Below are 57671 nucleotides of genomic sequence, written 5' to 3' on the forward strand. Positions count from 1 at the left end.
CGCACCGGGTCCGAATGCTGCGGCATCGTCGGGCTACACCGGCGGTGGCACCGGTACGGTGCGTTCGGCAGAAGGCAAGGGCCGCGGCCGCACGGCGCCGGTCGACTTCCGCGCGCCAGCCGCGCCGCCGCCCGTGGGAGGGCCCGATGCGTTCAGCGGCGTGGCGCCCGACGTGCACCTGATCTCCATCCGGCAGAACAGCCAGGCCTTCGGCCCCAAGGAGCCGTTCGGCGACGGTCAGGACCCGCAACTGCGCGAGAAGAACGACGGTCTGCGGACCATGGCGCGCGCGATCGTGCACGCCGCCAACATGGGTGCCCAGGTCATCAACATCTCCAACGCGGTATGCATGAACGTGCGGACCATGATCGATCAGGCGGACCTGGGCGCGGCCGTGCGCTACGCCGCCGTCGAGAAGAACGTGGTGATCGTCGCTGCCGCCGGTGACGCCAGTTGGCGGGACTGCAAGCAGAATCCCGTCTACAACGCGATGCGCCCCGACGACCCTCGGGACTGGAACGGCGTCAACACGGTGGTGACGCCGGCTTGGTACGACGAGTACGTGCTGACCGTCGGCGCGGTGGACTCCGGTGGCGCGCCGCTGAGCAAGACCAGTGTCGCCGGCCCGTGGGTGTCGATCGCCGCGCCCGGCACCGACATCGAAGGCCTGTCCGCTCGCGACGACGGCCTGATGAACGCGGTCGACGGCCCGGAGAACTCCCTGCTGGTGCCCTCAGGTACCAGCTTCTCGACGGCCATAGTCTCGGGAGTGGCGGCGCTGGTGCGCGCCAAGTATCCGGAACTGTCGTCCCATCAGGTGATCAACCGGCTGATCCGCACCGCCCGGCAGCCGGCCCGCGGTGTCGACAACGTCGTCGGGTACGGAATCATCGACCCGGTGGCCGCTCTGACATGGGACGTTCCCGATGTTCCGGCACAGCCGGTCGAACGGTTGTCGGCGCCGCTGGCGGTTCCGCCGATGCCGCCGGAACGTGACATGACCCCGGCGTGGGTCGCCGGGGCAGGGTTGCTGGCCGCGGTGGCGGCGGCCGGTGTGGCATTGGGAGTGGCAGCATTGCGACGATCCCGTAGAAATCGATGAAGGTACAGCGGAACCGATGAAGGCACAGCACGCATTAGGTCTGAACCTGTCCTGGGCACGGGTGACCATTGTCTTTCTGATCGACATGGGGATCCTGGTCCTGGCCGGGCGCTGGCCCGGCAACGCGCAGGACGCCGTCTACGCGTGGTGGGCGGGCGTCGGGGTCGCGGTGTTGGTCGCACTCATCGCATTGCTCACCTATCGGCGGATGCCGGTCAGCACGATCTGGGCGGCCTGGTTCGCCGATCAGTTCGCCGACCCGGAGGAGGCCCTGCAGCGGGGCCGAACCCCCGCGGTCGATCATCACCGTAAGTTCGGCCGCGAGGCGGTCGGCATGCGCGAACACCAGGGCCAACTGGTGACCGCGATCGCGGTCGGCGGGCGACCGGCGCCCGCCACCGGACGGCACCGCCGCTCCACCGAACCGATGACGCTGCCGGCGGAGCGCCTCGCCGCCGGGCTGCGCCAGTTCGACGTGCGGCTGGACAGCGTCGACATCGTCTCGGTGGGCACGCGCAGTGCTCCGCGGAGCACCGAAGACGCCGACGCCGAGGACTCCGGTTCGATGCCCGATCACCGGTCCACCTGGGTGGTGCTGCGGATGGACCCGCAGCACAACGTCAATGCAGTGGCCGCGCGTGACTCGTTGGCCTCGACCCTGGCGGCGGCGACCGAGCGACTGGCGGAGGAGCTCGACGGACGTCAGCTCAGCGCGCAGGTGGTTCGGGCCGACGAGTTCGAGGCGATCGACGAGGCCGTGCTGGCCGGTGTGGAGGCCTCCCAGCTGCGGCACCGGCTGTTCCGTGCACGGCCGGCCGGATTTGTCACGGCCCTGTGGATGTCGCCGGGAGACATCTCCGCGGACAACATCGAGCACCTGTGGTACCCCGAGACCGACGCGACTGTGGTGACGGTGCGACTGGCGCCCGGCCGTGGCCGCACGACCGAGATTTCGGTGTTGGTGCGCTACGACAGCGCCGAGAAGCTGAGCAAGGGCGTGCGGGCCGCACTGAACCGGTTCGTGGGCCGGCGTCAACTGGACGCGGTCTGTGCCAGTCTCCCGGCACCCACCGCGCACCGGCGGATGGTGGTGCCGGGCCGGGATCTGGAAGACGGTGAACACCTGCCGATTTCGGTGGACGAGGTGGTCGAGTACGCGAGCCCCGCGTCCGGGGCGCGTTCGTGACAGGACCGTCGGCGACATCGGACGCCCGCAACGCGATGGTCGCGGGCATGCTTGCCTCCGGCATCTCGGTCAATGGGCTGCAGCCAAGCAATAACCCACAGGTCGCTCTGCAGATGTTCACCACCGCCAGCTCGATCGACCCGGGCATGTGCGATGCCTGGCTGGCGCGGGTGCTGGCCGGTGATTCCGACATCGAGACGCTGTCCAACGCCTGGGCGACGGTGCGGACCTTCGGATGGGAGACCCGGCGGCTGGGCCTGTCGGACCTGGAGTTCCGGCCGGAAGTCTCCGACGGGATGTTCCTGCGGCTGATGGTCACCAGCGTGGAGTCGCTGGCGGCCGCCTACGCCGCCGCGCTGGCCGAAGCCAAGCGGTACGCGGAGGCCGCGAAGCTGCTCGACGGGGTCGAGCCGCGGAACCCCTTTGAGAAAGAGCTGGTCGACTATGTGCGCGGCCTGCTGTACTTCCGGACCGGTCGCTGGCCCGACGTGCTCAACCAGTTCCCGGCGGCTGCCCCATGGCGTCAACCCGAACTGAAGGCGGCGGCCGCTGCGATGGCAACCACGGCGCTGGCCTCGCTGGGGGTGTTCGAGGAGGCGACCCGCCGCGCCCAGGAGGCCATCGAGGGCGACCGGGTTCCCGGCGCCGCCAACGTTGCGCTCTACACCCAGGGCATGTGCCTGCGGCACCTGGGCCGCGAAGACGAGGCCACCGAACTGCTGCGTCGCGTCTACTCGCGGGACTCGAAGTTCGCACCGGCCCGCGAGGCACTCGACAATCCGGACTATCGGCTGATCCTGACCGATCCGGAGACCATCGAGGCCCGCACCGACCCGTGGGATCCCGACAGCGCCCCGACCCGCGAACAGGCGGAGGCCGATCGGCACGCTGCCGAGGCCGCCCGCTACCTGGCCGAGGGCGACGCGGAACTGGCCGCCATGCTCGGCATGGAGCAGGCCAAGCGGGAGATCAAGCTGATCAAGGCGACCACCAAGGTGAATCTGGCGCGCGCCAAGATGAACCTGCCGGTCCCGGTGACCTCCCGCCACACCCTGCTGCTCGGTCCGCCCGGTACCGGCAAGACGTCGGTGGCCCGCGCGTTCACCAAGCAGCTGTGCGGCCTCACGGTGCTGCGCAAGCCGCTCGTCGTGGAGACCAACCGGTCCAAGTTGCTGGGCCGCTACATGGCGGATGCGGAGAAGAACACCGAGGAGTTGCTCGAAGGGGCGCTCGGCGGTGCGGTGTTCTTCGACGAGATGCACACCCTGCATGAAAGCGGCTACAGCCAGGGCGACGCCTACGGCAACGCGATCATCAACACGCTGCTGCTCTACATGGAGAACCATCGCGACGAGCTGGTGGTGTTCGGCGCCGGCTACGCCAACGCCATGGACAAGATGCTCGAGGTGAACCAGGGTCTGCGGCGACGTTTTTCGACCGTGATCGAGTTCTACAGCTACACCCCGCCCGAACTGCTGGAACTGACCAAGATGATGGGGGCGGAGAACGAGGACGTGGTCAGCGACCAAGCGGTCGAGGGATTGCTGCCGTCGTATCAGAAGTTCTACGCCGATGAGAACTACTCTGAGGACGGCGATCTGATTCGCGGCATCGATGTCCTGGGCAACGCGGGCTTTGTGCGCAACGTGGTGGAAAAGGCGCGGGATCACCGCAGCTTCCGTCTGGATGACTCCGAACTGGATGCCGTGCTGGCCGGCGATGTCACCGAGTTCAGCGAGGAGTGGCTGCACAAGTTCAAGGAACTGACCCGTGAAGACCTCGCCGAAGGGCTCAGCGCGGCGGTGGCCGAGAAAAAGCCGGGCTGATCACCGACAGCTAGCCCGCAGCGTATTCACAGCATCGGGCAGGTTCATTCAAGTTGACGCCTGCCGACGCCAGTGCCACCATGGCGCAGACAGCGAGGCCGATTCGTCCGTGGCACCCGCTGCTGTTTTCTTCAATCGTGTTGTGTTGGTCGGGCGCTGAGGAGGTCCCATGAGCTTTGTGAATGCGCAACCGGAGGCGCTGACCTCCGCTGCCGGAAACCTGGCGGCGATCGGCTCTGCGCTCAGTGCTCAGAACGCGGCCGCAGCCACTCCCACCACGGGCGTCGTTCCGGCTGCCGCAGATGAGGTTTCGGCGCTGACCGCGGCGCAGTTCGCCGCGCACGCCAGCATGTACCAGGCGATCAGCGCCCAGGCCGAAGCCATCCACCAGGCGTTCGTCGCCACCTTGAACACCAGCGCCAACTCGTACGCGGCGACTGAGGCAGCCAACGCGGCCTCGGCCGGATAACTTACAGCACAACAACTTTGGAGCAGGGAGAACATCATGGCTACACGTTTTATGACGGACCCGGACGCGATGCGGGCGATGGCGGGTCGGTTCGATGTGCATGCGCAGACCGTTGAGGATGAGGCGCGTCGGATGTGGGCGTCGTCGACCAATATCTCGGGTGCGGGTTGGGGTGGTCTGGCGGAGCGGACCTCGATGGACACCATGGGTCAGATGCAGACTGCGTTTCGCAACATCGTGACGATGCTGCATGGTGTGCGCGATGGTCTGATCCGCGATGCCAACCACTACGAGAGCCAGGAAGCTGCGTCGCAGCAGATCCTGGGCAGCTAGGGAGGATTAGGAAGATGTCGATCAACTACCAGTTCGGTGATGTCAACGCTCACGGCGCGTTGATCCGTGCCCAGGCTGCTTCGTTGGAGGCTGAGCACCAGGCGATCGTGCACGATGTGCTGGCCGCGGGTGATTTCTGGGGTGGTTCGGGTTCGGTGGCGTGCCAGGAGTTCGTGTCCCAGTTGGGTCGCAACTTCGCGGTGATCTACGAGCAGGCCAATGCTCATGGTCAGAAGGTGCAGACCGCCGGCAACAACATGGCCAACACCGACGCCTCGGTGGGCTCCAGCTGGGCCTGACCGGTCCGCGCAGAGCGCCTTTTCGCCTTCACCAGCTGAGCGGGTATCCGGTCGACCGAACAGGCATGGAGAGCCATGGACTTCGGAGCGTTGCCGCCGGAGATCAACTCCGGCCGAATGTACTCCGGTCCGGGGTCAGGCCCGCTGCTGGCGGCGGCTGCCGCTTGGGACTCGCTGGCCGCCGAATTGAGTTCGACTGCGTCGTCCTACGACTCGGTGCTCTCGGGTCTTACCGCTGACGCCTGGTCCGGTCCGACGGCGGCATCGATGTGGGCGGCGGCTCGCCCCTACGCGGGCTGGATGGGCAGCACCGCCACGCAGGCCCAGCTGGCCGCAGCCCAGGCTCGGGCCGCCGCCGCCGCCTACGACGCGGCGTTCGGCGCGACGGTGCCACCGCCGGCGATCGCCGCGAACCGCAGTCTGCTGCTGTCGTTGATCGCCACCAACATCCTGGGCCAGAACACCGCGGCTATCGCCGCCACCGAGCTGGAATACACCCAGATGTGGGCACAGGATGCAGGTGCCATGTACGGCTACGCCGGCGCATCGGCCAGTGCTACCGCACTGCCTCCGTTCACCACACCGCCCCAGACCACCAACCCGGCGGGGCTGCAGGCCCAATCCGCGGCGGCCAGTCAGGCGGCGTCGGGAGTTGGCGCCCAAGCCCAATCATCGGTGAGCCAACTGATCTCGATGGTGCCCCAGACGCTGCAGACCATGGCTACAGCGGGGACCGCCGCAGCCGACCCGACGTCGATCACGGGCGTTCTGGACTTTCTGGCCGGCCCGCTGTCACCGATCTCGTTGTTCGGGATCGGCGGCATTCCCTACCTGTTGGCGATCCAGTGCGTGCTGCTGCCGATGAACGGGGCGAACGTGGTCTCCGCGGTCAACCGGGCGATGGGACCCAAGCCCTGGCTGGACGAGCCGGTGTTACCCGCCCAAACCCTCACCGGAACACGGCTGGTCGGGGCGCCCGGCCCCGCGGTGGCGGCGGGTTTGGGCAACGCTGGCTCGATCGGTCGAATGTCGGTGCCGCAGAGCTGGCTAGCTCAGACCCCGACCGCGAAGGCAGTGGCCGCCATCTATCCCGAGGCCGGACCGGGAGCCGTTGCGGCGGTGGCAGCGGAGGGCGAGGCCGGGGTGCTCAACGACATGGCGCTGGCCGGTCTGATCGGACGCGCCATGACCGCCAACACCGGCGCGGCCGGACGAGACGTCGGTGGGGCCACCGGCCTGGCGGCGGCAAGCAAGCCCAGCAAGCCCAGCAAGGCGACCATCATCGTGATACCTCCCTCAGCGGAGGACTGACCGGTGCCGGGCGTGGACTTCGGAGCGCTACCGCCGGAGGTGAACTCTGCGCGGATGTATTCCGGGCCCGGAGCAGGGTCACTGCTGGCGGCGGCCGGGGCCTGGCGTGGGTTGGCCGGGGAACTGGGCGTGGTCGCGTCGGCCTACCAGGCGGTGATCGCCGACCTTACCGGCCAGGCCTGGTTCGGCCCGGCGTCGACAGCCATGGCCGCCGCCGCCACGCCCTACGCGGACTGGCTCGGCAACATCGCGACGCTCGCCGAACAGACGGCGAGTCGATTGATGCTGTCAGTCAATGATTTCGAGCAGGCGTTCGCTGCGACGGTGCCACCACCGGCGATCGCGGTGAACCGTACCCGGCTGGCGGCGCTGTCGGCCGCCAACGTATTCGGGCAGCATGCTGCTGAGATCGCGGCGACCGAGGCCGAGTACGGCCAGATGTGGCTGCAGGACGCGATGGCCATGTACGGCTACGCGGCCCGTTCGGCGGCGGCGACCGCGATGGCACCGTTCACCGCGCCGCCAACGGTCACCAGCCCGGCCGGATCTGCCGGACAGGGTGCCGCGGCAGGGCAGGCCGCGGCGGGCAGCGCCCATACCCAGCTGTCGCAGCTGGTCAGCGCGATACCGCGCCAACTGCAGGGCCTTTCGGCTGCCGGGAGCGCGCAGTCCGTGCCCGCCGACCCGGTGTCCCAGGCCGCGTCGTACATCGAGATGATGACACGCTCGATCCTGCCCGCCAATGACACGAACATCACGGCGCTTTACGGCATGGGCCAGTACGCACGCAACCTCAACACCGACTTGGACATCTCCCAGGCCACCGGTGGTAGAGCCGGATTCGGCTCGGGCGCAAGGGTGCTGAATGTCGAGGAATCGACGGTTCTGGGCGGTGCCGCCCGACCGGCCGTGTTCGCGAGCGCCGGAAGCGCCAGCGCCGTAGGCAAGCTCGCCGTTCCGCAGGCTTGGGTTGACTCGCTGCCCGAGGTCACGACCACCGTGAGCCCCGCATCCGCGACGTCACCTGCGGACCACGGCGCCGGGGCGGCCGTGGCCGGCCTCGCCGGGCGCACCGGCCACCGGCAGGGGAGGGCCGAGTATCGCAGCGAGCGGACCGCCGGCGAACTCCTCGGCACCGACGAGGTGCAGCACTGGCATGTCGAACCGGGCGAGCTCAAGAGCCTTCTGGGGGAGGTGGCCGTACAACCCGGCATCCACGAGGTGTACTTCGACACTGAAGAACAACCGGGTTCACGCGGGCCGCGGGGGTGATCGGCATGGATTTCGCGGCGCTGCCGCCCGAGGTGAACTCCGGGCGGATGTATGCCGGTCCCGGCTCCGGGCCGATGCTGGCCGCCGCAACGGCATGGGCGAGGTTGGCCGCCGAGACCGGTTCGGCCGCAAAGGCCTACCAGTCGGTGCTGACGGGCCTGACCGACGAAGGTTGGCTGGGACCGACCTCGGAGTCGATGGCGGCCGCGGTGAGCCCCTACGTGGCGTGGCTGCAAGGCACGGCGGGGCTCGCCGAGCAGGCCGCAGCACGCGCCACCGCGGCCGCGGCCGCCTTCGACGAGGCCTACTCGGCGGTGGCGCCGCCACCGGTGATCGCGGCGAATCGCAGTGCGCAGGCCGCCCTGGTCGCCACGAATCTGCTCGGCCAGAACAGCGCCGAGATCGCGGCGCTGGACGCCGGATACGCGCAGCTGTGGGTCCAAGACGCGGTGGCGATGTACGGTTACGCGGCCCGATCCGCGGCGGCGACCGCGCTGACGACGTTCACCGAGCCTCCGGCCACCACCAATCCGTCGGGAACCGCCGGCCAGGCCGCTGCCGTTGCGCAGGCCGGCGGGCATTCCGAGCTGTCGCAGTTGATCAGCGCGATCCCGCAGGCATTGCAGGGGCTTGGCTCGGCGGCCGCTTCGGTGGCACCGTCGGCTGCGGCGCCGGCGGCCCCGCTGACACTGACGCAGCTCGTCTCCTACCTGCTGATCCTGCCGAAGAGCATCGTGCCGTTCAACGACGCCCTCAAGTCGGTCCTCTACGGCATGATCCAGTACGCCCGAAACCTCAACACCGACTTGGACATTGCCGCGGCCACCGGGGGCAGGGCCGGATTCGGTTCTGGGGCAGCGGCGTTGGTGGCCGCCGACGACACGGCGCTGCTCGGGGCCCGGCCGATGTCGGCGGGTGTGGGCAATGCGGCCGCGATAGGCCGGCTCAGTGTCCCGTCGAACTGGACGGCGACCGCGCCGGTGGCCAAGATGGCGGCCGCCGTGTTGCCGGAGGCCGGGGCTGCGGCGGCGGCCGCCGCGGGGGCCCAGATTCCCACCGGTGTCTTCGGGGACCTCGCAGTTGCGGGCCTGGCGGGACGGGCGCTGACCGGCGCCGCCCCGCGCAGTCACCCGGCCGCGGCGATGAACGGCCATGCCCAGGGCCGGCTGGAGCGGTTGGTGACCGAACTGGCCGGCACCACGGAGGTGCAGCACTGGCATGTGGACCCGAGCCGGTTGGACAGTCTGCTCGAAGAGCTGGCCGAGCAGCCCGGCGTCCACGCCGTACACGTCAATCCGGACGGACAGCAGCCCTCCGGGCCGGCCCCGCAGCCCGGCTGACAGCGGCGCGACTTCTGGCTGATCGCAAGCTGTTTCGGAGCTGTTCCAGCAGATTGTCAGCGGACTGTCAGCGACGCGCCACGGCCGATTGACCAGGAAACTCCCCTGGTGCACTATGGTGAGGCAAGCACCTCGTTAGGTGAGGCGTCTGCACGGATACAGGCCACTGACCCCGAACGTCGAGAGACGCCCCGGGTCAGGACAGCTCCTCCCGGATTAAGGGTTGAGCCCAAGTGGCTTCCGGTCTGCAGTGTTTATGCAGGCAGGACACGCCGTGTAGTGCCGAAACTCTGATGAGAGGGGTGCGTTGTCCGGCCGTGGTCGGGCACATTCACCTCTTCGTGCGTACATGACGGCACCCCCGTGTGCCCAGGCCGAGAGGAGGTGCGAGCGACTTTGAGTCCGAGTGATAGTTCCTATCCGAGTTCGACCGTCGACTCGCTCGATCTCGGTACCGCTTTCACCCTCTGATTCTCACCGGCGCTTGACTCGTCGGCCGGCGTGACTCCGCATGCGGAACACGCCTGCCTTTGGTGTGCCCTGACTTCGCCTGGCGCATAGCTCGTTTCGTCCGGCGACACTTGCCTTCGCATGCCCAGCTCCGGGATGTCGCACTGAGCGGCCCTGCAAACCCGTTGCCGCCCAAGGCTGCTCATTGCCCGTCTTGTTCTGACTGCCACAAGCCATCGATTCATCTTCACCACCGTCAACCAAAAAGGAGCAATGCCATGGACTTCGGAGCATTCCCGCCGGAAATCAACTCAGCCCGCATCTACACCGGTCCCGGTTCGAGCCCGATGATGGCCGCTGCCGGGGCCTGGGACAAGATGGCCGCCGAGCTCAGCTCGGCCGAAGCCGCCTACCAGTCCGTCATCAACGGCCTGGTCAGCGAGGGCTGGATGGGGCCCGCGTCCAACGCGATGGCCGCCGCCGCCGCACCGTATGCGGCCTGGATGGGCGCCACCGCCGCCCAGGCCGAGCAGACCGCCGTTCAGGCCCGTGCGGCCGCCGCGGCGTTCGAGGCCGCCTACGCCATGACGGTTCCGCCGCCGGTGATCGTGGCCAACCGTTCGCAGCTGGCAATGCTGGTGGCCACCAACTTCCTCGGCCAGAACGCCGCGGCGATCGCGGCCACCGAGGCGCACTACAGCCAGATGTGGGCCCAGGACGCCGGTGCGATGTACGGCTACGCGGCCGGTTCGGCGGCGGCCACCAAGGTCACCCCGTTCAGCTCACCGCGTGAAGTGGCCGACCCGTCGGCGCAGGGCACCCAGCAGGCCGCGACGGCACAGGCCGCCGGTACCGCTGCCGCGACGCAGGCGCAATCCGCAGTGTCGCAAGCGCTGACGAACACCCCATCGACCCTGCAGGCGCTTGCCTCGCCGGTGTCCGGTGAGATCGGACCGGTGATTCCGGACATCTTCGGTATCGCGCCCGGGGATCTGAGTAACGCCATGACCAACCTGGCGAGCAGCACCTTCAGCCCGATGGGGATGGCCGGGATCACCCAGGCCGGCGCCGACATCGCCGTCATCCGCGGTGCGGCCCTGGCCGCCGCTGACCCGCTGGGTCTGGGTGCCATCGACCCGCTGGACATGCTGATGCCGAGCCTGGGCCTGCACGGACTCGGCGGGCTGGGCAACCTGGGCGGGGGCCTGGGCGGCGTCGGTACGGCGTCGGCCAGCCTGGGTCAGGCGGCGTCGGTGGGTGGGCTGTCGGTGCCGCACACCTGGGCGGCGGCGGTGCCGGCCACCGGAACCCCGGGCGCTTCGGTGGCGGCCACCGGCTGGACCGTGGCCGCGCACGCGCCGGAGGCTGGGGCGGCAGGTATGCCGGGTGTGCCGCTGGCGGGAGCCGGCCAGGGCCGCAACTACGGTTTCGCGGCACCGCGGTACGGGTTCAAGCCGACGGTGATGGCTCGCCCGGTGGTGGCCGGATAGCTGTGACATCGTGGTCGGCATGCAGACGCTGACCGTCACCGAGTTCACGCTGAGGCTGGCCGTCGGACTGGGCTGTGGGGCCTTGATCGGCCTGGAACGGCAGTGGCGGGCTCGGATGGCCGGGCTGCGGACGAATGCGCTGGTGGCGGCCGGCGCGACGCTGTTCGTGCTGTACTCGATCTCCGCGGGTGACGACAGCTCTACCCGGGTCGCGTCCTACGTGGTGTCCGGGGTGGGGTTCCTCGGCGGTGGGGTGATCCTGCGGGAGGGGTTCAACGTCCGCGGCCTCAACACCGCGGCGACACTGTGGTGCTCGGCCGCCGTCGGAGTGCTGGCGGCGGCCGGGAACCTGGTGTTCGCACTGATCGGGACCGGTGCCATCGTCGGTACCCATCTATTGCTGCGGCCACTGGGCCGGTTGATCGACAGCGATCAGCACATCGAGGAGGACGTGCCGCTGGCGCCGTATCAGGTGGAGGTCATCTGCCGGCCGAAGACGGAGAAGTATCTGCGTGCCCAGATCGTCCAGCACACCGCCGGAAACGATCTGGTCCTGCGGGGCATCCACACCAGCCCGGCGGCCGACGACAACATCGCGCTCACGGCATTGATGCTGTCGGACAACAGGGCACCGGACCGGCTGGAGCGGCTGGTAGGTGAGCTGTCGCTGCAGCCCGGTGTCTATGCGGTGCACTGGCACGCGGAGAATCCGGGGGCGTTGTCCGCGGAGTGACTGGCGGCGTTTTCCATGCCGCGGGAACTTTGAGCAGCGCCTCGGTCGGTGTTCGCATAAGGTGGCGGATGTCGCATCAGCGCGACATCGCCCTGCCGTCTCGGCAGGCCGTGGAAATGGGAAGGGAACATCGTGGCGCAGAGCTTGGGAGACACGCTCACCGCGGGCAAGAAGCTCGTCAAGGGGGAATCGCTGACCTCGAAGAACGGGGCGTACACCCTGACACTTCAGGACGACGGCAACCTGGTGCTGGAAGCACGTGGCAAGGCGGTCTGGTCCTCGGGCACCAACGGCCAGGACGTGGTCCGCGCCGAGGTGCAGCCCGACGGCAACTTCGTGCTCTACACGGCCGACAAGCCGGTGTGGCACACCGACACCAAGGGCAAGAAGGACGTCAAGCTGGTCCTGCAGGACGACCGCAACCTGGTGCTGTACTCCGCTGACGGGGCGGCCTGGTCCACCAAGACCGAGACCGACGCGCCGCCGCCGGAAGAGGCCAAGGCCGAAGAGGCCCCGGCCCAGGAGGCCCCGGCCGCCGGTGCTCAGAAGTACACCGTGGTCGCGGGGGACACCCTGTTCGCCATCGCCGAGAAGTTCTACGGCGACGGCAACAAGTACCCCGAGATCGCCAAGGCCAGCGGTGTTTCGAACCCGGACCTGATTCACCCGGGTCAGGAGCTGACGATCCCCTGATCGTCGCCGGACGCAGCCGCGGCGGCCCGGACCCCGATGGGGCCGGGCCGCTGTGCTGTGTCGTTGACTACGGTGGGTTAAGTTCAGCAGGACCGAAACTCGGTCCTCAACGACGATCGGAGTCGACTTTGCGGGGGTTGGCGACACAGGTGTCGGTGATGGCAGCAGCCACCCTTGCAACCCTGGTGAGCCCGGCCGCCGGTTCGGCCCATGCGGATCCGGTGCTGGTGTACCCGGGCATGGAGGTGCATCAGGACACCCATGTCTGCACGCTGGGCTACGTGGATCCGGTCATGCGCGTCGCATTCACCGCCGGTCACTGCCGGGGCAGCGGTCCGGTCGTCGACCGGGCCGGCAACGTGATCGGCACATTGGCCACCTTCCGCGACAACACCCCGAACGGCTCGACCGTCAACACCGACCAGGTGATCGCCGACTACGAGTCGATCGTGCTGGCCGACGGTGTCGAGGCCAACGACATCCTGCCCGGCGGCCTGCGTCTGGAGTCTGGTGCGGACGACGTTGTGGCGCCGGGCGATCCGGTCTGCCACTTCGGCATCGTCACCGGGCAGACCTGCGGCACCGTCGAGCGGGTCAACAACGGCTGGTTCACCATGAGCAACGGCGTGCGCAGTCAGCAGGGCGACTCGGGCGGCCCGGTCTATGTGATCCGGGGCGGCCAAGCCCGGATCGTCGGTCTGTTCAACAGCGTGTGGGGAGACAATCCCGCCGCGGTGTCGTGGTCTGCGTTGTCTCAACAGGTCCGTGAGGACGTCGGCGTGCCGGCTGCGCATCCATGACCGCGGTATCCCGGCCGCCCGTCCAGATCGCTTGGGTCACAGATGATCTGGCGGCCATCGAAGCAATGCTGACCGCGCTGCTGGGTGTGCGCAAATGGGTTCGGATGCCCGGGGTGCACTTCGCGCCCGACGCCTGCACCTACCGGGGTGAACCCGCCGACTTCATCGCCGACATCGCGCTGAGCTATGCCGGCGACATGCAGCTGGAGCTGATCGCGCCGGTGAGTGGGCCCAGCATCTATCAGGACTTCCTGGCCGAGCGTGGGCCGGGCTTGCACCACATCTGCATCGAGGCGGCCGACGCCGACGACTACGCCGTGCTGCTCGATGACGCCGCCGCGCAGGGCGCCGAGGTGGTCACCGAGGGAGTCTTGCCCGGCGGCATGCGCTTCGCCTATGTGTCGGCGCCGCAGTCCGGCGTCCCATTCGTGGAGATCGCTGTCTTCCCGGCCGAGATCCGTGCCGTTTTCGACTACATCAAACAGGAGCAGCAGCAGTGAGCACAGACATCCCGGAAATTACTGACGCCGAGACGGTTTCGTCGTGGTCCGACGACGTCGACGTGGTGGTGATCGGCTTCGGCATCGGCGGCGGGTGTGCTGCGGTCAGCGCGGCGGCGGCCGGGGCGCGGGTGTTGGTCCTCGAGCGGGCCGCTGAGGCCGGCGGCACCACCGTGATGGCCGGCGGGCACTTCTACCTGGGCGGCGGCACGGCGGTGCAGCAGGCCACCGGGCATGCCGATTCCCCGGACGAGATGTACAAGTACCTGGTCGCGGTGTCGCGCGAGCCCGAGCACGACAAGATCCGGGCGTACTGCGACGGCAGCGTCGAGCACTTCAACTGGCTGGAAGCCCTGGGATTTCAGTTCGAGCGCAGCTACTACCCGGAGAAGGCGGTGATCCAGCCCAACACCGAGGGGCTGATGTACACCGGCAACGAGAAGGTGTGGCCGTTCCTGAATGAGGCCGTGCCCGCGCCGCGTGGACATAAGGTGCCGGTGCCCGGCGACACCCAGGGCGCCAAGATGGTGATCGACCTGCTGCTCAAGCGCGCCGAGGAGCTGGGGGTCGAAATCCGCTATGAGACCGGCGCCACCGGGCTGATCACCGGCGGTTCGGCGAGGCCCGACGACGCGGGCGCGGTAACCGGGGTGACGTGGAAGCGCTTCACCGAATCCGGTGCGATCAAAGCGAAGTCGGTGGTGATCGCCGCCGGGGGTTTCGTGATGAACCCGGACATGGTGGCCCGCCACACGCCGAAGCTGGCCGAGAAGCCCTTCGTGCTGGGCAACACCTACGACGACGGTTTGGGCATCCGGCTGGGCATGTCGGCCGGTGGCGCGACCAAGCACATGGACCAGGTGTTCATCACCGCGCCGGTGTACCCGCCGTCGATCCTGCTGACCGGGATCATCGTCAACAAAGACGGCAAGCGATTTGTTGCCGAGGACTCATATCACTCGCGCACTTCGGGTTTCGTGATGGATCAGCCGGACAGCGCGGCGTTCCTGATCGTCGACGAGGCCCACATGCGCAAGCCCCAGGTGCCGCTGGTCCCGCTGATCGACGGCTGGGAATCGGTGTCGGAAATGGAAGCCGCACTGGGTATTCCGACCGGGAACCTGGTTGAGACCCTGGAGCGCTACAACACTCACGCGGCACGCGGCGAGGACCCGGACTTCCACAAGCAACCGCCGTTCTTGGCGCCGCAGGACACCGGGCCGTGGGGCGCATTCGACCTGTCGCTGGGCAAGGCGATGTACGCCGGCTTCACCGTCGGCGGGCTGGCGACGTCGGTGGACGGTGAAGTGCTGCGCGCCGACGGCAGCGCGGTACCGGGCCTGTACGCCGCCGGGGCCTGCGCAGCCAACATCGCCCAGGACGGCAAGGGCTATGCCAGCGGCACCCAGCTGGGGGAGGGCTCGTTCTTCGGCCGCCGCGCCGGGACCCATGCGGCAACCCGCTAGCGCGAGCGTGCGGGCCGGTCCGCCAAAGTCCCTGCTGGGGGCGGACCGGCCTGCACGGTCGCGGAGGTTAAACCGGGGTCAGCTCCCAGCGGCCCTGGCCCTGCAGCTCCAGCACCTGCTTGTGGTGCTGCCGCACGGTGTGGCGGTGGCTGACGCTGACCAGGATGGTGTCGGGAAGTTCGCTGCGCAGCAGGCGATACAGGGCCAGCTCCAGACCCTCGTCGAGCGCTGAGGTCGACTCGTCGAGGAACGCGGCCTTGGGCCGGGTCAACAGCAGCCGGGCGAACGCGACCCGCTGCTGCTCGCCCGGGGAGAGCACCTTGGCCCAGTCCTCGACCTCGTCGAGCCGCTCAAGCAGGTTCGGCAGTGCCACCTTGTTCAGCGCGTCAGCGAACGCGATATCGGAAATCTCCTCGGGGGCAAGAGGATACGCCACGACGGTGCGCAGGTCCCCGAGCGGGATGTAGGGCAGCTGCGAGATGAACATCGTTGCGTGCTCATCATCCGGGCGGCGCAGCGTCCCGGATGCGTAGGGCCACAGCTGCGCCAGGCTGCGCAGCAGCGTCGTTTTTCCGCAGCCCGACGGACCGGAGATCATCAGCGCGTCGCCGACGGCCAGATGGACGTCGAGCGCCTCGATCAGCGGGTCACCCGCCGGGGTACGCACCTCGACGCCTTCGATCTCGACGGTGCCCGCCGGGCTGGGCTTGACCAGCAGCTCCGGCAGTTCGCGGGCCTGGCGGTCGACCTCGATCAGCCCGTGCAGACGGATGATCGAGGCGCGGTAGCCGGCGAAGTTGTCGTAGGCGTTGCGGAAGAACGACAGTGAGTCCGAGATGTTGCCGAAGGCGGAGGCCGTCTGCGCCACCCCGCCGAACATGATCTGGCCGGAGAACAGTCGGGGTGCCTGAATCACCCAGGGCAGCGGCACGATCGCCTGGCTCACCGACAGGTTCCAGCCGGCGAACCCGATGGTCCGGTTCACGAACTTCAGATAGTTGTCGATGATCCCGGTGAAGCGGGCGCGCAACTGCATTCGTTCGGCGACCTCGCCCCGGTAGAAGGCCACGGACTCGGCGGCGTCGCGCACCCGCACCAACGCATACCGGAAGGCCGCGTTGGTCAGCTCGTTGCGGAAGCTCAGCCGGATCAGCGGCCGGCCGATCCAGAACGCGACGACGGTGGCGATCGTGACGTAGACCAGAACGATCAGGAACATCGCCCGGGGGATGTCGACTCCGAGCACGGTGAGCGTGCCGGACAGGTTCCACAGGATGGCGGTGAACGAGACCACCGTCACCATCGACTGGACGGCGCCGAACAGCAGGGTGCTGCCTGTTCCGTTGGCCGGCGCATTCGGGTTGGCGCCGTTGCCGGCGGTGAAGATGTCGATGTCCTGCTGGATGCGCTGGTCGGGGTTGTCGATCGCGCCTTCGACGGCCTCGCCGATGATCGGGTCCAGCGGTGTCCGCACGAAGTGGGCGCGGTAGTAGGCCCGACCGTCCAGCCAGTCGCCGGTGAGCCGCTCGGTCAGCCAGATACGCCAGTTCACCATGAAGTGCTGAGTCAGGTAGATATCAAGCATGACGCGCATCACATGCATTACCGCCATCAGGCTGAAGATCCCGATCGACATCCAGAACCCATGCACGCCTGAGGATTTCACTGCCTCGTCACCGCTGGCCGCGCCCTGGAAGGCGGTCTGCAGAGACGAGTACATGTCATTGCCCTGGTAACTGAACAGGACGTTGAGCCGAACCGCGGTGATGACCGAGAGCAGCAACACGCCCAGCATCAGCCAGACCCGCAGGCTGTCGCGGCCGGTGAAGTAGGCGCCGGTGATCTCCCAGAACTGCCGCCCCCAGCGGGTGCTCACCCGCAGCAGCGCTACCACACCCACCACGCACACCGCGCTGATGGTCCAGGCCATCGCGATCCACAACAGCGAATCGGGCAGTGCGTGCGCCCACTCGACGGAGGGCTTGAACAGCTTTGAGTCCACTGCCATGTCTCCTATGCGATCGCCGAAATCCCCGTGCGAAACCTACCGCAGTCACCGCGTACGGTTGTGCTGTGGCTAACACCTCCAAAATCGTCTCTGGAACCACGCGTGCCAAGTCGGGCCGGCTGAGCGGCAAGTTCTGGAAACTGCTGGGCGCCAGCACCGAGAAGAACCAGAGTCGCTCACTGGCAGAGGTCACCGCCGCGGGCGACTTCGCGAAGAAGGCTGCCGGCCTCGACGACGAGCAGCTGCGCAAGGCCGCGCAGCTGCTCAAGCTCAAGGAGCTGGCGGAAGCCTCCGACATCCCGCAGTTCCTGGCGATCGCCCGCGAGGCCGCCGAACGCAGCATCGGGATGCGCCCCTTCGATGTTCAGTTGCAGGGCGCGCTGCGGATGCTGGCCGGCGACGTCGTCGAGATGGCCACCGGTGAGGGCAAGACGTTGTCCGGTGCGATCGCCGCCGCCGGCTACGCCATCGGCGGGCGTCACGTACACGTCGTCACGATCAACGACTACCTGGCCCGCCGCGACGCCGAATGGATGGGGCCGCTGCTGGCCGCGATGGGCGTGACGGTCGGCTGGATCACCGCCGACTCCAGTTCCGCCGACCGCCGGGCGGCCTACAAGTGCGACGTCACCTACGCGTCGGTCAACGAGATCGGCTTCGACGTCCTGCGTGACCAGCTGGTCACCGATGTCGAGGACCTGGTCTCGCCCAATCCGGACGTGGCGCTCATCGACGAAGCCGACTCGGTGCTCGTCGACGAGGCCCTGGTGCCGTTGGTGCTGGCCGGCACCACCCACCGGGAGACTCCCCGGATGGAGATCGTCGAGCTGGTCGGGCGGCTCACTCCCGGAGTGGACTACGACTCCGACGAGGACCGGCGCAACATCCATCTCACCGAGGTCGGTGCGCGCAAGGTGGAGAAGGCCCTCGGCGGGATCGACCTGTACTCCGAGGAGCACGTGGTGTCCACGCTGACCGAGGTCAACGTCGCGCTGCACGCCCACGTGATGCTGCAGCGCGACGTGCACTACATCGTCCGCGACGGCAAAGTGCAGTTGATCAACGCCTCGCGGGGCCGGATCGCCGCCCTGCAGCGCTGGCCGGACGGTCTGCAGGCCGCGGTGGAGGCCAAGGAGGGCATCGAGACCACCGAGACCGGTGAGGTGCTCGACACCATCACGGTCCAGGCCCTGGTCAACCGGTATCCCACCGTGTGTGGCATGACCGGCACGGCACTGGCGGCCGGTGAGCAGCTGCGCCAGTTCTACCAGCTCGGGGTCTCGCCGATCGCGCCGAACATGCCCAACGTCCGCGAGGACGAGACCGATCGGGTCTACATCACCGCCGCGGCCAAGAACGACGCCATCCTCGAACACATTGTGGCGGTGCACGAGACGGGCCAGCCGGTGCTGGTCGGTACCCACGATGTCGCCGAGTCCGAGGAACTCTACGAGCGGTTGCGTAAGCGCGGGGTGCCCGCGGTGGTGCTCAACGCCAAGAACGACGCCGAGGAGGCCACGGTGATCGCCGAGGCGGGCAAGCTCGGCGTGGTCACGGTGTCCACCCAGATGGCCGGCCGCGGCACCGACATCCGGCTGGGCGGCTCGGAAGAGGCGGACCACGACCGGATCGTCGAACTCGGCGGGCTGCACGTGATCGGCACCGGGCGTCAGCACACCGAGCGCCTGGACAACCAGCTGCGTGGACGCGCCGGCCGCCAGGGCGACCCGGGGTCGTCGGTGTTCTTCTCCAGCTGGGAGGACGAAGTCGTGGCGACCAACCTGGAAGCCAACAAGCTGCCGCTGGAGACCGATGAAGACGGTCGGATCCTGAGCCCGAAGGCCTCCGGGATGCTCGACCACGCGCAGCGCATCGCCGAGGGCAAGCTGCTCGACATCCACGCCAACACCTGGCGGTACAACCAGCTGATCGCGCAGCAGCGGGCGATCATCGTGGAGCGACGCAACACGCTGCTGTCGACCCAGGCGGCCCGCGACGAACTCGCCGAGCTGGCCCCGCAGCGCTACGCCGAACTGGTCGAGCAGCTCGGTGAGGGAGCCGAGGCCAAGTTGGAGAAGATCTGCCGGCTGATCATGCTCTACCACCTCGACCGGGGCTGGGCCGATCACCTGGCGTTCCTGGCCGACATCCGGGAGAGCATCCACCTGAGGGCCCTGGGCCGGCAGAACCCCCTCGACGAGTTCCACCGAATGGCGTTGGACGCGTTCGCCTCGCTTGCCGCCGACGCGATCGAGGCGGCTCAGCAGACCCTGGAGACCTCGGACTCGATCGAGTCGGAGCCGGGGATCGACCTGTCCAAGCTGGCGCGGCCCACTTCGACGTGGACCTACATGGTCCGCGACAACCCGCTCAGCGACGACACGATGGACGCGCTGAGTCTTCCCGGGATCTTCCGCTAAGGCGGCGGCATGGCTGCCGGGTCCGGGTCCGATCGAAACCATGACCGGGTGCTCACCGTGCCCAATGTCATCAGCCTGGCGCGCCTCGGGCTGATCGGGGTTTTCCTCTATCTGCTGCTGGTCGCGCGTGCGGACGGTCCGGCGGTGGCGACCCTGATGCTCAGCGGCGCGTCGGACTGGGTCGACGGCAAACTGGCCCGGCTGTTGGACCAGTCCTCGACGCTGGGCGCCCTGCTGGACCCGGCGATCGACCGGCTCTACATGGTGGCCGTCCCGGTCTCCTTCGCGCTGCGCGGTCTGGTGCCGTGGTGGATCATCGGCGTGTTGCTGGCCCGCGATCTGTTGCTGGTCGCGGTGTTGCCGGCGCTGCGCAGCCGGGGACTGACCGCGCTGCCGGTTACCTACATCGGTAAGGCGGGCACATTCGCGCTGATGTCGGCGTTTCCGTTGATCCTGCTGGGGCAGTGGCCGCAATTGTGGAGCCGGGTGGTGGGGTCGGTCGGCTGGGCCTTCCTGATCTGGGGCCTGGCCATGTACCTGTGGGCGTTCGTGCTGTACGTGGTTCAGGCGGCGCTGGTGGTCCGCACGATGCCCAAGGCCGCCGGTGTCTGAGCCGTTCTTCGCGCTGAGCGGTTATGACTCCGGCCGAGGCAGGAGTCCGGATGAGAGCGGCCGGCCCGAGACCTTCGCGGTGCCGTCGCTGCTGCGCTCACTGCTGTCCGAACACCTTGATCCCGGCTATGCCGCAGCGGTCGGCCCGCCCTCCGGCCGGGCGGCGAGATGGATGTGGGAGGCGCTGGCGGCGTTGTTGGTGGCCGCGGTGTTCGCGGTTGCGGTCACCCAGGCCCGATCCACCGAGCCCGGGGTGCGAGACGCCCGGCAGGTACTGGCCAGCAACGTGCGGTCGGCCGAAAGCACCACCAGCCGTCTGACCGACAAACGCGACGAACTGACCGATCACGTCGACGACTTGCGCCGCCACCGGCTGGCCGACGACGCCGAGGGACGACGGTTGCTGGCCGGCCTCGACCAACTGAGCCTGGAGGGGGCCAGCACCTCGGTCACCGGGCCGGGCCTGCTGGTCACCGTGACCGAACCCGGGGTGGGGCGCAATCTCTCGGATGCCTCCAAGCAGCGGGTGTCGGGCAGCCGGCAGATCATCTTGGACCGGGATCTGCAGCTGGTGGTCAACTCACTGTGGGCCAGTGGCGCCGAGGCGATCTCGGTCGGCGACATCCGCATCGGTCCCAACGTGACGATCCGGCAGGCCGGCGGGGCCATACTGGTCGACAACAAGCCGATCAGCAGCCCCTACTCGGTGCGTGCCATCGGAGCACCGCAACACCTGCGCGACGCGTTCGACCGCAGCCCCGGGCTGTATCGGCTGCGCCTGCTGGAGATGTCCTATCGCGTGGAGGTGCGGGTCGACGGTCGCAGTGCGGCAGACCTGACCCTGCCCGCCGGCGCGGTGCGTGATGTCCGCTATGCCCAACAGATGGGGGAGCACGGAATGAGTGGTCGATGATCGGGATCGCCGCGCTGGTCGCCGGCATCGTGCTGGGCCTGGTGTTGCATCCCAGCGTTCCCGAGGTGATCGCGCCCTATCTGCCGATCGCCGTGGTGGCCGCCCTGGACGCGGTGTTCGGCGGCCTGCGCGCCTACCTGGAGCGGATCTTCGACGCGAAGGTGTTCGTGGTGTCGTTCACGTTCAACGTCCTGGTCGCCGCGCTGATCGTCTTCGTCGGCGACCAGTTGGGGGTGGGGACCCAGCTGTCCACCGCGATCATCGTGGTCCTCGGGATCCGCATCTTCGGCAACGCCGCGGCGTTGCGGAGGAAACTGTTCGGTGCCTGACGCCAAGGACCCCAAGGATTCCGACACCCGTTCCGGACCGCTGTTCGGTGTGTTGGGGATGCTGCTGTGCCTGCTGCTGGGGGTGGCGATCGCCACCCAGGTGCGCCAGACCGATTCGGGCGACGCGCTGGAGACCGCCCGGCCCGCCGACCTGCTGGTGCTGCTGGACTCGCTGCGCCAACGCGAAGCCGTGCTCAACACCGAGGTGGCCGATCTGCAGCAGACCCTCAACGCATTGCAGGAGTCCGGCAGCAGCGATCAGGCTGCCATCGAGAACGCCCAGGCCCGGCTGGCCGCTTTGGCGATCATGATCGGCACCGTCGGTGCCGTCGGGCCGGGGGTGGTGGTCACCGTCGAGGATGCGGCCCGTGGCGTCGCCGCCGAGACCATGCTCGACGTGATCAACGAGCTCCGGGCGGCGGGAGCCGAGGCGATGGAGGTCCGCGACGGCACCCAGGCGGTGCGGATCGGAGTGGACTCATGGGTGGCCGGCAGCCCCGGCGCGTTGGAGTTCGACGGGACGGCGCTGACCCCGCCGTATTCGGTTCTGGCGATTGGGGATCCCCCCACCCTTGCCGCCGCGATGAACATTCCCGGCGGCGCCGTCGACAGCGTGCGGCGCCTCGGTGGGGTGATGGCGGTGCAGCAGACCGACCATGTGGAGGTGACCGTGTTGCGGCAACCGAAACCGCGCCAATACGCTCAACCCGTCAAGTGAACCCGACAGCGCAAGGAGCACGATCACCGTGAGTGACGTTCCGTCCGACCTCTACTACACCGCCGAGCACGAGTGGGTTCGGCGCACCGGTGAGGACACCGTCCGCGTCGGCATCACCGATTTCGCCCAGTCGGCGCTGGGCGACGTGGTTTTCGTGCAACTGCCCGACGTGGGTACCGAGGTGACCGCGGGGGATGCTTTCGGCGAGGTGGAGTCGACCAAGTCGGTCTCCGACCTGTATGCACCGATCTCGGCGAAGGTGACCGCGGTCAACGCCGATCTGGACGGCGGCCCTCAGCTGGTCAACTCCGACCCCTACGGCGCCGGCTGGCTGGTGGAGCTTGCGGCGACGAGCGACGCGTTGGACGAGAGCCTTTCCGGGCTGCTGACCCCCGACGCCTACCGCGCGACGCTGGCCGAGTGACGATTGCTACCGTGCCTGCCGGGATGCGCCGGGATTCACCGGACACGATCCCACCGTGCGGGGACATTATCGACCGCTGCACGGTACGGTCGACTCAACGATCGCGGGCTGTCCCGCGGCGGATCCCCGGCGGATATGTGACCAGCCAGCACGACAGCGGCCAGTGAGGAGTAGCGGGTGACGGAGAAGGACTCGGACAAGGGGCAGGACCAGCTCGGCGACGAGGTAACGGTGGAGACCACCTCGGTGTTTCGCGCCGACTTCCTGAGTGAACTTGACGCCCCCGCGCAGGCCGGTGGCGAAGGGTTGTCCTCGGGAGTCGAGGGGCTGCCCGCTGGGTCGGCGCTGCTGGTCGTCAAGCGGGGTCCCAACGCCGGGTCGCGTTTTCTGCTCGACCGGTCGGTGACCGCGGCTGGCCGGCACCCTGACAGTGACATTTTCCTCGACGACGTCACCGTCAGCCGTCGCCATGCCGAGTTCCGGTTGGAGGGCAACGAGTTTCAGGTCGTCGACGTCGGCAGCCTCAACGGCACCTACGTCAACCGGGAGCCGGTCGATTCTGCGGTTCTGGTCAACGGCGACGAAGTTCAGGTCGGCAAGTTCCGCCTGGTGTTCCTGACCGGCCCGACGTCCGGTGATGCTGAGGCCGGGCCGGGAAGCTAGTGACCGCGCCTGACAGCCCTGAACTGACCGGGATGTCGATCGGAGCGGTGCTGGATCTGCTTCGGCCGGATTTTCCCGATGTCACGATCTCCAAGATTCGATTCCTGGAGACCGAGGGGCTGGTCACGCCGCAGCGCGCGGCGTCGGGCTATCGCCGGTTCAGTGCCTATGACTGTGCGCGGTTGCGCTTCGTGCTGACTGCGCAGCGCGACCAGTACCTGCCGCTGAAGGTGATCAAGGCGCGACTGGACGCCGAAGAGGACGGGACGCTACCGGCGCCCGCCTCACCGTATCCGGCGCCACGCCTGGTGACAGCGGCCGGCCAGTCCGCCGGAGATGAGCGGCCGGGGCCGATGCCGCCGCGGCAGGTGCGCCTGAGTCGTGAGGATCTGCTGGAACGTTCCGGTGCCGACGAGGCTCTGCTGGTATCGCTGACCCGATCCGGGGTGATCGTGGCAGGACCGGGTGGCTTCTTCGACGAGCACGCGGTGGTCATCGTTCAGTGCGCGCGGGGGCTGGCCGACTACGGCGTGGAGCCGCGCCACCTTCGGGCGTTCCGATCGGCGGCCGACCGGCAGGCCGATCTGATCGCTCAGATCGCCGGGCCGATGGTCAAGGGCGGCAAGGCCGGTGCGCGCGACCGGGCCGACGACCTGGCCCGTGAGGTCGCAGCACTGGCGATCGCCCTGCACACCGCCTTGCTCAAGTCGGCGGTACACGACGTTCTGCACGGCTGAGGACTAGACTTCGGCTCGGCGGGGCGTGGTACATCAAGCACATGCGGAGGGCTGGCTGGAGATGGGTGAAGTTCGCGTGGTCGGCATTCGCGTCGAGCAGCCGCAGAACCAGCCGGTACTGCTGTTGCGTGAATCCGATGGCGACCGTTACCTCCCGATCTGGATCGGGCAGGCCGAGGCCGCCGCTATCGCACTCGAGCAGCAGGGTGTGGAGCCGGCCCGTCCCCTGACGCACGACCTGATTCGTGATCTCATTGCGGCACTCGGGCATTCGCTGAAGGAAGTTCGTATCGTCGACCTGCAGGAAGGTACGTTCTACGCCGACCTGATCTTCGACCGCGACATCACGGTGTCGGCCCGGCCGTCGGATTCGGTGGCGATCGCACTGCGGGTCGGGGTCCCGATCTACGTCGAAGAATCGGTGCTGGCCGAGGCCGGGCTGCTGATCCCCGATGAGAACGATGACGAGAGTTCCGGCGCGGTGCGCGAGGACGAGGTGGAGAAGTTCAAGGAGTTCCTCGATAGCGTGTCGCCGGACGATTTCAAAGCAACCTGACCCGGCGCGGCGGCCTCAGCCCCGTCACGGATGAGTCTCATCTGAAGAGTGGTCACCACGACACGCCCACTGGGAGGCCGGACGCACAAAATCCGGGCCCATACTTGAGACCACGACGGGAACAACTGCAGGGCGGTCCGCCGCGGCGTATGCTCACGACCAACTCGGGCAAGAGCAAACGCGGCCACCGGCCAGTCAGTGGCAACGAGCGCGATCGGCGAGAGGAAGCACCGTGGGTGAGCAACCGGGACAGGGACAGCTGGACTTCGGTCCTGGCAAAGCCGGTCAGCCGAGCGATGTCGAGACCCCGGTGCAGACTCCCGCCGGCGGTGAACCGGTGCAGGCCGGACTGTTCCCCGACGACTCGGTCCCCGACGAACTCATCGGCTACCGCGGACCCAGTGCCTGCCAGATCGCCGGTATCACCTACCGCCAGCTCGACTACTGGGCCCGCACCTCCCTGGTGGTGCCGTCGATTCGGGGCGCGGCCGGATCCGGCAGTCAGCGGCTGTACTCGTTCAAAGACATCCTGGTGCTCAAGATCGTCAAGCGCCTGCTCGACACCGGCATCTCGCTGCACAACATCCGGATCGCCGTCGACCACCTGCGGGAGCGTGGCGTGCAGGACCTGGCCAACATCACCCTGTTCTCCGACGGCACCACCGTCTATGAGTGCACCTCGGCCGAAGAGGTCGTCGACCTGCTCCAGGGCGGCCAGGGCGTGTTCGGCATCGCGGTGTCCGGTGCGATGCGCGAGCTGACCGGCGTCATTGCCGACTTCCCCGGGGAGCGTGCCGACGGCGGCGAGTCGATCGCGGCGCCGGAGGACGAGCTGGCCAGTCGCCGCAAGTTCCGCGACCGCAAGACCGGTTAGCTCCCGCCCCGACCGCGAGCGTGCGCAAATGTATGGTTCACGCTGCGCGTCGGCGTACAACTCTGCACGTTCGCGCCGGGGCCCGGTGCCTCGGTAGACTGAGCGACGCATCGCACCCGCAGCGGGAGAGTCTCGTGGCAGCCAGCCACGGGCGCCGAAGGAGCAATACCTCTCCGTCAACCTCTCAGGCCCAAGGACCGCCCGGGGCATTGATGCCTCTGGAAAGTGGTGCCAAGAGCACCCGCCGATGGGGAAAGGCCTGCGGGCCGAAACTCTCAGGCGCCCGGCGCGGGTGAAGACAGAGGGGGAGGGCCGACCGTAGGTGCCCGTTACCCCGCAGGAGTCTCCCGTGCCCGACACCACCGCTTTTGGCCCCCGCCCCTTCACCGAACGCCACATCGGCCCGGACCGCTCGGCGATCAGCACGATGCTCGGCGTGATCGGAGTCGAATCGCTCGATGAGCTGGCGGCGCGCGCCGTGCCGGCGACCATCCTCGACGCGTTGAGTTCCGACGGCACCGCCCCGGGACTGGCGGGGCTGCCCCCGGCGGCGACCGAACACGAGGCGCTGGCCGAACTGCGTGAACTCGCCGATGCCAGCACCGTCGCGGTGTCGATGATCGGCCAGGGCTACTACGACACGCTCACCCCGCCGGTGTTGCTGCGCAACATCATGCAGAACCCGGCCTGGTACACCGCCTACACGCCGTATCAGCCCGAGATCAGTCAGGGCCGGCTGGAGGCGCTGCTGAACTTCCAGACCATGGTCGCCGACCTGACCGGGTGCGAGATCGCCAATGCGTCCATGCTCGACGAGGGCACTGCCGCCGCCGAGGCCATGACGTTGATGCATCGTGCGGTGCGCGGCAAGCCGAACCGGCTGGTGGTGGACACCGACCTGTTCACCCAGACCGCCGCGGTGCTGGCGACCCGGGCCGAACCGCTGGGGATCGAGATCGTCACCGCCGACCTGCGCGACGGCCTGCCCGACGGCGACTTCTTCGGCGTGATCACCCAGCTGCCCGGGGCCTCCGGCCGCGTCACCGACTGGTCCGGGCTTATCGCAGCGGCCCATGAGCGCGGCGCAATGGTGGCCGTCGGCGCCGACCTGTTGGCGCTGACCGTGATCACCCCGCCCGGGGAGATCGGCGCCGACGTCGCATTCGGCAGCGCCCAGCGCTTCGGGGTGCCGATGGGCTTCGGCGGTCCGCACGCCGGTTACCTTGCGGTGCAGGCCAAGCAGGCCCGCCAGTTGCCGGGCCGGCTGGTCGGGATGTCGGTGGACGCCGACGGTTCGCCGGCGTTCCGGCTGGCGCTGCAGACCCGCGAACAGCACATCCGCCGCGACAAGGCGACGTCGAACATCTGCACCGCGCAGGTGCTGCTGGCGGTGATGGCCGCGATGTACGCGAGCTACCACGGTGCCGACGGCCTGACCGCGATCGCTCGGAGGGTGCACCGTCAGGCTGCGAAGATCGCCGCGGCGCTGGGCGATGCGCTGGTGCACGACACGTACTTCGACACGGTGCTGGCCCGGGTCCCCGGACGCGCCGACGAGGTCGTCGCGGCGGCCAAGGCAGCCGGCATCAATCTGTGGCGCGTCGACGCAGACCACGTCTCGGTGGCCTGCGACGAGGCCACCACCGACGGCCACGTGGCCGCGGTGATCGAGGCCTTCGGGGTGGCTGACCCGGAGATCTCGGGGCGCGAGCCGGCGGATGCGCGCATCCTCACCCGCACCTCGGAGTTCCTCACGCACCCGGCGTTCACCCGGTATCGCACCGAGACCGAGATGATGCGATATCTGCGCACGTTGTCGGACAAGGACATCGCCTTGGACCGCAGCATGATTCCGCTGGGCTCCTGCACGATGAAGCTCAACGCCGCAGCCGAGATGGAGTCCATCACCTGGCCGGAATTCGCGCAGCAGCATCCCTTCGCCCCGGCTGACGATGCCGCCGGGTTGCGCCGGCTGATCGCCCAACTGGAGTCCTGGCTGGCCGGGATCACCGGCTATGACGCGGTGTCGCTGCAACCGAATGCCGGGTCGCAGGGCGAATATGCCGGTCTGCTGGCGATCCACGCCTATCACGCCAAACGCGGTGAGACGCACCGCGATATCTGTCTGATTCCGTCCAGCGCGCACGGCACCAACGCCGCCTCGGCCGCGCTTGCCGGGATGCGGGTGGTGGTGATCGGCTGCCGCGAGAACGGCGACGTGGATCTGGATGACCTGCGCGCCAAGATCGCCGAACACGCCGCGAACCTGTCGGCGTTGATGATCACCTACCCGTCCACCCACGGGGTGTACGAACACGACATCGCCGAGATCTGCGCCGCCGTCCACGATGCCGGCGGTCAGGTCTACGTCGACGGTGCCAACCTCAACGCACTGGTCGGCCTGGCCCGGCCGGGCAAGTTCGGTGGCGACGTCAGCCATCTGAACCTGCACAAGACCTTCTGCATTCCGCACGGTGGAGGTGGTCCGGGGGTCGGTCCGGTGGCGGTGCGAGCGCACCTGGCCGAATTTCTGCCCGGGCACCCGTTGGCCGCCGAACTGCCTGGCGGGCGTCCGGTTTCGGCGGCCCCTTACGGGTCGGCGTCGATCCTGCCGATCACCTGGGCCTACATCAGGATGATGGGCGCCGATGGTCTGCGATCGGCATCGCTGACCGCAATCGCCTCGGCGAACTACATTGCCCGCCGACTCGACGAGTACTACCCGGTGCTCTACACCGGCGAGAACGGGATGGTCGCCCACGAGTGCATCCTGGACTTGCGGGAGATCACCAAGGCCACCGGTGTGACCGTCGACGATGTGGCAAAGAGGTTGGCCGACTACGGTTTCCATGCGCCGACGATGAGCTTCCCGGTGGCCGGGACCCTGATGGTGGAGCCGACCGAGAGTGAGAGCCTGTCCGAGGTGGACGCGTTCTGCGAGGCGATGATCGCGATCCGCGGTGAGATCGATCGGGTCGCCGCCGGGGAGTGGACCGTTGAGGACAATCCGCTGCGCGGGGCCCCGCACACCGCGGAGTGCCTGATGGTGGACAAGTGGGAGCACCCCTACACCCGCGAGCAGGCCGCCTATCCGCTGGGCCTGGGCTTCCGGCCGAAGGTGTGGCCGCCGGTGCGCCGGATCGACGGCGCGTTCGGCGACCGCAATCTGGTGTGCTCATGCCCACCGGTGGAGGCCTTCGCCTAAGCGGCGCCGAGCGGGAACGCTCGAAGATCAGCTAAATCTCATTTAAAACGGGATTTCGGCTTATGGTGACCTTATCCATAATGTGGCGCAGTTCACAAAGGAGTGGTCATGCTGCAACTCACGCTTCGTCCCTACCTGACTGCCGGAATCGCCGTAGCGGGCGCCAGCATCATCGCCGTCACCCCGGTCGCGCCGGTGACTCCGCCGCCGGCCGTCGCCGCCGCCCAGTTCCATGCGGTCCAGCTGACCGATGCCTGGTCAGATCTGTTCACCCACACCATGGCCAACGTGAACAGCATCAACTCCAACACCGACTGGACGGCGATCTCGCAGGTCTTCGGCAAACTGTTCACCGACCCGTTCGGGGTGATCAGTGCGTTCACCTCCATCACCCCGACCATCACCACCGATGTCACCGACCTGCCGGCGACGGTCACGGTGCAGCTGCCGCCGGGGCTCGAAATGGCGATCGCCAGCATGGGCGCGCAGGCGCTGACCTCCCAGGCGATCAGCAACGCCGCGGCGGACATGGCCAGCGGAAACTGGACCGGGCTGTTCAGCGCCCCGGCTACGATCGCCGACGCCTACCTCAACGGGGCGCAGAATGTCAGCCTGCTCGGTGGCATCATCAACATCCCGGTGCTCAACGGCGTGCTCGCCCCGGTGCAGAACCTCGAGGTCAACCTCAACCTGACCCAGCTGCTGGACGCCCTCGGTCTGGGCAACCTGGATCTGAGCAACCTCGACGTGAACGCACTGCTGGACCAGCTGGGGCTGGGCACGCTGACCCTGGGTGGGCTGCTCGACGAGCTGGGGATCAGCGGTGACGGGCTGGGCGATCTGCTCAAGGACGGCCTCGGCATTTCCAGCCTGGGCGGGCTGTTGGGTTTCCTGGGTCTGGGCAACCTCGGGTTGGGCAGCTTCGGGCTGACCGACGTCCTGAACGGACTGGGCCTGGACACCGGGGTCGATCTGAACAGCCTGTCGCTTGCCAGTGTGCTGAGTGCGTTCGGTATCGACCCGACGACGCTGCTGTCGCCCGCCAACCTGCTGGGACTGGTCGGACTGAACTCCGGAGACCCGTTGTCATCGGGCATGCTGGACGGTCTGCTGAGCACGTTGGGCCTTACCGCCGGTGATTCGGTGTCGCTGGAGCAACTGCTGGACGCGGCGAACATCAACACGACTTCACTGACACCGGATCAGCTGCTGGGCGTGCTGGGTCTGGACACCGGTGGCGCGGTGACGCCCAGCACGCTGCTCAGTGCGATAGGCCTTGACTCGAGCACTGTGTTGACGCCGACCCAGCTGATGGGGCTATTGGGCATCGACACGACCGCGACGTTGACGCCGACGCAGCTACTGGGTGCGGCGGGTATCGATACGTCGACCCTGTTGGATCCGAATGCCCTGCTCAGCGCGATCGGTCTCGGCTCGACGGCGATACCGGGTACACCGCTCACCTTGTTGACCGATGCGTTGGGCGCGGTGCTGGCGGCGTTCGGCGTGCCGGCCGGCGGGATAACCAGTGTGATCGGCGCCGTGACGACGGCTCTTGCTCTAATCCCTGGCCTGAACCTCGTCACTCCGACCGTCGGCGGCCTGCTGAGCAGCCTGTTCGGCTCGCTGGGCATTACGCCGACCGGGTTGTCGCTCGGCAGCCTGCTCAGTGATCTGGGCTTGTCGGGTAACAGCTTGTCCCTCGGTGCCCTGCTGGGTGACCTGGGCCTGTCGGGCAACAATTTGTCCCTCGGCGCATTGTTGGGCGATCTGGGTTCGTCCGGCACGACGGTCGGTGCGCTGCTCAACGCCCTGGGCTTGTCGGGGAACGCCTTGACAGTTGGCGATCTGCTCAGCGCGCTGCATCTGGGATCGAATGGGCTGACCGTCGATGGCCTGCTCAGTGATCTGGGCCTGGACGGCAGCGGCGTGACGATCGGCGGCCTGTTGACCGACCTGGGTCTGTCGCCGGACAGCCTCACCCTCGGTGGTCTGCTCGGCGACCTGGGCATCGTGCCGGGTCAGGACCTGACGGTCGGTGGAGTGCTGGAGGCGCTGGGCTTCCCGGCCTCGACCGGTGACCTCTCGCTGAGCGGTCTGCTGAGCGGGCTGGGCCTGGGCGGTATCGACATCACCGGCCTGCTCAACGGCCTGGATCTGGGTGGCCTGATCAACGGTCTGGGGCTGGACAACCTGCCGCTGAACCTCGGCGACCTGGTCGGTGACCTGTCGAACCTGAACCTCGGTGACCTGCTCAACGACCTGGGCCTGGGCAACCTCGACCTGGCGAACATCGGCGTCGGCTCGTTCGGCGGCATGATCAGCGAGCTGTTCGAGGTGATCCCGCAGCAGATCCTGGACGCGCTCGGCAGCTGAGCCGGCTCAGCTCAGCAGCTTGTTCAGCGCACCGGCCAGCTCGGGGGAGTTCGCCCCCCGCAGGTTCTGGTAGGTGCCGCCGGACAGTTGAGCCACCGCCTGCCAGGTGGCCCGGTCGGTGTCGGCGCCGAAGTCGATGACGTTGACGGCGACCGGGCGCTGCGGGTCGGTGTTCGACCGGATGAACTCCTGCAGCCCGGCGCCGTCCAGGGTGCGGTCGGTGTGCGGCCCGGCAGTGATAACCAGCACCGAATTAGCCTGCCCGGCAACATATCCGGACAGCGCCTGGTTGTAGACCAGGCGCAGCGTGGTGAACGAAACCGCGCCGCCGGAGGTCGAGCTCAGCGCGTCGAGTTCACTGGTCAGCGTCTCCACCCGTGCGGTGCCGTTCACCTGGTCGTCCAGCGGGCCGGCGGTGACCACGTTGCGACCCTCCGTGCCGTCGAAGGTCCACAGACCCACGGTGGCGTTCGGCGGCAGCGCCTTGATCCGCTGATCCAGGGCCGCGATGACGTGCGCCAACCGGGTCTTGCCGCCCTCGTCGGTGGTCATGGACTGATCGAGCATCAGGTTCACCGCCGAACGGCCCGGCAGCGTGGACAGTGCATTGGCCAGCGTGGCCCGCGTCTCGTCGTCGCCCACTGCCAAGATGTCCGAAATCGCAGGGAATCCCGTGACGTCGCTGGTCGGCGGTGTGACGCCTTCGACGCGGAATCCGGCCTTGGCCAGGTCGGCCAACTGGTCGGGTTTGCGGGCGAACCGGGCGAACTCGCTGGCGGCACTGACCTGCTCCTGGGACAGCCACGAGCCGGCGAGCAAGACGGTGGGGTAGTCGGCGACAGCCGCGGGCCCGGGTGGCAACCAGGAGGTGAGCATGCTCGACGCATCCGACAGCGACTGGCCCCGAGTGAACAACTGCTGCTCGGTGCTCACCACCGCGTGTACCGGTGCCCCGGCCGGATCTCCTTGACGCAGAAGGACGTTGAGTGCCTCGGCCAGTGAGTTGTCGGCCAGCTTCGGCTGCGCTGCGACCAGATTGCGCACCGCCCCGGCCCCCTCGGTGACGGGGGCGCCCTTGGGGGCGGTGGCAGCGGCCACAGCCTCCCCGGCCAGGAAAGCGGCATCCCCGTTGCCGCCGATCGGCAGCGCCAACCGCAGCGACCCCCAGCCGGCGAGACCGAGCCGGCCCAATCCGTCCGGATCGGCCTGCAGATCGGGCAGGCCAGCCCAGTTCTGCCGCTGCAGTGCGGTGTTCAGTTCGGGCCGGATCGCCAGCAGCACCGGCGACGTCACCAGGGAACGACTGTCGCTGACGGTCTCCGCGCCGGCCGAGGCCTGCAACCGGGCCGCCGAAACCGAGCTGCCCGGCACCCACAGCGCAGGGCGCTGGCCCAGCTGCGCCGGCCAGTCGCCGATGAACCCGGCCACCACGGCATCGGAATCCACCGGCTTGACCTGAACCGAGACGCAGCGGTCTCCCACCGGTTTCGCAGTCTTGTTGAAGCGGTCGGCGAAGCCCTGCAGGTGATCTGCGATCGACGGGTCGGCGACGACCGCGACCGTCACATCGCCATGAGCGCAGTTTCCGGCCGCGTCGGCGGAGCGATGCGACAACGAGTTGCCGAAGAAGCGCCACAGGATCACCGTGCCCACCAGGACGATCACCGTGACCAGTGCGGCGACCACGCCGACGCTGACGCCACGGCGTCCGTTGTTGTTGCGATGACGGCGCCACAGTTCGAGGTCGCGGTGGCCGCCGCGCGACTCCTCCCGTTCGGGCAGCGCGGCCTCGGCACCGCCTACTGCCGCGAAAGGCCCGGTGCGGTAACGCGACTCTTCATCGGGTTCAGTGCTACGACGCATGTACTGGGCGGGATCGGCGTCGTCGAACCCGGCATCGTCGTCATACAGCGAATCGTCATAACGTGCCTCGTCATAGCGCGCATCGTCATACTGCGAATCGTCGTAGAACGCGTCCTGATAGTCGTCGACGTAGTCGTCGTCGTCCGGGTCGCCGTCACCGAAGAGTTCACGCTGCGGCAGCTCGTCGTCGGAATCGTCCGGGCCGGGGAAACTGTGTCTACCCACGGTCGGACTCAGATACCCGCTCGGGCCTTGAACTCACGACGGCGCCGGTGCAGGATCGGCTCGGTGTAGCCGTTGGGCTGGGTGGTACCCGACAGGATCAACTCGCGTGCCGCGGCGAACGCGATGCTGGAATCGAAATCCGGTGCCATCGGCAGGTATTCGGGGTCACCGGCGTTCTGCCGGTCCACCGCCGGGGCCATCCGCTCCAGGCTGGACTGCACGTCGTCGGAGGTGATCACCCCGTGCCGCAGCCAGTTCGCCAGCAGCTGCGACGAGATCCGCAGCGTGGCACGGTCTTCCATCAGTGCGACATCGTGAATATCGGGGACCTTGGAGCAGCCCACGCCCTGATCGATCCAGCGCACCACGTAGCCGAGAATCGACTGACAGTTGTTGTCGACCTCCTCGCGGATCTCGTCGGGCGCCCAGGCCAGGCCCTCCGACAGCGGGATGGTCAACAGCGCATCGATTGTCGCGCGGCGCTTTCCGGCCAGCTCCTGCTGCACCTTCGACACATCGACCTGGTGGTAGTGCATCGCGTGCAGCGTGGCGGCGGTGGGCGAGGGAACCCACGCGGTGCTGGCACCGGCCCGCGGGTGGCCGATCTTCTGGGTGACCATGTCGGCCATCAGATCGGTCATCGCCCACATGCCCTTGCCGATCTGGGCGTGACCGGGAAGCCCGGTCGCCAGGCCCGCATCGACGTTGTTGTCCTCGTAGGCCAGGATCCACGGCTGGGACTTCATGGTGGCCTTGCGGACCATCGGCCCGGCCTCCATCGAGGTGTGGATCTCATCGCCGGTGCGGTCCAGGAAGCCGGTGTTGATGAACGCCACCCGGTCGGAGGCGGCCTTGATGCACGACCGCAGGTTGACGGTGGTGCGGCGCTCCTCGTCCATGATGCCGACCTTGAGGGTGGCCGGGGGCAGGCCCAGGACCTCTTCGACCCGGCCGAACAGCTCGCCGGTGAAGGCGACCTCGTCGGGACCGTGCATCTTGGGCTTGACGATGTAGATCGATCCGGTGCGACTGTTGACCAGTGGCCCGGTGTCGTCGGAGGCGCGCAGCCCGTGCATGCCGATCAGCCCGGTGAACAGGGCGTCCTGAATTCCTTCGGGCACTTCGCGATCCTCGGAGTCCAGGATCGCGTCATTGGTCATCAGGTGGCCCACATTGCGAACGAACATCAGACTGCGGCCCGGCAGGGTGAGCGTGCCCCCGTCAGGAGCGGTGAACTCACGGTCGGCGGCCAGGGTGCGGGTGAACGTCTTGTCGCCCTTGCGAACCTCTTCGGACAGATCACCGCGGTTCAGACCGAGCCAGTTGCGGTAACCGAGCACCTTGTCGTCGGCGTCGACCGCGGCCACCGAGTCCTCGAAGTCCATGATCGTGGTGACCGCCGACTCGAGCACCACGTCCTTGATGCCGGCGGCGTCGGTGGACCCGATCGGTGAGCTCGGGTCGATCACGATCTCCAGGTGCAGGCCGTGGTGGGCCAGCAGGACCGCCGACGGCGACCCGGCGTCGCCGGTGTAGCCGACGAACTCCGCCGGTGCGGCGACCGTGGTCGTCAGGCCGTCGCCCAGGGTGACCACCAGCGCGCCGTCTTCGATGGTCAGGCTCTTGACCTCGGTCCAGGCGCCGTTGGCCAGCGGCACGGAGTCGTCGAGGAACCGGCGGGCATAGGCGATCACCAGATCGCCGCGCACCGGGTTGTAACCGGAACCCTTCTCGGCGCCGTCGTCCTCGCTGATCACGTCGGTGCCGTACAGCGCGTCGTAGAGCGACCCCCACCGGGCATTGGCGGCGTTGAGTGCGAACCGGGCGTTGAGCACCGGCACCACCAGTTGCGGCCCGGCCTGCACCGCGATCTCGTCGTCGACACCGGAGGTGGTCACGGCGAATTCCGCCGGCTCGGGCACCAGGTAGCCGATCTCGGTGAGAAAGGCGTGGTAGGCCTCGGTGTCCAGGGGCTCGATCACCCGGTGCCGGTGCCACTTGTCGATCTGCGCCTGCAGCTCGTCACGACGGGCCAACAGTTCGGCGTTCTTGGGAGCCAGATCGGTGACGACCTTGTCCACGCCGGCCCAGAAGGTGTCCGGGTCCACGCCGGTTCCCGGCAACGCTTCGTCGGTGATGAAGTCGTAGAGCACGCGGGCCACCCGCAGATTGCCCACCGCCACCCGGTCCGCCATGTTTTCCTCCCTTGTAGCCGACCTACCACCTTACCGGCCGACGGCCGCTCTACTCGCATTCGGCGAACGTCAGCAGCAGGTCACACCGTTTCAGCAGGGCGGCTCGCAGCGGCTCGGCGCGGCGCATGATCGCCGTTTGACAGCGAACGTATTCGGCGCGGCCGGTGGCGTTTTCAACGGTGATGGGCGAATAGCCGCAGCCGATCAGGTCATACGGACTGGCCCGCATGTCGACTTCGCGGGCGGCCGCAGCCAACTCCAGGCAGTCCAACAGCAGCTCGGAGTCGATCAGCGGACCCAGCTTGTAGCACCACTTGTACAGATCCATGTTCGCGTGCAGGCAACCTGGCTGTTCCCAAGCGATTTGGGTTTCCCGGCTCGGTGTTCCGGCGTTGCGTGGCGTCGCCGCGGGGGTGAAGAACCGGAAGGCGTCGAAGTGCGTGCAGCGCAACGGTGTCGCCTCCACCACCGCATCGAGTTCGGTCGCGGACATCCGCAGCGGGACGTGGCCGTGGCGGACCTCGTCACCGCGATACAGCATCGCCCACTCGTGCAGACCGAAGCAGTTCAGCTGGGCCGGCCGGCCGGCGGTGGCCCGCAACAGTCCTGCGATGAAGCTCACGGTGTCGGTCCGCTCACGCAGAAAGTCCTCGGTGACCCTGACCTGCCCATCGGCCGCCTCGTAGCCGCGACGGCCGGCAAAGTCTCGCACTGCCGTCGCCCCCGACAAGGCCACGCCGAACCCCGGATTCCAATTCCGCAGCTGCCGTGGTCGCAGGCTGTAGTAGCTGAACAGGAACTTCGGCACCGGGTCCCCGGCGGCGATGCGCTGCAGATGCGGGGCGAGGAAGGTCTCCAGGCGCAGCCGGTAGGCGTCGGCCCGGGCCTGCCACTCCCGTGGCTTCAGCGGCGGTTCTGCCAGGTCAGACACGGTGTGTCCCGTCGCGGACGGTGCCGACGACGTCCTCGACCAGATCTTCGAGGGCCACCATGGCCACCACCGCGCCGTCGTCACCGAGCGCCAGGGCCAGATGGCTGTTGCTGCGCCGCAACGTCGACAAGGCGTCGGCCAGCGGCAGCGACGCGGGCATCCGGGGCAGCGGACGGACCGCGGCGATGTCGACCACGGAGTCGGGGCCGTCTCCCAGCGCCAGGACGTCCTTGATGTGCAGATAGCCCACGTAGGCGCCCCGGTCGACGACCGGGAACCGCGAGTAACCGGTTTGCGCGAAGGCCTGTTCGACGGCGGCCACCGTCGGCCCGCGGCCTACTGCGGCCGCCGGCACCGACCGGATGTCGGCGACCGGTACCGCCACGTCGGCCACCACCCGGGTGCGGATCTGCAGGGCGCGGGTCAAGCGGGTGTATTCCTCGAGATCCAAGAGCCCCGCCGACACCGACTCGGCGATCATCTCGCTGAGCTCGACGGTGGACACGGTGATCTCCAGCTCGTCTTTGGGCTGCACCCGTACCGCGCGCAGCGTGACACCGGCACACCAGTTGTAGAAGACGATGAACGGCCGGGCAGCCGCCATGTAGACCAGGTACGGCGGAATCAGCAGCATCGCCGCGGTCTCCGGGCCCGCCAGGGCGATGTTCTTGGGCACCATCTCGCCGAACAGCACATGCAATGTCACCACGATCGTCAACGCGACGATGAACGCCACGGTGTGCAGCAGCGCGTCCGGGATGCCCACCAGCCGGAACACCGGCTCGAGCAGGTCGGCGACGGCCGGCTCACCGATGCGGCCGAGCAGAATCGAGCACACTGTGACGCCCAGTTGCGCCCCGGCCAACATTCGCGACAGCTGCTCGCCGGCCCGGATCACCGTGACCGCGCTTTGCCTGCCCTGCTCGGCCAGAATCTCCAGCCGGTCCCGTCGCGCGGAGATCAGGGCGAACTCGGCGCCGACGAAGAAGGCATTCGCCGCGATCAGCAGCAGGGTCAACGCGAGGTTGAACAGGTCAGCCATCGCCCGCACCCAGTTGGGTGAGCACCAGCATGTCGATGCGCCGGCCGTCCATCCGCACCACCCGGGCCAGCCAGCGCGGCGGGTGCGCGGAGCGCTCGTCGGGCTCGAAGGCGGTCAGTTCGACGGTTTCCCCAGCTTCCGGAATGTGGCCGAGCTCCTGGAGGAGCAGCCCGCCGATGGTCTCGTAAGAGCCTTCCGGAGCGCGGTAGCCGGTGGCCTTGGCCACCTCGTCGATGCGCAGCAGACCCGACACCTGCCAGCCGCCGCCGGCGGCGACCACGTCCGGCGCGGCGTCGTCGTGCTCGTCGCGGACGTCGCCGACGATCTCCTCGATCAGATCCTCCATCGTGACCATGCCGGCGGTGCCGCCGTACTCGTCGACGACCAGGGCCGCCTGAAGGCCATTGGTCCGAATCTCTTCCATCACCGCGTCGCCGTCCAGCGTCGACGGCACCACCGCCACCGGTTCGGCGACGGTGGTGACCGGGGTGGTCGCCCGATCCGCGACCGCCACGGTGAAAACCTGCTTGACGTGGGCGATGCCGACGGTGGCGTCGAGGTCGCCGTCGACCACCGGGAACCGGGAGAACCCGGTGTCGATGGCTGCTGCGGCCAGGTCGGCGACCGTGTCGCCGGCCTGCAGGCTGACGATCTTGGAGCGCGGCGTCATCAGCTCCTCGGCGGTCAGGGCGCCGAACCGCAGCGACCCTTCGACCACCGCGGCGGTGCTCGGATCGAGCGCGCCGCTGCGCGCCGAATTGCGTACCAGCGACGCCAGCTCCCGCGGGGAGCGAGCCGAGGCCAGCCGGTCGGCGGGCTCGATGCCCAGACGCTTCAGGATCAGGTTCGCGGTCCCGTTGGTCAGCCTGATCGCGACCGTGAACAGCCGGGAGAACATCAGCTGCGGCCCGGCCGCCGCCCGAGCGGTTGGCAGCGGGCGCGCCACGGCCAGGTTCTTAGGCACCAGCTCGCCGAAGACCATGGACAGCGAGGTGGCGATCACCAGCGCCAGCAACAACGCCACGCCGGCGGCGGTTCGCTCGCCGAGCCCGACCGCCTCCAGGGCGGGACGCAGCCACCGGGCCAGCACCGGCTCGGCCAGATAGCCCGTGGCCAGCGTGGTGATGGAGATGCCCAACTGCGCGCCGGACAACTGAAACGACAGGGTCCGGTGCGCCCGTTGGATGTAGACGTCGCGGCGCCCACCGCGGCGGGCGTTGGCCTCGACCGCGCTGCGCTCCAGGGTGGTCAGCGAGAACTCGGCGGCGACGAACACCGCGGTGCCCAGTGTGAGCACCACGAACGCCAGCAGGGTGGCGACAGTGAGGGTCAGGCTCATCGGATGCTCATAGCCGCGCGTGTCTTACCAGCCGAAAGGCAGGGGATGGCCCTCGGCGAAACCGGCCGCGGACTGGACCCCCAAAACGGCGCGCTCGTGCAGGTCGACCAGATCGGCGGCGCCGACGTATGTGCAGGTGCTGCGGATACCGGAGGTGATGTGGTCCAGCAGGTCCTCGACTCCGCCGCGGTCGGGGTCCAGCGCCATCCGTGACGTCGAGATGCCTTCCTCGAACAGTGATTTGCGGGCGCGGTCGAATGCACTGTCGGCGAAGGTCCGCGCCGCCACCGCCCTCTTGGAGGCCATGCCGAAGCTCTCCTTGTAGGGCCGTCCGTCGTGGTCGACCATCAACTCGCCCGGGGATTCGTAGGTGCCGGCGAACCAGGAGCCGACCATGACGTTCGAGGCCCCCGCAGCCAGGGCCAGCGCGACGTCGCGGGGGTGGCGTACCCCGCCGTCGGCCCACACGTGGGCACCGTTCTCACGCGCCGCCGCGGCGCATTCCAGCACAGCGGAGAACTGCGGCCGGCCTACGCCGGTCATCATCCGGGTGGTGCACATGGCACCGGGTCCCACACCGACCTTGACGATGTCGGCCCCGGCGGCGATCAGGTCCCGGGTCCCCTCGGCCGATACGACGTTGCCGGCCACCAGCGGCACGCCGGGCCGCAGGGCGGCGACCGCGCGAATGGTCTCCAGCGCCTTCTCCTGGTGGCCGTGGGCGGTGTCGATCACCAGCACGTCCACCCCGGCCTCCAGCAGCGCGACCGCCCGGGTCGTCGCCTCGCCGGTGATGCCGACCGCGGCGGCGATGCGCAACCGGCCGTCTGCATCGGTGGCCGGGGTGTAGATCCCGGTGCGGATCGCGCCTTTGCGGGTCAACACCCCGGCCAGCGTCCCGTCGGGGTTGGTCAGCACCGCCAGGTCCACCGGAGCGTGCTCGAGCAGGTCGAACACCTTGCGGGCCTCGGTGCCGATCGGGACGCTGAGCAGGTCGGCCACCGCAACGTCGCGGACCCGGGTGAATCGGTCCACACCCTCGCAGCAGGCCCTGGTGACCAGGCCGGTCGGGCGGCCGTCCACGGCGACGACGGCCGCGCCGTGCGCGCGTTTGGGGATCAGCGCCATCGCATCGGCCACCGAGTCCTCGCCGGACAGCACCACCGGGGTGTCGGCAACCAGGTCACGGCTCTTGACGAAGGCCACTGTTCGCCGGGCGACATCGAGCGGCAGGTCCTGGGGGAGCACCACGATGCCCCCGCGCCGGGCCACCGTCTCGGCCATGCGCCGGCCGGCAACGGCGGTCATGTTGGCGACCACCACCGGAATCGTGGTTCCCGAGCCGTCACGGGTCGACAGGTCGACGTCGAGCCGCGACGAGACCGCCGAACGGCCGGGAATGATGAAGACGTCGTCGTAGGTCAGATCGTAGTTCTGCTCGTAACCGCCGGAGAATCTCATCCCGCGCCACGGTACCGCCAGCGCGCCGGTGAACACCACCTGCCGCGCGGGTGGCCGCGACACGTTGAAAATTGATCTTCCTCACAGCCATATCGTCCGGTAAGCTCATACCGTCGTTCAGGGGAGCACAGATGATGGTTAGCTGCGGCCGATCGAGTGAGATCCTCCAGGCCCGCGTCACGGCTCCCGGTATCGCGCGAACCGAGCTGATCGCCGGATGGCGATGCTACGAACTCGAAGGTTATCTGCAGCGTAAGTTGCACCGACCCTGGCGTCAGCGCGGCTCGTAGTCAACCTGCATGAATTGCCTTTTCCCTTAACGGAATTCGGATGGTTATGGGACTGTCGTCCGGATTTGCGCCACCTCGGGAGTCCCGACCGGATCGTCGGCAGCGGACGGGGTCCGGCGCGTCGGCGGGTGGCGTCTCATCCCTCGCGGGATCGATGCGGCCCGCTGTTGCGTCGCAGCCAGCCGGTTAACTGACCACGCTTCGTCGGCGCAACCAAAAACTTACAGATCACTGAGTGACGAACGCTCCGCCAGAGAGGTTTGCACCATGCAGTTACGCCAGATCATGTCGGTCACCGTCGGCGCCGCGCTGGCCGGCGGTATCGCCGCCGTCCCCGTTCCGACCGCTTCGGCCACATCGGCCACCCACGTCGGCGATATCGCGCTCACGGCGCAGGACGTCGTCATCGACTTCGTCCGGCACGCAGAAATGATCTCGCCGTACGAAAACATGCTCACCCCCTCCCCGGATCATCCCGGGGCTCCGCTCAGTGACCTCGGCCAGCAACAGGCGCACACCGTCGGCAACCAACTCTTCGACGCACTCGGCCCGGTTGCCGGCCTCTTCTCCGGGGAGGGTGTGCGGGTTACCGAGACCGCCGCGCCGTTCGCCGGCCTGGAGGGCATGACGCCGCAGATATTGCCCCAGCTCAACGAGGTCGACAGTGGCATCTACGCGCTCGACCCGATCGAAAGTCTCGGCGGCCGCATGGCCTTCATGACCGTCGCCGCGTGGGCGCTGGGGGCACCACTGGGATTGGCGCTGGTGCAGGGTCCGGGCTCGCACGACATCAACGGGGTGGTTCTCGACGAACGGTTCACCGACGGTGTTCAGACGATGTACGACCACGCGCTGGACAGCGGGGTGGTCAGCGACAACGGTCAGCTCACCGATGTGGCGTTCAGCAGCACGGCGTCAATTTTCGCCTGGGTGATGCAGAACGTCAAAAACCCCGATCTGCCCTTCTTCCTGAACCTCATCACCGAAGCGCGCAGTGTCCCGAACGGGGAGACGAGCATTTTCCTGCCCAACACCGCCGTCGTCGAAGTCAAGGGCAACCCCACCGACGGGTGGACGCTGGTCAGTTGGGACGGGCACGAGATCCCCGCCGATCCGGATCTGCTGACCGCGCTGTTCGTCGACGTGCGGGACGTGATGCTGCCGGCGCAAGCGGCGCTCTGGAACACCTGGGAGGCCGTCCTCGACGGCGATCAGACGAACATCATGAACGTGATTCAGGCCGGCTTCGAACAGTTCAGCTCGTCGCTGGCCGCGTTCCCCGGCGCGGTCTTCAGTGACATCGCCGACGCCCTCGGAAATCTCGGATAGGAGCTGGTCGCCATGAAGACGAACTCGACCTGGCCGGTGGCCGCAGGCATCGTCCTCGTCGGCGCCGGTGTCATCGGCACCCCGGCGCCCGCGCACGCCGACGTGGCGGTTCGCGATGCGATCCTGACCAGCGGCGAAGCTCAAGACATCGTGATCGACATCGTGCGGCACGGCCAGCGGATGCCGCCGTTCAACGACGTGATCACCCCGTCGCCGGACCATCCGGGGCCGCCGCTGAGTGACCTGGGCGTGCAACAGGCGCACGACATCGGGCAGAAGCTGTTCGACGAGCTCGGTCCGGTCTCGGGGATCTTCTCCGGCGAGGCGATCCGTGACATCGACACCGCCACGCCGTTCGCCGAGCTGGAGAACATGACGCCGCAGATCCTGTCCGGCCTCAACGAGATCGACAGCGGCATCTACGCCGGGCAGCCGATCGCCAGTCTGTCGGGCTTTCTCTACCAGTTCACGCCGATGCTGTGGACCCTGTTCGGATTGGTGCTGGTGCCGATCCCGGGCTCGGTCGAGGATCCCAACGGCGTGGTGATGAACCAGAACTTCACCGAAGCGGTCAACACGATGTACACCGCCGCGATGGCCAACCCGGTCGTCAGCGACAACGGCGACATCACCGCCGTGGCGTTCAACAACGAAGCCGACATCGCGGCCTGGGTGGCGCTGAACGTCAAGAATCCCGACATCTCACTGCTGCTGCCGCTGACGCTGCAGACGATGTTCGCCAACGACGACGGATCTCCGCTGTTGCCCAACACCGGCGTCGTGCAGATCGAGGGCAACCCCACCGACGGCTGGACCCTGGTCAGTTGGAACGGCGTCGCCGTCCCGGAAGATCCCGGACTGCTGACGAAGCTGATCATGGACGTGCGTGACCTGATCACCACGCCGCAGGTCGCCGGCTGGAACCTCTACCAGGCGCTGCTCGGCGGCGATCCGACCGCGATCGACGATGCGCTGCAGACCGGCCTGCAAGACATCGCCTCGACGTTCCTGGGCTTCCCGCAGGCGGTGTTCACCGACATCACCGACGCATTGTCCAACCTCGGTGCCGGCGACGAGACCGGCTCGGCCCTGGGTGATCTGCTGGCCTGGATATGACGGTAGACCTGCCGCCCAGTGTGCGTGACTGGCGCGACCGTGGCCGGTGGATTTCAACCACCGCGGGCCGGGTGTTCGTTCGGTCGAGTGCCGGCGACGGGCCGAGGATCGTTCTACTGCACGGGTTTCCGTCGTGTTCCTACGACTTCCGGTCGGTGGTGTCGCGGCTGGCCGGTCGGTCCTGGCTGACGATGGACTTTCTCGGCTTCGGCCTGTCCGACAAGCCGCGGCCGCATCGCTACAGCCTGTTGGAGCAGGCGGATCTGGTGCAGGAAGTGGTGGCCTCGACAGGCGCGGGCCCGGTGGTGCTGGCCGCCCACGACATGGGCACCTCGGTGACCACCGAGCTGCTGGCCCGCGACATCGACGGCACGCTGCCGTTCGATCTGCGCAGCGCCGTGCTGTCCAACGGCAGTGTGATCCTGGAGCGGGCCAGCCTGCGGCCCATTCAGAAGGTGCTGCGCAGTCCGCTCGGCCCGGTGGCGGCCCGGTTGACGAACCGGAGCAGTTTCGAGCGCAGCTTCGGCCGGTTGTTCAGTCCGCAGCATCCGCTGTCGCGGGAGGAGGCGGCCGCCCAATGGGCGTTGCTGACCAACAACGGCGGCCATCGGATCGCGCATCTGCTCTCGGCCTACCTCGACGAGCGGGTGCGCTACGCCGGCCGCTGGCATGGCGCGGTGCGCGACTGGCCCAAACCGCTGGGCTTCGTATGGGGCCTGGGCGATCCGGTGGCCACCACCAACGTGCTCGACGGTCTGCGGGAGCTGCGCCCGGCCGCCGACGTCGTCGAACTGCCCGGGCTAGGGCACTATCCGCAGGTGGAGGATCCACAGGCCTTCACCGAGGCGGTGCGCAGCCTGTTGGTCTAGACGGGGACTTCGCTGCGGTCCGCGCTCCACAGCGTGTGGAACTTGCCGGGTGTGTCCACCCGCCCGTAGCTGTGGGCGCCGAAGAAGTCGCGCTGGGCCTGGGTCAGGGCCGCCGGGAGTCGTTCGGTGCGCAGACCGTCGTAGTAGGCCAGCGCCGAGGAGAAGCCAGGAGCGGGGATGCCCAGGCCGACCGCGGTCATCACCACTCGCCGCCAGGAGTCGATGGCCGCCTCCACCGCGCTGCGGAAATACGGCGCGGCCAGCAGACTGACCAGATCGGGGGAGGTGTCGAAGGCCTCTTTGATGCGGTTGAGGAACTTCGCACGGATGATGCAGCCACCACGCCAGATGGTCGCCAGGTCACCGGGGGTGACGTTCCAGCCGTATTCGGCACTGCCGGCCTGGATCTGGTTGAAACCCTGTGCGTAGGCGACGATCTTGGAGGCATACAGCGCCTGACGGACATCCTCGGTGAACCGGGCCGCGTCGTCGGGCCGCGCGCCCAGAACTCCGGCGGCCAGACCGGCCGCGGCGCGGCGCTGGGGCACCGAGCCCGACAGTGCGCGGGCGAACACCGCCTCGGCGATGCCGGTGACCGGAACACCAAGGTCCAGTGCGGATTTGACCGTCCAGCGTCCCGTGCCCTTCTGTTCCGCCTCGTCGACGATCACATCCACCAGCGGCTTGCCGGTCTTGGCGTCGACCTGGCGCAGCACCTCGGCGGTGATCTCGACCAGGTAGGAGTCCAGCTCACCGGTGTTCCACTGGGTGAACACCTCGGCGATCTGCGGGGCGGCGAGCCCGACCGCGTCGCGCAGCAGCTGGTAGGCCTCGCCGATCAGCTGCATGTCGGAGTATTCGATGCCGTTGTGCACCATCTTCACGAAGTGCCCGGCGCCGTCTGGGCCGATGTGGGTGCAGCACGGCACCCCGTCGACGTGGGCGGAGATCTCTTCGAGCAGCGGGCCCAGCGACTCGTAGGACTTCTTCGGGCCACCCGGCATGATCGACGGCCCGTTGAGCGCGCCCTCCTCGCCACCGGAGATGCCGGCGCCTACGAAATGCAGCCCGCGGGCGGCCATCGCCTTCTCTCGACGGATGGTATCGGTGTAGAGCGCGTTGCCGCCGTCGATGATGATGTCGCCGGGCTCCATCGCGTCGGCCAGGTCGTTGATGACGGCGTCGGTGGCCGCGCCGGCCTGCACCATGATCAGCACTCGGCGTGGCTTCTCAAGTGCGGCAAGGAATTCCGGGATCGACTCGGTGCGTACGAACGACCCTTCGGAGCCGTACGCGCTCAGCAGTGCGTCGGTTTTGGCGATCGAGCGGTTGTGCAGTGCCACGGTGTAGCCGTGCCGGGCGAAGTTGCGCGCGATGTTGGACCCCATCACGGCCAGACCGGTCACGCCGATCTGGGCGGTGCCGACAACTTCCGACGCGCTCATACATTCGCCTTTCAGTAGGTAGATCGGTTGCGCGGCACGCCGGGCGGCGTGGGTTACCCCGCGAAAAGTCGATGTAGTTCGGTCAGCCACGGTACCGCCAGCGCGATAGTGGGGACCGTGAGCACCCCGGCGGCGGCGGCGTAGGCGGCGGCGGCCACCGCGCGACTGTTGCCCCCGCCGGACAGACGCTGCACCCGCAGCACCGTGTTGGGGCCGCCGGCGGCCAACGCACCGACGGGGGTGGTGGCCGATGCGCACGTCACCAGGGCACGGGCCAGGGGAGGAGCGCCAGCGATCCGCACGGCGGCGTCATCGGCCAGCAGCTCGACCAGCAGCCGAACCGCATCCAGGGCGTTGCGGCTGCGCACGAACCGCGGAAACGCGGTGTGCACCGCGGTGAACGCCTCGAGCACCAGATCGTGGCGGGCACGCAGGTGGGCCCGCTCATGGCCGAGCAGCGCCGCCAGCTCGGCGTCGCCCAGTGCCTGCAGAGCCCCCGAACTCAACACCACCCGGCTGCGCACGCCGGGCAGGCAGTAGGCCAGCGGCTCCATCACCTGCAGAACCCGTAGGCCGCCGGTCCGCACCGTCGAGACCGCGTCGGCGATGCTGACCAGGTCGACGAGCATCCGGTGGCGGGCCCTCCGCTGTCGGGTGCCCACGGCGACCTGCAGCACCGCCACCGTGAGACGCAGACCGAGCAGCAGGGTCAGCGCCGAGACCGCGGTGTAGAAGCTCCACAGCGGCCAGCCCAGGCGGTCGATGGAGCCGAGGATGGTGGTGGTGGGCCGCCCGTCCGGGCCCGGCACCAGCAGGCGGCTGGCGGTCGCGACTCCGGCGCTGAATGCCGACAGCACGGCGGCTATCGCAATGGCCTGCCAGAGCACCACCGCGGCCCGCGGAGCACGCAACGGCCAGTCTGCGCGCGCCAGCAGGGCCGGCACCGGCCCTACGAGCAGCAGAGCGAGGATGGTGAAGGCCAGCGCGGACACGCGGCAAGTCTCCCTCAGGACGTGCGTCGACTGCCAATCGAGACATCGACGCGGTGTTTGGCTTCCAGTTCGTCGAGCGCGCGGCGCAGTGCCTCGGCCTCATCCAGGCCGACACGTTCGACGAAGTGCACCAGAGCGGCCCTGCGGTCACCGGAGTCGGCGGCCTGATCCAAGGCCTCGACCATCAGCCCGGCGACCAGCTCGTCGCGGCCGCGGACCGGTGCGTAGCGGTGCGCACGGTCATCCCGGATCTGCGATACCAGGTTCTTCTTGGCCAGCCGCTGCAGGACAGTCATCACCGTGGTGTAGGCCAGGTCGCGCCGCGCCGACAGCGCTTCGTGGACCTGACGCACGGTCTGGGATTCCGGGGCGGACCACAGATGGTCCATCACCGCCCGCTCCAAATCCCCTAGGTGGGTCTGCTTGGACATGTCCTGATCAACTCCCCTGGGCAATGCCGCAAGCCTACTCCCAATTACTACGGACTGTCGTATCGCCGGCTGTGGGTCTGCTGCGGCGCCGGTGAGCCGTCGTGTAGAACCATGAGATGCCCGCCTCCGACTCGACACCGATACCCATCGCACCGTTCGACCACGGCATTGGCCTGGCCTTCACCGAGATCAGCCCGGACGGTGCGCGCGCAAGCCTGGAGCTGACACCCAAGCTGCACCAGCCCGCGGGCATCGTGCACGGCGGTGTGTACTGCACCATCGTCGAGAGCGTGGCGAGCGTCTCCGCGCACACCTGGCTTACCCAGAACGGCGACCCGGGCGCCACGGTGGTGGGGGTCAACAACAACACCGATTTCCTGCGGGCGGTCTCATCGGGAACGGTGTTCGCCGCGGCCACCCCGATTCACCGAGGCCGCCGTCAGCAGCTGTGGCTGGTGACCATCACCGACGCCGACCAGCGGATGATCGCCCGCGGCCAGGTCCGGTTGCAGAACCTGTCGGGCTGAGCGGCTCCGCCGCGCTTGCGACCGCCGCTAGCTGATCGCGCGTTCGACGCCGCGCTGGGCCTCGGCGGCCAGCACCTCGAGCTGTTCGAGGCGGGTCCGGGCGAAGGCCTGCTGCTCGGTGATCGTGAGCTGCCCGCGCCGGGTGCTCAGGAACGTCACGTTCCAGGACAGCAGGGTGCTGATCTTGTTCTTGAATCCGACCAGGTACACCAAGTGCAGCACCAGCCATGCCAGCCAGGCCAGGAAGCCGCTGAACTCCAGCGGGCCGATCTTGGTGACCGCGGAGAATCGCGACACCGTGGCCATCGAGCCCTTGTCCAGGTACTGGAACGGTTCGCGGTCGACCGGGTCGGCGCCGCCGAGTTCGGCCTTGATAGTGCTGGCCGCGTGCTTGGCGCCCTGGATGGCGCCCTGGGCCATACCCGGGACTCCGTCAACGGCCGCCATGTCGCCCACTACGAAGACGTTCGGGTGGCCCGGGACGGACAGGTCGGGCAGAACCTTGACCCGCCCGGCCCGGTCGAGTTCGACGGCGGACTGCTCGGCGAGGTCGCGGCCCAGCGGGCTGGCCGAGACGCCTGCGGACCACACCTTGCACTGGGATTCGATGCGCCGGGTGGTGCCGTCGGCGTCCTTGACAGTCAGGCCGTTGCGGTCGACATCGGTGACCATGGCGCCCAGCTGGATCTCCACGCCCATCTTCTGCAGCCGCTCGGAAGCTTTGATGCCCAGTTTCTCGCCCATCGGCGGCAGGACGGCCGGGGCGGCGTCGAGCAGGATGACCCGCGCCTTGGTCGAATCGATGTTGCGGAACGCGCCCTTGAGCGTGTAGTTGGCCAACTCGGCGATCTGCCCGGCCATCTCGACGCCGGTGGGGCCCGCGCCGACCACCGTGAACGTCAGCAGCTTCTCGCGGCGCGCGGCGTCGCTGGAACGTTCGGCCTGCTCGAACGCGCTCAGAATGCGGCCGCGCAGTTCGAGGGCGTCGTCGATGGTCTTCATGCCGGGCGCGAACTCGGCGAACTGGTCGTTGCCGAAGTAGGACTGGCCCGCGCCGGCGGCGATGATCAGGCTGTCGTACGGGGTGTTGTAGGTGTGGCCGAGCACCTCGGAGGTGACGAATTGTCCGGCCAGGTCGATGCCGGTGACGTCGCCCAGGAGGACCTGCGCGTTGCGCTGATTGCGCAGCACCACGCGGGTGGACGGTGCGATCTCGCCTTCGGAGAGAATCCCGGTCGCCACCTGATAAAGCAGGGGCTGGAACAGGTGGTGGGTGGTGCGGGCGATCAGCTTGACATCCACATCAGCCCGCTTGAGCTTTTTGGCCGCGGTCAGACCACCGAATCCAGAGCCGATAATGACGACCTGGTGGCGTCGGTTCGGTTGCGCAGTGATTTCAGGCTGGGCACTCATGGGAATCGGGTTGCTCCTCAACGGCGACTGCGTTCACAGATACGCTAGTCGACCCGCTCGGCGGTCACCGCATTCGTTGGTTGTGGGATTAACCACTCCCTGCCTGTTGAGGTGGCGGTCAGGCGAATTGAGCCAGTGCGCCGTGGCTGACATGCAGGGTCTGGCCGGTGATGTGCCGGGCCGACGGTGTGGTCAAAAACACTGCCAGGCGCGCGATCTCGGCGGCAACCGTCGGCCGGGTGCTGACAAGACCGTCGTAACCCGGGCGGATGCCGGCGCCGGCCGCGACCACGTTGACGGTGATCCCGCGGGTCCCGAACGCGGTTGCCTGCCCGGCGGTCCAGTTCGACAGGGCGGCCTTGATGGCCGCGTCGGGTCCGCCCTCGTCCGGGCACTCCGGCATCACCGAGATGACCGAGCCACCGGACCGCAGGTGGTCGCCGACGGTCGCGAGCGTGAGCACCGCCGAGAGCACCGTGGAGTCCAGTGCACTGCGCCACGCGGAGGCCTGGTCGGCCAGCGTGTAGGCGCGCGGGTCTCCGCCGTGCCAGCGCGGCGCCGGGACGTTGACGATGGTGTCCAGGTGCTGTGGGAAGAGGCTGCGGGCCTGTTGCAGGCTCGCCGGGTCGGAGTTGTCGCACACGACTGCGTTAGCGTCGAGTTCCTTGGCGGCGATCTCGAGTTCCGGGCCGCGCATACCCGCCAGGGTCACGGTATGTCCGGCCTCGGTGAAGCCTTCTGCGACCGCACGACCCAGTTCGGTGTCACCACCTGTGACCAGCACATCCATCGGTCGAACCTCCTCGTGTTCGCAGCTATGTTACTGGACAGTAGCCGATTTGTGGGCACCGGGCGCGCCGGACAGCGCAGCTCACTTCGATAGTGTGCGACCCATGTGGCGGACCCGGGCGGTAATCGGTGCGGTGGTGGGCGTTCTGGCGGCCGGCCTGGTGGGCTGTAGTTCGGCACCCCAAACGCCGACCATCACGGTGTTCGCGGCCGCGTCGTTGAAACCGGCGTTCACCGAGATCGCCCAGCGATTCAGCACCGACCACCCGGGCATGTCCGTGGATTTCAATTTCGCCGGTTCCTCGGATCTGGCCACCCAGCTGACCCAGGGCGCGGGTGCGGACGTGTTCGCCTCGGCCAACACCACGCAGATGGACAAGGTCGCCCAGGCCGGCCTGCTCGACGGTCCCGCGGTGCCGTTCGCCACCAACACGCTGGTGATCGTCACCCGGCCCGGAAACCCGGACGCGGTGCACTCTTTCGCCGATCTGACCCGGCCCGGACTCGTCGTGGTGGTCTGCCAACCGCCGGTGCCGTGCGGAGCCGCCACCCGCAAGGTGGCGGACAGTCTCGGAGTCACGCTGGAGCCGCTCAGTGAGGAATCCGACGTCACCGACGTGCTCAACAAGGTCATCACCGGCCAGGCCGATGCCGGTGTGGTCTATCGCACCGACGCGATCAACGCCGGCGACAAGGTCACCACCGTCGAGTTCCCCCAATCCGCCGAGGCCGTCAACACCTACCCGATAGCGCTGATCAAGGACGCACCGCAGGCCGGACCGGCCCGCGACTTCGTCGACCTGGTCACCGGCGAAGCGGGCCAGAAGGTGTTGGACGCGGCCGGCTTCGGTAAGCCCTGATCGCCAGTGGCGAACCGGCCCACCGACTTGCCGGGCTGGGTGTATGTGCCCGCCTCGATCGGCGCCGCTTTCGTGGTCCTGCCGCTGGTGGGCATCGCGGTCAAGGTTGACTGGCCGCATTTCTGGTCGCTGATCAGCAGTCCGTCGGCGACGACCGCTCTGGGGTTGAGTCTGCGGACCGCCGCGGCCAGCACCGCGCTGTGTGTGCTGCTCGGGGTACCGATGGCGATGGTGCTGGCGCGAAGTCACGCGAAGGTGGTGCAGGTGCTGCGTCCCCTGGTGCTGCTGCCGCTGGTACTGCCGCCGGTGGTGGGCGGCATCGCGCTGCTGTACGCCTTCGGCAGGATGGGCCTGCTGGGTCGTTACCTGGATGCGGCCGGGGTCCACATCGCCTTCACCACCACCGCGGTGGTGCTGGCTCAGACATTCGTGTCGTTGCCGTTTCTGGTGATCGCGCTGGAAGGTGCGGCCCGTACCGTCGGCGCCGACTACGAGGTGGTGGCCGCAACCCTGGGCGCGCGGCCGAGCACGGTGTGGTGGCGGGTCAGCCTGCCGCTGCTGTGGCCCGGGCTGATCTCGGGTGCGGTCCTGGCGTTCGCGCGGTCGTTGGGGGAGTTCGGGGCGACGCTCACCTTCGCCGGCTCCCGGGAGGGAGTTACCCGGACGTTGCCGCTGGCCATCTACCTGCAGCGGGTGACCGATGCCGACGCCGCGGCCGCGATGTCCCTGCTGCTGGTGGCCGTGGCCGCGATCGTGGTGTTGGGTCTGGGTGCCCGACGGCTGGCCGGCGTGCGGTGAACACCATGGCGCAGCGGCTGACATTGCACGCCGTGGTGGCTGAGCGCGGCCTGGACATCCGGCTTACCGTCGAACCGGGAGAAGTGCTGGCCGTGCTGGGCCCCAACGGCGCCGGTAAATCCACCCTGCTGCACGTGATCGCCGGTCTGCTGCTGCCCGACGAGGGCAGCGTGCGGGTCGGTGACCGGGTGCTGACCGACACCGGTGCCGGCGTGCAGGTGGCCACCCGGGATCGTCGGGTGGGGCTGCTGTTGCAGGAGCCCCTGCTGTTCCCGCACCTGAGCGTGGCGGCCAACGTGGCGTTCGGGCCGCACAGCCGGCGGCGCCGTCGTCTCGGCGAGCTGCGGCGGCCGCCGGCCCGTGCGATCGCGCAGCCCTGGTTGCGTGCGGTGGCCGCCGAGGAACTGGCCGACCGCAAGCCGCGCCGGCTCTCCGGCGGCCAAGCGCAGCGGGTCGCCATAGCCCGGGCATTGGCCGCCGAGCCGGACGTGTTGCTGCTCGACGAACCGCTGGCCGGGCTCGACGTCGGATCGGCGGCCACGGTACGCACGGTGCTGCGCGACGTCGTCGCCACCACGCGCCGCACGACGGTGCTGGTCACCCACGACCTGCTGGATGTGTTTGCGCTGGCCGACCAGGTCGTGGTGATCGAGGCCGGCCGGGTCGCCGAGATCGGCAGCACCGCCGAGGTTTTGGCCGCACCGCGCAGCGGGTTCGGGGCGTTGCTGGCCGGCCTCAATCTGGTGTCCGGGGTGCTTGATGACGCCGGCGTTCTGCGCACCGACTGGGGGGACAGTTGGCAGGGCAGCGCCGATGCCGAGCTGGCCGCAGGTTGTCGCGCGGTCGCGATCTTCCTGCCCAAAGCGGTGGCGGTGTACCCGGAACCGCCGTCGTCGGGCAGTCCGCGCAACCTGGTCCGGGTCACGGTGGCCGAAGTGGACGCCCGCGGCCGGGTGATTCAGATACGCGGGACCGAACAGCCGGACGGGTCACCGGGCCTGCTCGCCGACATCACTGCGGACGCCGCGGCTGAGCTGCGGCTGACACCCGGGCAGACAGTCTGGTTCGGGGTCAAAGCGCAGGAAGTGACCCTGCGCGCGACACACCCCGAGGCGCGGTAGCTTGCGCCTTGCGGGCCAGACGGTAGATTTTTCTGCCATGACACAGGTGGACCTGACCTCAGCGGCCCACAGGGGCTTTCGGGCGGCGGCGTCAGCCGCCGCGATCGCCGGCGTTCTGGCGCTGGTCGGAGCGGCCCCGGTGTATGCCGACCCGGCCCCGCCGACCCAGCCGTCGCCGGCTGGTGAGGCTCCGGCGGAAGAGCCGATCACCCCACCGGCGGGCCTGATCCCGCTGCCGCCCGAGGCGGTCGCGCCCGAGGTGGGCCGGGTTGACGACACCGCCGGGGGATTCAGCTACGTCCTGCCCGCTGGCTGGGTGCAGTCCGACACCAGCCACCTCGAGTACGGCTCGTCGCTGCTGAGCAAGAAGACCGGTGAGTCGATGCTGCCCGGCCAGCCCGCGCCGGTGGCCAACGACACCAGGATCGTGCTCGGCAAGCTGGACCAGCGGCTCTACGCCAGCGCTGAAACCGACAACGCCAAGGCCGCCACCCGGCTCGGTTCGGACATGGGCGAATTCTTCATGCCATTCCCGGGCACCCGTGCCAACCAGGCCAGCGCGCCGCTCACCGGCGGCGGGTTGACCGGGAGCGCCACCTACTACGAGGTCAAGTTCACCGACCCGGCCAAGCCGGTCGGCCAGATCTGGAGTGGCGTGATCGGCGTGCCGCCGGCCAGCGGCACCGGCCCGCAGAGCGAGCGGTGGTTCGTGGTGTGGCTGGGAACCGCCAACAACCCGGTGGACGCCGGTGCTGCAATCGCGCTGGCCGAGTCCATCCGCCCGCTCGCCGCCCCCGCGGCAGAGCCTGCCCCGGGTACGGGCCCGGCTCCCGGCGGTCCGGCACCGGCCGCCCCAGCGCCCGGTGATGTGGCACCGGCCGCCCCGGCACCCGGCGGTCCGGTACCGGACGCCGGTGCTGCACCCGCGGCGGCCGGTGCTGCACCCGCGGCGGCCCCGGCGGCCTGATCGCGGATTGAGGGCGGATATGGCCCTAAGCCATCTCGCTGTCGTGCTGTCCACTCCCACGTCGGTCAGCTGGCTGGGCTACATCCTGATCGGCGGTATCGCCGGCTGGTTCGCAAACCGCATCATCAGCGGTGGGCCGTCGGGCATCCTGCTCAACATCGCCATCGGTGTGATCGGCGGCTATCTCGGCGGGATGCTGCTTGAGTGGTTCGGCGTCGATGTCGACGCCGGCCGCAGGTGGTTCACCTTCTTCGTGGCACTGGGCGGGGCCATCGTTCTGCTGTGGATCGTCGGCCTGGTGCGCCGCAGGTAAAGGCGGCTCAGGCCGACAGCTGCCACACCAGGGCGGCCGCCAGGGCGCCGACCCCGTTGAGCGACCAGTGCAGGGCGATCGGCGCGATGATGCTGCCGCTGCGCCGGCGCAGCCAGCTGAACACGAAACCGGCGGCGCCGGTGGCCAGCACCGCCAGCGTCACGCCTGCCACCATGCCGAAGAACCCGCCGCCCAACAAGCGGGTGAAGCCGACGTTGCTGCTGGTCAGTCCCAGTGAGGTGGCGACATGCCACAGCCCGAACAACAGCGAGCCGGCGGCGGCCACTCCGCGGAATCCCCACGCCCGGTGCAGTGCGCCGTGGAGTGCTCCGCGGAAGGCCAGCTCCTCGGGGATCACGGTCTGCAACGGGATGATCAGCAGCGACGCGACCAGTGCGCCGGACAGCGTGGCGTAGTGGTTGTTCAGAAACATCGGCCGGGTCCAGGGCAACAGCGCGCCGAGCGCGATGGCGCAGACCACGATCAGCACCGCGGCGGCGGCATAACCGACCCCGCTCTTCCAGTGCGCGCGGCCCAGGCCCAGCTCAGCCCAGCTCAGGCCGTTGTAGCGGACCAGGAACACTAGGCCGACCGCGGTGGCCGGCACAGTGGCAACCGCAGCCCAGGGGGTGGTGAAGTGGGCGATCAGGTTGGCCAGCGCAAGCACCACCACCACGACGGCGACGTCGACGTGGGCGCGGAACTGATGCAGCGCCGACAGCTGGGGCACCAATGGGTGATGAACTGCGGGCACTGCGAGGTCGGGGCCAGGCATTGGCCGCGAGTCTACTCGCGATCTTTACTTGGGCCGTGCGTCTCACAGAGCACCCGGGCCGGGTCACCGGTGGAGGTGTTCTGGCTTATGACCTTCCCGTTCACGGTGACGGTGCAGGTCAGGGCACCGGGTCCGGCTGTTTGCGCGCTCAGCGAATAGGACGCCGGGCTGACGGCATTCGTCATCGAGCCGGTCAGCTGGATCGACCACGGCAGCGCGACATCGGTGGCGTGCGCCTGACCGTTCTGCACCTGGTAGGTGACGTAGCTGGCGACGCCCGTGCCGGTCAGGTCGTAGCGGACCGGCACCTTGGTGTGGTCCGGGGTCGCGCCGGCCGTCGGGATACTGGCGATGGTGGCCGAGGCCATGAGGACGCCGGCCAGCAGCGACATTGCCCTGCGGGACATCCGGCCCGGTGACAGGTGAACAGTCATGGCGGTCACCCTATCCCGCCGTGGTCCCTGGCAACGGTGTCTTCGGATCGGCCAGTCGATCGGGGTCGACTAGTGCCTGTGACCGGATCAGGCCCTTGATGTCGTCGAGGCCCTCCCAGATGTTGACGTTCATCCCGGCCAGGACACGGTTGTCGTCGGCCAGCCAGAAACTGGTGTATTCGCGCCCGCTCACATTGCCGCGGAACACCACCCGGGAGGTTCCGGACGCGTGGCCGACGTATTCCATCCCAAGGTCGTACTGGTCGGTGAAGAAATATGGCAGCGCATCGTATTCGGCGGATTCGCCGAGCATTCCCGCCACCGCGACCTCTGGCTGGTTGAGCGCGTTCGCCCAGTGTTCGATGCGGATTCGGGCGCCCAGCACCGGATGCTGTGCGGCGGCGATATCACCGACCGCATAGACGTCGGGGTCGCTGCTGCGCAGCCCGGCATCGACCGACACACCTCTGTCAGCAATGGCAAGACCGGCCTGCTCCGCCAGTTCGATGTTGGCCTGGGCGCCGACGGCGACCAGCACCGCGCCGGCATTGACCTGGGTACCGTCACCCAGTCGCAGACCACTGGCCGTACCGCCGGCCGAGGTGATCTCCGCGACCGCCGACCCCAAGCGCAGGTCGACGCCGTGTTGACGATGCAGGTCGGCGAAGACCTCACCGTTCTCTGCGCCGAGGCTGGACAGTAGCGGTAGCGCAGCCGATTCCACCACCGTGACGTCAATGCCGCGTTGGCGGGCACTGGCCGCCACCTCCATCCCGATCCAGCCGGCACCTATCACTGCCAACGGGCTGCCTGCGCTGAACGCGGAATCCAATGCCTCCGCGTCGTCAACCGTACGCAGGTAATGCACGCCCTTGGCATCGGCGCCCGGGATCGGCACCCGTCGCGACCGTGACCCCGTGGCCAGCAGCAGCTTGTCGTAGCCGACACCGGTGCCGTCGGACAGGCTGACGGTGTGTGCGGCCAAATCCAGCCCCACCGCGGCAGTGCCGACCCGCAGGTCGACATCGTGCTCGCGGTACCACTCCTGGTCGTGCACCGTGAAGTCGGGGAGTTTCTTCTTGCCCGCCAAGAACTCCTTGGACAGCGGCGGGCGTTCGTAGGGGAGATGTTGCTCTTCACCGACTAATACGATTTTCCCGTCGAAACCCTTGGCGCGCATCGCTTCTGCTGCCTTGGCTCCGGCCAGGCCGCCTCCGACGATCACGAATGTAGTGGATGCTGACATGAGGTTCTCCGCTCTACGCCGACGTCACCGGCCAGCCTAGCGGGGATCGGTTTGGTGCGTCCGGTCAGTCGGCCAGTCGGGCGCGGACGTCGGCGTCGGCGGAGTAACGCACCAGGGCTGCGGCCAGCTCGGCATTGCGTCCCAGCGACAGGGCTCCGAGTTCGGTTGCGTCACCGGGTAACCCGAGATCGCGGGCGGCCTCCAGCGCACGGTCGTCGAAGGTGGAGCGGGCCCACGGCCAGACGTCTTGGACTTCGCGGAGAAATATCTCCGCACCGGCGTCGCCGATTCCGCTGAATCCCTTGAGCAACGCGGTGGCCGATCGGGTGTCGCGCCCGCTGCGTTCGGCCAGCAGGCGCAGGTCCCCGCGGTAATCCTCCTGAACGGTCGCGGCGATCTCGACCAGAGCGGTCGCCGAACTCTCGTCGTATCGGCGGTACTGGGCTCGCGTCAGCGCCCGAAGCACGGCACTGCGATCAGCCGCGAGAATCTTGTGCGGGGTGCGCAATCCGCTGCGGAACAACTCTCGGGCGGCGCGGGCCGCTACGGCCGCGTCGGTGGGCTGGCCGGCCAGCAGGCACAGCACCAGCAGCTGGAACAGGGGCATCGGCTGGTTGCGCAACCGGATCCCGGCCTCTTGCGCGTAGGTGCTGCCGGCGCGTCGAAGCAGTCGCCGCACCAGGTCTTTGTGGTTGTGCACTGCCCCGGTGTACCCGCATCGCCGACGGCTCAAACAGCGTGTGGTCCGTCAGTGCGACAGCGCGCAGCCCGGATACCGCGGCGCGGTCCGGCCGACATCGATGATCTCCAGGCCGACGGCGGCCAGCATCGCCGGGATCGCTCGCACGAAGATTCGGTCCACCTCGGCTACTTCGGGTTCCAACTGGTCCATCGGCACCAGGTGCGGATCCTTCTTCAGCGCCCGGTCCTCGGTCTCGCCGTAGGTCCAGCCGGCCGCGAGCTTCTCCTGCATCCACCGGTCGTGCTCCATGGTGCCGAGCTTGTCCATCTCGGCGTCGGTGAACTGAAAGTCCTTGGCCTGCCAGTTGCGCAGCGGCGCGATCACACACCCGATGCTGCGCAGCTTCACCCCGATGTGACGGGCCTGGGCCCGGCTGGAACGCTTCAGCGCGTCCTCCAGATCCGGCCACGCCGGTGGAGCGGGCGCCCCCTCGGGCTGCATCAGGCAGTACCGCCGGTGGATTTCGTGGGCGACGGCCTCCAGCGACCCACCCTCGATGAGCTCCACGCTGCAGGTCTCCTGAAAGGTCCGGAACACCGCGACACCGGTCCCACCCAGCGCGGCCTTCTCCTCGAGCAGTTCGGCCACACCGTAGGCCCGGGAGATCGTCGTGACCACCGGCACCGAGTCGGCCAGGGACCGCTGCAGGTTCAATGCGGTCTCGACGTTGCGGGTATCGCTGTAGCCGGTCACGTAGGCCTGGGTGACCGGCGCGTCGGTGCGCTGCGCCAGCAGATCGATATCCCGGATCGAAGCCGACGAGCAGGCGAACCGGCAGATCTCGTCAAGTGCCGGGTGCCGGGCTACCAGCGCGGCCACCTTGTCGGCGGCGTGGTCGTCGATCACCGTGATCAGCAGCGGCTGGTCGTCCTGACGAGCGTCGTGCCACTGCCGGGCGGCCTGGAAGACGACGCCTGCGCCGACCCCGTCGAGGTGGGCCACCGCGAGGTGGGGTCGCTGCTGGGTCCGCACGGGATGCTTGGTCAGCAGCAGGCGGGCCCCGATGGAGTCGATGTTGAAGAAGTCGACGACGGATTGGTCGTCACCGCGGTT

Annotated in this window: 52 protein-coding genes, 1 pseudogene and 2 riboswitches (2 of these 55 only partly in view); of the genes and pseudogenes, 36 read left to right on the top strand and 17 right to left on the bottom strand. The window is 68.3% G+C overall.

Annotated elements, in window-relative coordinates:
- From K6T84_RS13060 to K6T84_RS13130, 15 genes are all read left to right on the top strand, one after another.
- Positions 1-1102: the 3' portion of a S8 family serine peptidase gene (locus K6T84_RS13060; protein WP_408066106.1), read on the top strand. Its footprint begins 722 nt before the window's first position; 1102 of the gene's 1824 nt are visible here — the last part of the coding sequence; its start codon lies beyond the left edge, outside the window; its stop codon occupies positions 1100-1102.
- 16 nt (positions 1103-1118) lie between these two features.
- Positions 1119-2288 (top strand): type VII secretion protein EccE, encoded by a 1170-nt coding sequence (eccE, locus tag K6T84_RS13065; protein WP_225399534.1) that lies wholly within the window; start codon positions 1119-1121, stop codon positions 2286-2288.
- 35 nt (positions 2289-2323) lie between these two features.
- On the top strand, positions 2324-4114 hold the full coding sequence (eccA, locus tag K6T84_RS13070; RefSeq protein ID WP_408065914.1) for a type VII secretion AAA-ATPase EccA: 1791 nt from the start codon (positions 2324-2326) through the stop codon (positions 4112-4114).
- A gap of 169 nt (positions 4115-4283) precedes the next feature.
- Positions 4284-4583 carry a PE family protein gene (locus tag K6T84_RS13075; RefSeq protein ID WP_224865569.1) on the top strand — a complete coding sequence of 100 codons (300 nt, stop codon included), beginning with the start codon at positions 4284-4286 and terminating at the stop codon, positions 4581-4583.
- 36 nt (positions 4584-4619) lie between these two features.
- Positions 4620-4916: a WXG100 family type VII secretion target gene (locus K6T84_RS13080; RefSeq protein ID WP_224864759.1), complete on the top strand. Its 297-nt coding sequence runs from the start codon at positions 4620-4622 to the stop codon at positions 4914-4916.
- Positions 4917-4930: 14 nt separating this feature from the next.
- The gene (locus tag K6T84_RS13085; RefSeq protein WP_224860776.1) at positions 4931-5215 is read left to right on the top strand and encodes a WXG100 family type VII secretion target; all 285 of its coding nucleotides are present in this window, start codon (positions 4931-4933) and stop codon (positions 5213-5215) included.
- 75 nt (positions 5216-5290) lie between these two features.
- A complete protein-coding gene (locus tag K6T84_RS13090; protein ID WP_225399535.1) occupies positions 5291-6526 on the top strand; it encodes a PPE family protein in 1236 nt (411 codons plus the stop codon).
- A 12-nt stretch (positions 6527-6538) separates the two neighbouring features.
- Positions 6539-7798 (top strand): PPE family protein, encoded by a 1260-nt coding sequence (locus K6T84_RS13095; protein ID WP_224865571.1) that lies wholly within the window; start codon positions 6539-6541, stop codon positions 7796-7798.
- A gap of 5 nt (positions 7799-7803) precedes the next feature.
- The gene (locus K6T84_RS13100; RefSeq protein WP_224865572.1) at positions 7804-9138 is read left to right on the top strand and encodes a PPE family protein; all 1335 of its coding nucleotides are present in this window, start codon (positions 7804-7806) and stop codon (positions 9136-9138) included.
- A gap of 124 nt (positions 9139-9262) precedes the next feature.
- Positions 9263-9447: riboswitch (M-box (ykoK) riboswitch) on the top strand.
- A 419-nt stretch (positions 9448-9866) separates the two neighbouring features.
- A complete protein-coding gene (locus K6T84_RS13105; protein ID WP_224865573.1) occupies positions 9867-11078 on the top strand; it encodes a PPE family protein in 1212 nt (403 codons plus the stop codon).
- A gap of 19 nt (positions 11079-11097) precedes the next feature.
- Positions 11098-11811 carry an MgtC/SapB family protein gene (locus K6T84_RS13110; RefSeq protein ID WP_224865574.1) on the top strand — a complete coding sequence of 238 codons (714 nt, stop codon included), beginning with the start codon at positions 11098-11100 and terminating at the stop codon, positions 11809-11811.
- 144 nt (positions 11812-11955) lie between these two features.
- Positions 11956-12504, top strand: coding sequence for a LysM peptidoglycan-binding domain-containing protein (locus K6T84_RS13115; RefSeq protein ID WP_224865775.1), 549 nt, complete (start codon positions 11956-11958; stop codon positions 12502-12504).
- 158 nt (positions 12505-12662) lie between these two features.
- Positions 12663-13304 carry an Rv1815 family serine proteinase gene (locus K6T84_RS13120; protein ID WP_224865575.1) on the top strand — a complete coding sequence of 214 codons (642 nt, stop codon included), beginning with the start codon at positions 12663-12665 and terminating at the stop codon, positions 13302-13304.
- Positions 13301-13804, top strand: coding sequence for a VOC family protein (locus tag K6T84_RS13125; protein ID WP_225401861.1), 504 nt, complete (start codon positions 13301-13303; stop codon positions 13802-13804). The genes K6T84_RS13120 and K6T84_RS13125 overlap by 4 nt, the downstream gene beginning before the upstream one ends.
- Positions 13801-15270 carry an FAD-binding protein gene (locus tag K6T84_RS13130; protein ID WP_225399536.1) on the top strand — a complete coding sequence of 490 codons (1470 nt, stop codon included), beginning with the start codon at positions 13801-13803 and terminating at the stop codon, positions 15268-15270. The genes K6T84_RS13125 and K6T84_RS13130 overlap by 4 nt, the downstream gene beginning before the upstream one ends.
- 67 nt (positions 15271-15337) lie before the next feature.
- Here K6T84_RS13130 and K6T84_RS13135 read toward each other — a convergent pair whose 3' ends face one another.
- A complete protein-coding gene (locus tag K6T84_RS13135) occupies positions 15338-17272 on the bottom strand; it encodes an ABC transporter ATP-binding protein/permease (protein WP_224865776.1) in 1935 nt (644 codons plus the stop codon).
- 71 nt (positions 17273-17343) lie between these two features.
- Here K6T84_RS13135 and secA2 point away from each other — a divergent pair, with 71 nt between their 5' ends.
- From secA2 to K6T84_RS13195, 12 genes are all read left to right on the top strand, one after another.
- Positions 17344-19698 (top strand): accessory Sec system translocase SecA2, encoded by a 2355-nt coding sequence (secA2, locus tag K6T84_RS13140; protein WP_224865578.1) that lies wholly within the window; start codon positions 17344-17346, stop codon positions 19696-19698.
- 9 nt (positions 19699-19707) lie between these two features.
- Entirely contained in the window at positions 19708-20310 is a 603-nt protein-coding gene (locus K6T84_RS13145; protein ID WP_224865579.1) for a CDP-alcohol phosphatidyltransferase family protein, read from the top strand.
- The gene (locus tag K6T84_RS13150; RefSeq protein WP_408066107.1) at positions 20303-21223 is read left to right on the top strand and encodes a DUF881 domain-containing protein; all 921 of its coding nucleotides are present in this window, start codon (positions 20303-20305) and stop codon (positions 21221-21223) included. The genes K6T84_RS13145 and K6T84_RS13150 overlap by 8 nt, the downstream gene beginning before the upstream one ends.
- Positions 21220-21552, top strand: coding sequence for a small basic family protein (locus tag K6T84_RS13155; RefSeq protein ID WP_224865580.1), 333 nt, complete (start codon positions 21220-21222; stop codon positions 21550-21552). The genes K6T84_RS13150 and K6T84_RS13155 overlap by 4 nt, the downstream gene beginning before the upstream one ends.
- The gene (locus K6T84_RS13160; protein ID WP_224865581.1) at positions 21545-22270 is read left to right on the top strand and encodes a DUF881 domain-containing protein; all 726 of its coding nucleotides are present in this window, start codon (positions 21545-21547) and stop codon (positions 22268-22270) included. The genes K6T84_RS13155 and K6T84_RS13160 overlap by 8 nt, the downstream gene beginning before the upstream one ends.
- A 28-nt stretch (positions 22271-22298) precedes the next feature.
- Positions 22299-22694, top strand: coding sequence for a glycine cleavage system protein GcvH (gene gcvH, locus K6T84_RS13165; RefSeq protein ID WP_224865582.1), 396 nt, complete (start codon positions 22299-22301; stop codon positions 22692-22694).
- A gap of 177 nt (positions 22695-22871) precedes the next feature.
- The gene (gene garA, locus K6T84_RS13170) at positions 22872-23357 is read left to right on the top strand and encodes a glycogen accumulation regulator GarA (protein ID WP_224865583.1); all 486 of its coding nucleotides are present in this window, start codon (positions 22872-22874) and stop codon (positions 23355-23357) included.
- Complete coding sequence (gene ftsR, locus K6T84_RS13175) at positions 23357-24094, top strand: transcriptional regulator FtsR (protein ID WP_224865584.1); 738 nt, start codon at positions 23357-23359, stop codon at positions 24092-24094. Before garA ends, ftsR begins: the two co-directional genes overlap by 1 nt.
- Before the next feature lie 61 nt (positions 24095-24155).
- On the top strand, positions 24156-24650 hold the full coding sequence (locus tag K6T84_RS13180; RefSeq protein WP_224865585.1) for a bifunctional nuclease family protein: 495 nt from the start codon (positions 24156-24158) through the stop codon (positions 24648-24650).
- A 232-nt stretch (positions 24651-24882) separates the two neighbouring features.
- The gene (locus K6T84_RS13185) at positions 24883-25524 is read left to right on the top strand and encodes a MerR family transcriptional regulator (protein ID WP_408065910.1); all 642 of its coding nucleotides are present in this window, start codon (positions 24883-24885) and stop codon (positions 25522-25524) included.
- Between the two features lie 112 nt (positions 25525-25636).
- A riboswitch (glycine riboswitch) is annotated at positions 25637-25734 on the top strand.
- Positions 25735-25873: 139 nt separating this feature from the next.
- A complete protein-coding gene (gcvP, locus tag K6T84_RS13190) occupies positions 25874-28729 on the top strand; it encodes an aminomethyl-transferring glycine dehydrogenase (protein ID WP_224865586.1) in 2856 nt (951 codons plus the stop codon).
- A 108-nt stretch (positions 28730-28837) separates the two neighbouring features.
- Positions 28838-31105: a hypothetical protein gene (locus K6T84_RS13195; protein ID WP_224865587.1), complete on the top strand. Its 2268-nt coding sequence runs from the start codon at positions 28838-28840 to the stop codon at positions 31103-31105.
- A 6-nt stretch (positions 31106-31111) separates the two neighbouring features.
- Here K6T84_RS13195 and K6T84_RS13200 read toward each other — a convergent pair whose 3' ends face one another.
- The 6 genes from K6T84_RS13200 to K6T84_RS13225 are packed head-to-tail and all read right to left on the bottom strand — an operon-like array spanning position 31112 to position 40161.
- The gene (locus K6T84_RS13200; protein ID WP_225399537.1) at positions 31112-33193 is read right to left on the bottom strand and encodes a vWA domain-containing protein; all 2082 of its coding nucleotides are present in this window, start codon (positions 33191-33193) and stop codon (positions 31112-31114) included.
- Between the two features lie 8 nt (positions 33194-33201).
- Entirely contained in the window at positions 33202-35388 is a 2187-nt protein-coding gene (locus tag K6T84_RS13205; RefSeq protein WP_224865589.1) for a malate synthase G, read from the bottom strand.
- 49 nt (positions 35389-35437) lie between these two features.
- Positions 35438-36319 (bottom strand): 3-methyladenine DNA glycosylase, encoded by an 882-nt coding sequence (locus K6T84_RS13210; protein WP_225401862.1) that lies wholly within the window; start codon positions 36317-36319, stop codon positions 35438-35440.
- The gene (locus K6T84_RS13215; RefSeq protein WP_224865591.1) at positions 36312-37361 is read right to left on the bottom strand and encodes a hemolysin family protein; all 1050 of its coding nucleotides are present in this window, start codon (positions 37359-37361) and stop codon (positions 36312-36314) included. The genes K6T84_RS13210 and K6T84_RS13215 overlap by 8 nt, the downstream gene beginning before the upstream one ends.
- Positions 37354-38700 carry a hemolysin family protein gene (locus K6T84_RS13220; protein ID WP_224865592.1) on the bottom strand — a complete coding sequence of 449 codons (1347 nt, stop codon included), beginning with the start codon at positions 38698-38700 and terminating at the stop codon, positions 37354-37356. The genes K6T84_RS13215 and K6T84_RS13220 overlap by 8 nt, the downstream gene beginning before the upstream one ends.
- Before the next feature lie 24 nt (positions 38701-38724).
- On the bottom strand, positions 38725-40161 hold the full coding sequence (locus tag K6T84_RS13225; RefSeq protein ID WP_224865779.1) for a GuaB1 family IMP dehydrogenase-related protein: 1437 nt from the start codon (positions 40159-40161) through the stop codon (positions 38725-38727).
- Between the two features lie 557 nt (positions 40162-40718).
- On the opposite strand from K6T84_RS13225, the gene K6T84_RS13230 reads away from it, so the two are divergent.
- Genes K6T84_RS13230 through K6T84_RS13240 form a run of 3 tightly spaced genes read left to right on the top strand, consistent with a single transcriptional unit; the run spans position 40719 to position 43765 of the window.
- Entirely contained in the window at positions 40719-41780 is a 1062-nt protein-coding gene (locus K6T84_RS13230; RefSeq protein WP_224865593.1) for a histidine phosphatase family protein, read from the top strand.
- A gap of 12 nt (positions 41781-41792) precedes the next feature.
- Positions 41793-42896, top strand: coding sequence for a histidine phosphatase family protein (locus K6T84_RS13235; protein WP_224865594.1), 1104 nt, complete (start codon positions 41793-41795; stop codon positions 42894-42896).
- The gene (locus K6T84_RS13240; protein WP_224865595.1) at positions 42893-43765 is read left to right on the top strand and encodes an alpha/beta fold hydrolase; all 873 of its coding nucleotides are present in this window, start codon (positions 42893-42895) and stop codon (positions 43763-43765) included. The genes K6T84_RS13235 and K6T84_RS13240 overlap by 4 nt, the downstream gene beginning before the upstream one ends.
- On the opposite strand, the gene gnd is transcribed toward K6T84_RS13240, so the two are convergent.
- Genes gnd through K6T84_RS13255 form a run of 3 tightly spaced genes read right to left on the bottom strand, consistent with a single transcriptional unit; the run spans position 43762 to position 46633 of the window.
- Entirely contained in the window at positions 43762-45210 is a 1449-nt protein-coding gene (gene gnd, locus K6T84_RS13245; protein WP_224865596.1) for an NADP-dependent phosphogluconate dehydrogenase, read from the bottom strand. The genes K6T84_RS13240 and gnd overlap by 4 nt on opposite strands.
- A 53-nt stretch (positions 45211-45263) precedes the next feature.
- Complete coding sequence (locus tag K6T84_RS13250) at positions 45264-46202, bottom strand: M56 family metallopeptidase (RefSeq protein WP_224865597.1); 939 nt, start codon at positions 46200-46202, stop codon at positions 45264-45266.
- Between the two features lie 14 nt (positions 46203-46216).
- On the bottom strand, positions 46217-46633 hold the full coding sequence (locus K6T84_RS13255) for a BlaI/MecI/CopY family transcriptional regulator (protein WP_224865598.1): 417 nt from the start codon (positions 46631-46633) through the stop codon (positions 46217-46219).
- A 116-nt stretch (positions 46634-46749) separates the two neighbouring features.
- Here K6T84_RS13255 and K6T84_RS13260 point away from each other — a divergent pair, with 116 nt between their 5' ends.
- Positions 46750-47160 carry a PaaI family thioesterase gene (locus K6T84_RS13260; RefSeq protein WP_224860119.1) on the top strand — a complete coding sequence of 137 codons (411 nt, stop codon included), beginning with the start codon at positions 46750-46752 and terminating at the stop codon, positions 47158-47160.
- Between the two features lie 26 nt (positions 47161-47186).
- Here K6T84_RS13260 and K6T84_RS13265 read toward each other — a convergent pair.
- Positions 47187-48573: pseudogene (locus K6T84_RS13265) on the bottom strand (NAD(P)/FAD-dependent oxidoreductase); the annotation flags it as partial.
- Between the two features lie 118 nt (positions 48574-48691).
- Complete coding sequence (locus tag K6T84_RS13270; RefSeq protein WP_224860121.1) at positions 48692-49363, bottom strand: SDR family oxidoreductase; 672 nt, start codon at positions 49361-49363, stop codon at positions 48692-48694.
- Between the two features lie 103 nt (positions 49364-49466).
- Here K6T84_RS13270 and modA point away from each other — a divergent pair, with 103 nt between their 5' ends.
- Genes modA through K6T84_RS13295 form a run of 5 tightly spaced genes read left to right on the top strand, consistent with a single transcriptional unit; the run spans position 49467 to position 53421 of the window.
- Positions 49467-50222 (top strand): molybdate ABC transporter substrate-binding protein, encoded by a 756-nt coding sequence (modA, locus tag K6T84_RS13275; RefSeq protein WP_225401863.1) that lies wholly within the window; start codon positions 49467-49469, stop codon positions 50220-50222.
- A 6-nt stretch (positions 50223-50228) separates the two neighbouring features.
- Entirely contained in the window at positions 50229-51020 is a 792-nt protein-coding gene (locus K6T84_RS13280) for an ABC transporter permease (RefSeq protein ID WP_225401864.1), read from the top strand.
- Between the two features lie 5 nt (positions 51021-51025).
- Positions 51026-52141, top strand: a complete 1116-nt coding sequence (locus tag K6T84_RS13285; protein WP_224860124.1) for a sulfate/molybdate ABC transporter ATP-binding protein — start codon at positions 51026-51028, stop codon at positions 52139-52141.
- 37 nt (positions 52142-52178) lie between these two features.
- Positions 52179-53108: an APA family fibronectin-binding glycoprotein gene (locus K6T84_RS13290; protein WP_225401865.1), complete on the top strand. Its 930-nt coding sequence runs from the start codon at positions 52179-52181 to the stop codon at positions 53106-53108.
- Between the two features lie 19 nt (positions 53109-53127).
- Complete coding sequence (locus K6T84_RS13295; protein ID WP_224860126.1) at positions 53128-53421, top strand: GlsB/YeaQ/YmgE family stress response membrane protein; 294 nt, start codon at positions 53128-53130, stop codon at positions 53419-53421.
- Between the two features lie 7 nt (positions 53422-53428).
- On the opposite strand, the gene K6T84_RS13300 is transcribed toward K6T84_RS13295, so the two are convergent.
- The 5 genes from K6T84_RS13300 to K6T84_RS13320 form a co-directional block, all read right to left on the bottom strand.
- Positions 53429-54196: a CPBP family intramembrane glutamic endopeptidase gene (locus tag K6T84_RS13300; RefSeq protein WP_224860127.1), complete on the bottom strand. Its 768-nt coding sequence runs from the start codon at positions 54194-54196 to the stop codon at positions 53429-53431.
- A gap of 11 nt (positions 54197-54207) precedes the next feature.
- Complete coding sequence (locus tag K6T84_RS13305) at positions 54208-54630, bottom strand: MmpS family transport accessory protein (protein ID WP_224860128.1); 423 nt, start codon at positions 54628-54630, stop codon at positions 54208-54210.
- A gap of 10 nt (positions 54631-54640) precedes the next feature.
- The gene (locus tag K6T84_RS13310) at positions 54641-55876 is read right to left on the bottom strand and encodes an NAD(P)/FAD-dependent oxidoreductase (protein ID WP_225401866.1); all 1236 of its coding nucleotides are present in this window, start codon (positions 55874-55876) and stop codon (positions 54641-54643) included.
- A 64-nt stretch (positions 55877-55940) separates the two neighbouring features.
- Positions 55941-56576, bottom strand: coding sequence for an endonuclease (locus K6T84_RS13315; RefSeq protein WP_224860130.1), 636 nt, complete (start codon positions 56574-56576; stop codon positions 55941-55943).
- A gap of 48 nt (positions 56577-56624) precedes the next feature.
- On the bottom strand, positions 56625-57671 hold the 3' portion of the coding sequence (locus K6T84_RS13320) for an NAD-binding protein (RefSeq protein WP_224860131.1). The gene runs 777 nt beyond the window's last position; 1047 of the gene's 1824 nt are visible here — the last part of the coding sequence; its start codon lies beyond the right edge, outside the window — the gene reads right to left on this strand; it ends in the stop codon at positions 56625-56627.

The organism is Mycobacterium zoologicum (assembly GCF_020181635.2).
Lineage (GTDB): Bacteria > Actinomycetota > Actinomycetes > Mycobacteriales > Mycobacteriaceae > Mycobacterium > Mycobacterium zoologicum.

Bases quoted from the DNA above. Each gene is read 5' to 3' on its own strand.
- eccE (WP_225399534.1), top strand. From the start codon at position 1,119: ATGAAGGCACAGCACGCATTAGGTCTGAACCTGTCCTGGGCACGGGTG.
- eccA (WP_408065914.1), top strand. From the start codon at position 2,324: ATGGTCGCGGGCATGCTTGCCTCCGGCATCTCGGTCAATGGGCTGCAG.
- K6T84_RS13075 (WP_224865569.1), top strand. From the start codon at position 4,284: ATGAGCTTTGTGAATGCGCAACCGGAGGCGCTGACCTCCGCTGCCGGA.
- K6T84_RS13080 (WP_224864759.1), top strand. From the start codon at position 4,620: ATGGCTACACGTTTTATGACGGACCCGGACGCGATGCGGGCGATGGCG.
- K6T84_RS13085 (WP_224860776.1), top strand. From the start codon at position 4,931: ATGTCGATCAACTACCAGTTCGGTGATGTCAACGCTCACGGCGCGTTG.
- K6T84_RS13090 (WP_225399535.1), top strand. From the start codon at position 5,291: ATGGACTTCGGAGCGTTGCCGCCGGAGATCAACTCCGGCCGAATGTAC.
- K6T84_RS13100 (WP_224865572.1), top strand. From the start codon at position 7,804: ATGGATTTCGCGGCGCTGCCGCCCGAGGTGAACTCCGGGCGGATGTAT.
- K6T84_RS13105 (WP_224865573.1), top strand. From the start codon at position 9,867: ATGGACTTCGGAGCATTCCCGCCGGAAATCAACTCAGCCCGCATCTAC.
- K6T84_RS13110 (WP_224865574.1), top strand. From the start codon at position 11,098: ATGCAGACGCTGACCGTCACCGAGTTCACGCTGAGGCTGGCCGTCGGA.
- K6T84_RS13120 (WP_224865575.1), top strand. From the start codon at position 12,663: ATGGCAGCAGCCACCCTTGCAACCCTGGTGAGCCCGGCCGCCGGTTCG.
- K6T84_RS13125 (WP_225401861.1), top strand. From the start codon at position 13,301: ATGACCGCGGTATCCCGGCCGCCCGTCCAGATCGCTTGGGTCACAGAT.
- K6T84_RS13145 (WP_224865579.1), top strand. From the start codon at position 19,708: ATGGCTGCCGGGTCCGGGTCCGATCGAAACCATGACCGGGTGCTCACC.
- K6T84_RS13155 (WP_224865580.1), top strand. From the start codon at position 21,220: ATGATCGGGATCGCCGCGCTGGTCGCCGGCATCGTGCTGGGCCTGGTG.
- K6T84_RS13180 (WP_224865585.1), top strand. From the start codon at position 24,156: ATGGGTGAAGTTCGCGTGGTCGGCATTCGCGTCGAGCAGCCGCAGAAC.
- K6T84_RS13195 (WP_224865587.1), top strand. From the start codon at position 28,838: ATGCTGCAACTCACGCTTCGTCCCTACCTGACTGCCGGAATCGCCGTA.
- K6T84_RS13205 (WP_224865589.1), bottom strand. From the start codon at position 35,388: ATGGCGGACCGGGTGGCGGTGGGCAATCTGCGGGTGGCCCGCGTGCTC.
- K6T84_RS13215 (WP_224865591.1), bottom strand. From the start codon at position 37,361: ATGGCTGACCTGTTCAACCTCGCGTTGACCCTGCTGCTGATCGCGGCG.
- K6T84_RS13220 (WP_224865592.1), bottom strand. From the start codon at position 38,700: ATGAGCCTGACCCTCACTGTCGCCACCCTGCTGGCGTTCGTGGTGCTC.
- K6T84_RS13225 (WP_224865779.1), bottom strand. From the start codon at position 40,161: ATGAGATTCTCCGGCGGTTACGAGCAGAACTACGATCTGACCTACGAC.
- K6T84_RS13230 (WP_224865593.1), top strand. From the start codon at position 40,719: ATGCAGTTACGCCAGATCATGTCGGTCACCGTCGGCGCCGCGCTGGCC.
- K6T84_RS13235 (WP_224865594.1), top strand. From the start codon at position 41,793: ATGAAGACGAACTCGACCTGGCCGGTGGCCGCAGGCATCGTCCTCGTC.
- K6T84_RS13240 (WP_224865595.1), top strand. From the start codon at position 42,893: ATGACGGTAGACCTGCCGCCCAGTGTGCGTGACTGGCGCGACCGTGGC.
- gnd (WP_224865596.1), bottom strand. From the start codon at position 45,210: ATGAGCGCGTCGGAAGTTGTCGGCACCGCCCAGATCGGCGTGACCGGT.
- K6T84_RS13255 (WP_224865598.1), bottom strand. From the start codon at position 46,633: ATGTCCAAGCAGACCCACCTAGGGGATTTGGAGCGGGCGGTGATGGAC.
- K6T84_RS13260 (WP_224860119.1), top strand. From the start codon at position 46,750: ATGCCCGCCTCCGACTCGACACCGATACCCATCGCACCGTTCGACCAC.
- K6T84_RS13270 (WP_224860121.1), bottom strand. From the start codon at position 49,363: ATGGATGTGCTGGTCACAGGTGGTGACACCGAACTGGGTCGTGCGGTC.
- modA (WP_225401863.1), top strand. From the start codon at position 49,467: ATGTGGCGGACCCGGGCGGTAATCGGTGCGGTGGTGGGCGTTCTGGCG.
- K6T84_RS13285 (WP_224860124.1), top strand. From the start codon at position 51,026: ATGGCGCAGCGGCTGACATTGCACGCCGTGGTGGCTGAGCGCGGCCTG.
- K6T84_RS13290 (WP_225401865.1), top strand. From the start codon at position 52,179: ATGACACAGGTGGACCTGACCTCAGCGGCCCACAGGGGCTTTCGGGCG.
- K6T84_RS13295 (WP_224860126.1), top strand. From the start codon at position 53,128: ATGGCCCTAAGCCATCTCGCTGTCGTGCTGTCCACTCCCACGTCGGTC.
- K6T84_RS13300 (WP_224860127.1), bottom strand. From the start codon at position 54,196: ATGCCTGGCCCCGACCTCGCAGTGCCCGCAGTTCATCACCCATTGGTG.
- K6T84_RS13305 (WP_224860128.1), bottom strand. From the start codon at position 54,630: ATGACTGTTCACCTGTCACCGGGCCGGATGTCCCGCAGGGCAATGTCG.
- K6T84_RS13310 (WP_225401866.1), bottom strand. From the start codon at position 55,876: ATGTCAGCATCCACTACATTCGTGATCGTCGGAGGCGGCCTGGCCGGA.